Annotated in this window: 47 protein-coding genes and 3 pseudogenes (1 of these 50 running past the window's edge); 7 read left to right on the top strand and 43 right to left on the bottom strand. The window is 35.8% G+C overall.

What is annotated here, in order from left to right:
* The 7 genes from QZ114_RS09790 to QZ114_RS09760 all read right to left on the bottom strand — a co-directional run.
* Nucleotides 1–143, bottom strand: the start of a protein-coding gene (locus QZ114_RS09790; RefSeq protein ID WP_295502720.1) for a PrgI family protein. The gene continues 217 nt to the left of window position 1, outside the view; only the first 143 of its 360 coding nucleotides appear in the window; the start codon lies at nt 141–143; its stop codon lies beyond the left edge, outside the window.
* 53 nt (nt 144–196) lie between these two features.
* Nucleotides 197–1,051 (bottom strand): conjugal transfer protein TrbL, encoded by an 855-nt coding sequence (locus QZ114_RS09785; protein ID WP_001054256.1) that lies wholly within the window; start codon nt 1,049–1,051, stop codon nt 197–199.
* Between the two features lie 16 nt (nt 1,052–1,067).
* On the bottom strand, nt 1,068–1,310 hold the full coding sequence (locus tag QZ114_RS09780) for a hypothetical protein (RefSeq protein WP_000627865.1): 243 nt from the start codon (nt 1,308–1,310) through the stop codon (nt 1,068–1,070).
* Between the two features lie 20 nt (nt 1,311–1,330).
* A complete protein-coding gene (locus QZ114_RS09775; protein ID WP_295502725.1) occupies nt 1,331–3,208 on the bottom strand; it encodes a VirD4-like conjugal transfer protein, CD1115 family in 1,878 nt (625 codons plus the stop codon).
* Nucleotides 3,208–3,696 (bottom strand): hypothetical protein, encoded by a 489-nt coding sequence (locus tag QZ114_RS09770; RefSeq protein WP_295502714.1) that lies wholly within the window; start codon nt 3,694–3,696, stop codon nt 3,208–3,210. The genes QZ114_RS09775 and QZ114_RS09770 overlap by 1 nt, the downstream gene beginning before the upstream one ends.
* Nucleotides 3,686–3,985, bottom strand: a complete 300-nt coding sequence (locus QZ114_RS09765) for a hypothetical protein (RefSeq protein WP_000869763.1) — start codon at nt 3,983–3,985, stop codon at nt 3,686–3,688. The genes QZ114_RS09770 and QZ114_RS09765 overlap by 11 nt, the downstream gene beginning before the upstream one ends.
* A gap of 627 nt (nt 3,986–4,612) precedes the next feature.
* The gene (locus QZ114_RS09760; protein ID WP_295502711.1) at nt 4,613–5,194 is read right to left on the bottom strand and encodes an ABC transporter ATP-binding protein; all 582 of its coding nucleotides are present in this window, start codon (nt 5,192–5,194) and stop codon (nt 4,613–4,615) included.
* Nucleotides 5,195–5,615: 421 nt separating this feature from the next.
* Between QZ114_RS09760 and QZ114_RS09755 the strand changes: the two genes are divergently transcribed.
* Nucleotides 5,616–6,026 carry a GntR family transcriptional regulator gene (locus tag QZ114_RS09755; protein WP_061649550.1) on the top strand — a complete coding sequence of 137 codons (411 nt, stop codon included), beginning with the start codon at nt 5,616–5,618 and terminating at the stop codon, nt 6,024–6,026.
* A 290-nt stretch (nt 6,027–6,316) separates the two neighbouring features.
* On the opposite strand, the gene QZ114_RS09750 is transcribed toward QZ114_RS09755, so the two are convergent.
* The 13 genes from QZ114_RS09750 to rexB all read right to left on the bottom strand — a co-directional run bounded on the left by QZ114_RS09750 (nt 6,317) and on the right by rexB (nt 31,631).
* On the bottom strand, nt 6,317–6,904 hold the full coding sequence (locus QZ114_RS09750) for a CPBP family intramembrane glutamic endopeptidase (protein ID WP_295502707.1): 588 nt from the start codon (nt 6,902–6,904) through the stop codon (nt 6,317–6,319).
* Between the two features lie 2 nt (nt 6,905–6,906).
* A complete protein-coding gene (locus QZ114_RS09745; protein WP_000840776.1) occupies nt 6,907–7,140 on the bottom strand; it encodes a hypothetical protein in 234 nt (77 codons plus the stop codon).
* 12 nt (nt 7,141–7,152) lie between these two features.
* The gene (locus QZ114_RS09740) at nt 7,153–7,533 is read right to left on the bottom strand and encodes a hypothetical protein (protein ID WP_000566543.1); all 381 of its coding nucleotides are present in this window, start codon (nt 7,531–7,533) and stop codon (nt 7,153–7,155) included.
* Nucleotides 7,526–7,975: a hypothetical protein gene (locus QZ114_RS09735; protein ID WP_295502703.1), complete on the bottom strand. Its 450-nt coding sequence runs from the start codon at nt 7,973–7,975 to the stop codon at nt 7,526–7,528. Before QZ114_RS09735 ends, QZ114_RS09740 begins: the two co-directional genes overlap by 8 nt.
* A complete protein-coding gene (gene dcm / locus QZ114_RS09730) occupies nt 7,959–9,317 on the bottom strand; it encodes a DNA (cytosine-5-)-methyltransferase (protein WP_295502701.1) in 1,359 nt (452 codons plus the stop codon). The genes QZ114_RS09735 and dcm overlap by 17 nt, the downstream gene beginning before the upstream one ends.
* Before the next feature lie 99 nt (nt 9,318–9,416).
* Nucleotides 9,417–10,196: a replication initiator protein A gene (locus QZ114_RS09725; protein WP_295502699.1), complete on the bottom strand. Its 780-nt coding sequence runs from the start codon at nt 10,194–10,196 to the stop codon at nt 9,417–9,419.
* Nucleotides 10,193–10,366 carry a hypothetical protein gene (locus QZ114_RS09720; protein ID WP_000159607.1) on the bottom strand — a complete coding sequence of 58 codons (174 nt, stop codon included), beginning with the start codon at nt 10,364–10,366 and terminating at the stop codon, nt 10,193–10,195. The genes QZ114_RS09725 and QZ114_RS09720 overlap by 4 nt, the downstream gene beginning before the upstream one ends.
* 572 nt (nt 10,367–10,938) lie before the next feature.
* Nucleotides 10,939–11,127: a hypothetical protein gene (locus QZ114_RS09715; RefSeq protein WP_295502694.1), complete on the bottom strand. Its 189-nt coding sequence runs from the start codon at nt 11,125–11,127 to the stop codon at nt 10,939–10,941.
* A 178-nt stretch (nt 11,128–11,305) separates the two neighbouring features.
* Entirely contained in the window at nt 11,306–16,726 is a 5,421-nt protein-coding gene (gene zmpD, locus QZ114_RS09710; RefSeq protein WP_295502692.1) for a zinc metalloprotease D, read from the bottom strand.
* Nucleotides 16,727–16,769: 43 nt separating this feature from the next.
* Nucleotides 16,770–23,273 carry a zinc metalloprotease A gene (gene zmpA / locus QZ114_RS09705; RefSeq protein ID WP_295502690.1) on the bottom strand — a complete coding sequence of 2,168 codons (6,504 nt, stop codon included), beginning with the start codon at nt 23,271–23,273 and terminating at the stop codon, nt 16,770–16,772.
* A gap of 239 nt (nt 23,274–23,512) precedes the next feature.
* Nucleotides 23,513–24,691: a hypothetical protein gene (locus QZ114_RS09700; RefSeq protein ID WP_295502687.1), complete on the bottom strand. Its 1,179-nt coding sequence runs from the start codon at nt 24,689–24,691 to the stop codon at nt 23,513–23,515.
* A 17-nt stretch (nt 24,692–24,708) separates the two neighbouring features.
* A complete protein-coding gene (gene addA, locus QZ114_RS09695) occupies nt 24,709–28,359 on the bottom strand; it encodes a helicase-exonuclease AddAB subunit AddA (protein WP_295502685.1) in 3,651 nt (1,216 codons plus the stop codon).
* Nucleotides 28,356–31,631 carry an ATP-dependent nuclease subunit B gene (gene rexB / locus QZ114_RS09690; protein WP_295502683.1) on the bottom strand — a complete coding sequence of 1,092 codons (3,276 nt, stop codon included), beginning with the start codon at nt 31,629–31,631 and terminating at the stop codon, nt 28,356–28,358. Before rexB ends, addA begins: the two co-directional genes overlap by 4 nt.
* Nucleotides 31,632–31,747: 116 nt before the next feature.
* Between rexB and QZ114_RS09685 the strand changes: the two genes are divergently transcribed.
* The 3 genes from QZ114_RS09685 to QZ114_RS09675 all read left to right on the top strand — a co-directional run bounded on the left by QZ114_RS09685 (nt 31,748) and on the right by QZ114_RS09675 (nt 34,370).
* Complete coding sequence (locus QZ114_RS09685; protein WP_295502681.1) at nt 31,748–32,557, top strand: Cof-type HAD-IIB family hydrolase; 810 nt, start codon at nt 31,748–31,750, stop codon at nt 32,555–32,557.
* A gap of 141 nt (nt 32,558–32,698) precedes the next feature.
* Complete coding sequence (locus tag QZ114_RS09680; protein ID WP_261275021.1) at nt 32,699–33,607, top strand: ATP-binding cassette domain-containing protein; 909 nt, start codon at nt 32,699–32,701, stop codon at nt 33,605–33,607.
* 10 nt (nt 33,608–33,617) lie between these two features.
* The gene (locus QZ114_RS09675; protein ID WP_295502677.1) at nt 33,618–34,370 is read left to right on the top strand and encodes an ABC transporter permease; all 753 of its coding nucleotides are present in this window, start codon (nt 33,618–33,620) and stop codon (nt 34,368–34,370) included.
* 38 nt (nt 34,371–34,408) lie between these two features.
* Here the strand turns inward: QZ114_RS09675 and QZ114_RS09670 are convergent, their stop codons facing one another.
* The 12 genes and pseudogenes from QZ114_RS09670 to QZ114_RS09615 form a co-directional block, all read right to left on the bottom strand.
* Nucleotides 34,409–35,287, bottom strand: coding sequence for a sensor histidine kinase KdpD (locus QZ114_RS09670; protein ID WP_295502675.1), 879 nt, complete (start codon nt 35,285–35,287; stop codon nt 34,409–34,411).
* On the bottom strand, nt 35,284–35,985 hold the full coding sequence (locus QZ114_RS09665; protein ID WP_295502673.1) for a response regulator transcription factor: 702 nt from the start codon (nt 35,983–35,985) through the stop codon (nt 35,284–35,286). Before QZ114_RS09665 ends, QZ114_RS09670 begins: the two co-directional genes overlap by 4 nt.
* Nucleotides 35,986–36,175: 190 nt before the next feature.
* Nucleotides 36,176–37,051 carry an N-carbamoylputrescine amidase gene (gene aguB, locus QZ114_RS09660; protein WP_295502671.1) on the bottom strand — a complete coding sequence of 292 codons (876 nt, stop codon included), beginning with the start codon at nt 37,049–37,051 and terminating at the stop codon, nt 36,176–36,178.
* A gap of 9 nt (nt 37,052–37,060) precedes the next feature.
* Nucleotides 37,061–38,146: an agmatine deiminase gene (gene aguA / locus QZ114_RS09655; protein ID WP_295502669.1), complete on the bottom strand. Its 1,086-nt coding sequence runs from the start codon at nt 38,144–38,146 to the stop codon at nt 37,061–37,063.
* Nucleotides 38,143–39,270, bottom strand: a complete 1,128-nt coding sequence (gene nspC / locus QZ114_RS09650; protein ID WP_295502667.1) for a carboxynorspermidine decarboxylase — start codon at nt 39,268–39,270, stop codon at nt 38,143–38,145. The genes aguA and nspC overlap by 4 nt, the downstream gene beginning before the upstream one ends.
* A complete protein-coding gene (locus QZ114_RS09645) occupies nt 39,270–40,529 on the bottom strand; it encodes a saccharopine dehydrogenase family protein (RefSeq protein ID WP_295502665.1) in 1,260 nt (419 codons plus the stop codon). Before QZ114_RS09645 ends, nspC begins: the two co-directional genes overlap by 1 nt.
* On the bottom strand, nt 40,526–41,386 hold the full coding sequence (speE, locus tag QZ114_RS09640; RefSeq protein WP_000366705.1) for a polyamine aminopropyltransferase: 861 nt from the start codon (nt 41,384–41,386) through the stop codon (nt 40,526–40,528). Before speE ends, QZ114_RS09645 begins: the two co-directional genes overlap by 4 nt.
* Nucleotides 41,387–42,847 (bottom strand): aminotransferase class I/II-fold pyridoxal phosphate-dependent enzyme, encoded by a 1,461-nt coding sequence (locus QZ114_RS09635; RefSeq protein WP_295502662.1) that lies wholly within the window; start codon nt 42,845–42,847, stop codon nt 41,387–41,389.
* A gap of 707 nt (nt 42,848–43,554) precedes the next feature.
* Nucleotides 43,555–43,653, bottom strand: a pseudogene (locus QZ114_RS09630) (type II toxin-antitoxin system death-on-curing family toxin); the annotation flags it as partial.
* Nucleotides 43,654–43,671: 18 nt separating this feature from the next.
* On the bottom strand, nt 43,672–44,388 hold the full coding sequence (locus tag QZ114_RS09625; protein ID WP_295502660.1) for an alpha/beta fold hydrolase: 717 nt from the start codon (nt 44,386–44,388) through the stop codon (nt 43,672–43,674).
* A gap of 3 nt (nt 44,389–44,391) precedes the next feature.
* Nucleotides 44,392–44,703, bottom strand: a complete 312-nt coding sequence (locus QZ114_RS09620; protein WP_295502658.1) for a hypothetical protein — start codon at nt 44,701–44,703, stop codon at nt 44,392–44,394.
* 288 nt (nt 44,704–44,991) lie between these two features.
* A complete protein-coding gene (locus QZ114_RS09615; protein ID WP_295502656.1) occupies nt 44,992–45,876 on the bottom strand; it encodes a DUF4300 family protein in 885 nt (294 codons plus the stop codon).
* A gap of 296 nt (nt 45,877–46,172) precedes the next feature.
* On the opposite strand from QZ114_RS09615, the gene QZ114_RS09610 reads away from it, so the two are divergent.
* Nucleotides 46,173–47,462: a DUF6161 domain-containing protein gene (locus QZ114_RS09610; RefSeq protein ID WP_295502654.1), complete on the top strand. Its 1,290-nt coding sequence runs from the start codon at nt 46,173–46,175 to the stop codon at nt 47,460–47,462.
* 91 nt (nt 47,463–47,553) lie between these two features.
* Here the strand turns inward: QZ114_RS09610 and QZ114_RS09605 are convergent, their stop codons facing one another.
* The 8 genes from QZ114_RS09605 to QZ114_RS09570 all read right to left on the bottom strand — a co-directional run bounded on the left by QZ114_RS09605 (nt 47,554) and on the right by QZ114_RS09570 (nt 53,517).
* Nucleotides 47,554–47,871: a hypothetical protein gene (locus QZ114_RS09605; protein ID WP_261040450.1), complete on the bottom strand. Its 318-nt coding sequence runs from the start codon at nt 47,869–47,871 to the stop codon at nt 47,554–47,556.
* A 670-nt stretch (nt 47,872–48,541) separates the two neighbouring features.
* Nucleotides 48,542–48,841: a bacteriocin immunity protein gene (locus QZ114_RS09600; protein WP_295502651.1), complete on the bottom strand. Its 300-nt coding sequence runs from the start codon at nt 48,839–48,841 to the stop codon at nt 48,542–48,544.
* Between the two features lie 330 nt (nt 48,842–49,171).
* Nucleotides 49,172–49,366, bottom strand: a complete 195-nt coding sequence (locus tag QZ114_RS09595) for a bacteriocin secretion protein (protein WP_295502648.1) — start codon at nt 49,364–49,366, stop codon at nt 49,172–49,174.
* A gap of 752 nt (nt 49,367–50,118) precedes the next feature.
* Entirely contained in the window at nt 50,119–50,511 is a 393-nt protein-coding gene (locus QZ114_RS09590; RefSeq protein ID WP_227325630.1) for a hypothetical protein, read from the bottom strand.
* Between the two features lie 78 nt (nt 50,512–50,589).
* Entirely contained in the window at nt 50,590–50,736 is a 147-nt protein-coding gene (locus QZ114_RS09585; protein ID WP_295502646.1) for a Blp family class II bacteriocin, read from the bottom strand.
* A 361-nt stretch (nt 50,737–51,097) separates the two neighbouring features.
* Nucleotides 51,098–52,423, bottom strand: coding sequence for a GHKL domain-containing protein (locus QZ114_RS09580; protein WP_295502644.1), 1,326 nt, complete (start codon nt 52,421–52,423; stop codon nt 51,098–51,100).
* A gap of 10 nt (nt 52,424–52,433) precedes the next feature.
* Complete coding sequence (locus QZ114_RS09575) at nt 52,434–53,174, bottom strand: response regulator transcription factor (protein ID WP_295502641.1); 741 nt, start codon at nt 53,172–53,174, stop codon at nt 52,434–52,436.
* A 10-nt stretch (nt 53,175–53,184) separates the two neighbouring features.
* The gene (locus tag QZ114_RS09570; protein ID WP_000656277.1) at nt 53,185–53,517 is read right to left on the bottom strand and encodes a LytTR family DNA-binding domain-containing protein; all 333 of its coding nucleotides are present in this window, start codon (nt 53,515–53,517) and stop codon (nt 53,185–53,187) included.
* Nucleotides 53,518–53,717: 200 nt separating this feature from the next.
* On the opposite strand from QZ114_RS09570, the gene QZ114_RS09565 reads away from it, so the two are divergent.
* Nucleotides 53,718–54,116, top strand: coding sequence for a hypothetical protein (locus QZ114_RS09565; protein WP_000644428.1), 399 nt, complete (start codon nt 53,718–53,720; stop codon nt 54,114–54,116).
* 311 nt (nt 54,117–54,427) lie between these two features.
* Nucleotides 54,428–54,941 (top strand): annotated as a pseudogene (locus tag QZ114_RS09560) (IS30 family transposase); the annotation flags it as partial.
* 31 nt (nt 54,942–54,972) lie between these two features.
* Here QZ114_RS09560 and QZ114_RS09555 read toward each other — a convergent pair.
* The 3 genes and pseudogenes from QZ114_RS09555 to QZ114_RS09545 form a co-directional block, all read right to left on the bottom strand.
* Nucleotides 54,973–55,725: a hypothetical protein gene (locus tag QZ114_RS09555; protein ID WP_295502637.1), complete on the bottom strand. Its 753-nt coding sequence runs from the start codon at nt 55,723–55,725 to the stop codon at nt 54,973–54,975.
* The gene (locus QZ114_RS09550) at nt 55,718–57,064 is read right to left on the bottom strand and encodes an ATP-binding protein (RefSeq protein ID WP_295502635.1); all 1,347 of its coding nucleotides are present in this window, start codon (nt 57,062–57,064) and stop codon (nt 55,718–55,720) included. The genes QZ114_RS09555 and QZ114_RS09550 overlap by 8 nt, the downstream gene beginning before the upstream one ends.
* 479 nt (nt 57,065–57,543) lie before the next feature.
* Nucleotides 57,544–57,671, bottom strand: a pseudogene (locus tag QZ114_RS09545) (toxin PezT); the annotation flags it as partial.

Below are 57,671 nucleotides of genomic sequence, written 5' to 3'. Positions count from 1 at the left end.
AATTGCCAGAAAAAGAGATTCAAGCCCAAAACAATAATTGTGACAATAAAGGCTGGTAAAACAAAGATGATTTGCCTTGTAGTGAAGCCTAACCAAGCCCTGTGTTGGTATTTTGAGATGTCTTTAAAGACACGTGTATTCATGACTTTCCTTTCTAAAAAGGCTAAGAAGCAATCACTTCCTAGCCTTTATCTAATTACATACCTAAGATTGAGCGAGCCGTACGTTGAGAACCAACGAGGGCAATAATCAGTAAGATAGCTTGTATCAAACTACCAAACATAATCGCAAGTGATTGCAAGACTCCTGCACCATTTGAAACAGCTATTTTCCCAGCAGATTCAAACAAAGGAACAAGAGAAACAATCAGAAAAATGAGAACCCCTTGTACCGCATAGACCATAATATTTTTTAAATAGCCAATACCAATAGACTTCCATTCATCACTTAAAAATGTTGGAATCGTAAGAGGGGCAAATGGGATCATAAGGTAGAGTTGAATAAATCTAATAGATACCAAAAGATTAACCATGGCTGCACTTACTATCCGAACAAGCCAAATGAGAAGGGCGAAAAAGCCCACAATCATACGGCCAATAAATCCTGACCCTTTTAATCCAGAGATGGTATCATACTTTGCTCCACCGTGAGCCACAATCGAAGCCACTTGTTCAATGGCGTGACTCGCAATCCCAATGATGGCTTCTACAATAACGGTAGTATTGGTAATTACCACTGCGACCATGATATAACTAATCAACATCGGCGCTAATGCTTCAAAGGTCATCGCTCCTCCTGAGTTAGCAATTTTCTTTGCCATCTTCGAAAACTCTAGGATGAGAACAACTGATAAAATCGCAACTCCAAGAGGCTGCATGACACTTTTAGTAATACTAGACATATAAGTCCAAACTGTTGGATTGTAGCTAGATAGAGATTTAATCAGATCTACCGTAGATTGTAAATCCACATTAAATCCTTCAAATAAATTTTCAGCTGATATTTTTTCAGATGCAAGGTAAACAAAGGGTGAGACTAAACTAAGATTCATGTCATTGTTTATCCTCCTAAATTGAAATTTGAGTTACAAAGGCTCCAGCAGCCCCTACCATAACACCACCGACAATTTCAAGAATGGCATTCCGAACACCTGGGCCACCATCTTTAATGTTGGTTGCAAGATTGACAATCCCTACAACAACGAGAAAGGCGCCAACCGCAATCAATCCCTTCTGTAACAAAGACATAGCTTGTGCAAACATGGCACTTGCGTCTACTCCATAAACAAAACCTTTAAAATGCGTAATCATCTATTTCCTCTTTTCTATTTTTATTTTAAACTAGATTCAAAAGTTAAATCACGAATTCTAAGGCCTTCAAGATGATTTTCTTGTCTTTGATTCAAAGGATTGATCTGATAGTTCCACCACCGTTCATCGGTTTCTTGATTGGCTAGGTACTTCCAGTTTGGATGCTTAGTGGAATTGTATTTTTTGCTTTTAAAGACAGGCATATTAGCAATTCGAACCAAGCATTCATGCCGTTTCATATTTCCGACCTCATCGGGTGTCATTAAATCACGAGCAATCTTTTGATGAGAAAGGGATCCTGAACCTGTCTGCCCAAAGGAACGACTAGTATTTCGAACATCAATGGTTTGTTTACCGAGTAATCCACTCATAAATTTAAAGGTATCTTCATCATTACCACCTAAGTAGACTAAGCTATCACAGTTCCCCAAAATAGTTTTCCAAGCTTCTTTTTCTTTATAGAGCCCTTGAAGTTGGGCAATATTTTGTAGAATGGGAACGAGACTCATATTCCGTGAACGGACTGTTGAGGTTTGTTCAGCAAAATCTGGAATTTCTCCGATATTTGCGAACTCATCTAAATAGACTCTCACATGAAGAGGCAATTGCCCCTTAAAATCAATATCTGCTTGTCTTGTTAGGGTTTGAAATACGGTTGAAAAAAAGAGGGCTGAAAGAAAGCGAAAGGTACTATCATTATCTGGGATAACTAAGTAAACCATTGATTTTTCCTGGCCCCATGTCTTCATATCAAGGGTATCTCTTTTGGTCAAATCCATGACACTTTGAATATTGAAGAGGGCAAATTTAGCAGTGGTTACAGCTATGACAGAATCCAGAGTCTTATCCTTATAATTTTGAAAATCGGCCCAATTTCGCATGGTAAAATTTTCAGTTCCATACTTTTTAGCATAATTTTCAAATAGAATTTCTAAGACACTTTTTTCTTGGTTTTCACCCTTGGATAAGTGTTTAATGAGTTTTGAGATTTCAGCAAAACTTGGATAACGCCCTCGTTTTTTTCGCTCTTCCACTTCTTTTTTTTGACGTTTCAACAAGTTTTGGTATTCTGTTTGACTCAAACGACTTTCTTCTATGAGCTGTTCTCTTGTTTTAGGTGGATTATAGAAATCGACCAAGTAGGAGGCTAAAGCTCGTACCAAAGTCATAGAAGCTTCATCCCAAAATGGATCACTACGAGATCCAGAGCCTTTGGTGTTATTAAAATAAACCGTCAGCATGCGATTCAAATCATTTTCTGTCTCTATATAGCGAAAAGGATTGAAGCCATCTGAGTTCTTCATATTGACTAAATCTAGCACCTTTACTTGGTAGCCATGTTCTAAAAAGAGTTTGCCTGTTTTCTCGGCCAAATGATCTTTAGGATCCACTACAATATTAGAACTATTCATCTGAATCAGATTGGGTTTCACAAAGCGAAATGTCTTCCCACTTCCTGAACCTCCAATCACCGCAATATTCTTATTTCTATCAAATTGGGGTGGTTTTTTATCTAATAATGTCAAACGAACATCTTGTGCTAAGATCGTATCATGAGAAAATTCCTTACCGTAAAAGAGCTTCTTTTCTTTTAGAGTTCCAAAACGGGCGCTCCCGTATTCTACCCCTTCTCGGTATTGTTTTTTACCAGTCTCTAAATAGAGATAAACCAGCAACATCATCACAAAACCTAGTAGAAAAAAAGCACTTGATTTTCCAGTAAAGGAAACATTCCATGGCGACTGAAGAACTTCATCTTGACCTTCCATCAGAAGATGAGTCCATTTATCTAATGTATTTCCAGTATAGGAATCATACAAAAGCGTCAAACGATGAAAAAGATAGCCCAGTAAGATACCCAACAGTGAGAATAGTAGGAATTTCTTTCCACTGTACATCATCTCACCATCTCTTTCTGTTTGACGGCCCCTTCTTGTCTAAAGGTAATTTGAGATTTAGCCTCATCAATTGCATCGTCTAAAGACTTATCCATGGTAAAATCAGCTAATTTCTCTGGATCATTAACCATTTTTTCTAACAGATGGTCTAAATGATTGTCTAGAATCGAACGGTCTTTCGTGTAGAAATGCAGAGAATCCCCTTGCCAAGCGATGGCTAAAGGAATCTCTTCTTTTTCTAAAAAAGCTTTAAATTTCTCTATATCAATTGGTTTGTCTAAAAAATCTTTTTTCAGATTAATCGTATCAATCGAATAAGGAGATTGTAGCAATTCTTCTAATTTCTGCACCCCTATCTTATAGGCGGAATCCTGTGCTAAAGCCTGATGTCTAGACCATTCTAGAATCTTTAAGAGACTTTTTACAGTAAATAAAAGACTACGCTCTGCATATTGAACTGCCATTCGTTCCTGTTGTTCAGAGGACATCTGATGCCTCCTTCTTCACAAATAGCAGCTTTCCTTCTTTATAACGATAAGCTATCAATTTCTGACGTTGCTTAATCGACTTGACAACCTGCAGTAGATCTCTCGAATAAGGTTCTCGAAGAGTAACTTCTACTGCTTTCCCATCAACGATACCAACGCGTTTAAATTCAATGTAGTCTTTTTTGAGATGTCCTAAGCCCATACCAAAAGGAAAGTGATGAATCAATTGGATGGTACACCCACCTTTATTTCCCATTTGTTTCAAATCATACAAGTTTACTACCTTCATGATTAACTCCTTTATCTAGTTTGTCGCATCGTTTAAGTCTGGTAACGATAAACTCCGTGTCTGTTAGAAAATTCTCACACACGTCTTGTGCCAGTCGCCCTTCACAGGGAAATACTCTCAGTCCCTACTTACACAGGCACGCTAATCAAGACGGAGTGGATTCAATTTTCAAAGAACAGGTAGCTTTATTATAGATAAGAGTCGTTGAAATTTTTATCACATTTTTGGGGTTGTTGGGATTCAGTTTACTATTTATAGTAAATATGATTGAAAAAATCTTGAACAATTTTTCAATCATAATTAAATTAATGTTTTCAGTACAAAAACTAAAATATAGACACACTGGGTTTGCTTTTTCACGTTTTTTCACTATTTTCAATTATTTTCAATAAAAATATTGACAAAATATTAATTAATTATATTTTTAATACAAGGAAAAATTAAATATGAATATTGGTAAACGGCTATAAAAAGCATGATTTCTTTAAAGGCGAACTTAACTTTAGCTTATACAATATTTTTAATGAGAAAAATATAATTAAAAGAACCGCTATCAAACTCAAAATATTCCACAATCCATATATCCCGAACTTCTTTCGGAATAATTCTAATTTAAGTAAAAATAGTTTAGTCATAGAGCTGCTCCTCCAACTCACGAATAGAACCTGTATTGGCAAATGTTTTGGCAACTTCTCCATTCTTTAAGAGAATAAAACTATCACACAGATCGTTTAAAGTGTCCAAAATGTGAGAAGAAATTAGAATAGTTGTTTTACCTTTGAAAGTCTTCAAGATTGATTTAAGTTGTGTGATATATGTTACATCAATACTATTAAATGGTTCATCTAAGATAAGTAGACCAATATCGCGAATAAATAGATTAATCAGAGATAATTTTTTTCTCATTCCTTGAGACAATTCTTCAATCCTAGTATCTTCTTTCCCCTTCAAATTCAACTCACTGATCAATTGCTCAGCAGTTTTTATTCCCCCTGTATGATTTATAATTAAAGTTACAAACTCACTAACAGTCAAAAATGGATAAGGTTCTAAATCAGAAGGAATATATAAAATATTATCTAAATCAAAATCCTCAACATCAAAAGTTTGATTTGCTTCATAAAATTCTGACATCATGTTCATTAAGGTTGTTTTACCAGCTCCATTTTCTCCTAAAAGACCAATAATTTCTCCTTCTGGTAATTTCAAGTCAGTAATCTGCAGTCTAAAATTAGAATAAGCATGAGAAATCTGTTTAATATAGATATAATAGCATTTCCTTTCAAAAACGAAATAGGTGGGATTCAAGTGAATCCCACACTATCTTTCTACCATGAGAAGTTATCTCTAATCATACGGTATGCTAAATCTCCAGCATTTAGCAGTTCTCATTTATGAGCCCAAGCCCAACGAACTGCTTGAAAGCCATAACGTGCAACAAAACTCATTTTTGATGACAGATCTCTATTTATCTGCTAAAAAATAATGTATTTAACCCAAATCAACTAATTAATAAAATAATTTCCACATTCTTTGAGCTATTTCTTAAGCAAGACTAATTGTGTTTGACATTTTGTTTGTTTTATTATATTATTTAATTAATACACAAATAAGGAAAAAGGAGAACAAGATGTCCTGGTCATTTGACAATAACAAACCTATCTATTTACAGATTATGGAAAAAATCAAGTTTCAGATTATTTCCCATGAACTAGAAGCCAGTCAACAACTTCCTACTGTTAGAAAACTAGCTAGCGAGACTGGGGTCAATACAAATACCATCCAAAAAGCCTTTTCAAACCTCGAAAAAGAAGGATTTGTCTTTTGTAAGCGAACAGCTGGACGTTTTGTAACGGAAAATCAAGAATTCATCTCTAAATATCGTAAACAACTAGCAAAAAAACAATTAAAGGACTTCATTTTCTCCATGGCTCACTTTGGTTATCAAGAAGAAGAACTACCAGCTATAATTAGAGATTATATTAAACGAATTGAAACTACCAATTATAATCAAGTAAAACCAACTAAAAACTCATTCTAAGGATAAGATTCAGAAAATCTGTCTATGATAAAACGCACCCACATAGTGAACTACACCCCGAAAGTTAGACTTTTTCTGTCTAACCTTTTGGGGTCAGTACATAGTGGGTGTTTTTTTCGTCTCGCACTAACGGATTGAGACGAACTGAGAGTCACACAAAAAGAAAATCAGTGGAAGTTAGTCTAAGACAAATTTCCACTAATTTCACGCATTTTTCTCATACTAAAAGCTAGGTTGTGGGAAAATGGAAGTTAGTTTTAGAAGTTACCCTAAAAATCAGGTCACCTATTTTAAAAAAGTAGCAAACTATAAACTAGTAGGTTCCACACCAAATGTAGCCCCATACTGCCCAATAAATCAGATTTATAGCGCACCATCCCTAAAAACATTCCAAGTGAAACATACAAACACCAAGCTAGAATGGTTCCAGGATGATGTGCTAAGGCAAATAAAACGCTTGTCAAAGCAACTCGAATATCTAATTTTCTAACCAAGTTCCATAAAATTTCTCGATACAGAAATTCTTCAACCATACTCGCATTGATTAAGAACAATAAAAATGAAAACCAAGGAATTTGATGTTGAAGGCCAATTAAGTTTGCTTGATTCGTGCTTCCTTGAGCATGAATCAGACTAAAACATAGACTTATAATCAGTAGACTAACGAATCCAATACCAATCCACTTTATCCTAGTTTTCATATCGACCTTGACCACTTGTTTTCGTTGATCATACATCCATAAAAAAGAAATGAGCGACCCACAATAGAGAATCTCTAGTATAGTTAACTCACCGATACAAAGCAATTTCAGTAAGTATAGGGATACCAATAGGACATTTACTTGTTGGAATATATAAACTGGAATTATTCTTTTCATAGTTACCTCCGAAATAAATCTTCATAATCTAAATCTAATACCTGCACAATCCTCTCTACCCATGGACTTTGAGGCATTCGTTGTTCCATCTTGTAGTGACGAATCTTTTGATACAAACGATTCAATTCACTTGGATAGTGAAACTCTCCCGCAAACATTTTTCTGGTTAACTCAATCCAGCTGATATTTCTTTCAGCCAAAATAATGGACAAGTTCTCCCAAAATCGTTCAGCCATATTGCTTCTCCTTTAGTTAGATAAATAATGTGTTTGTGCCATGTAAATCAATTGTTTCGTATCTCTTGGCAATAAAGCTCTAGCCTCTTCCAAATTCAGATTTGGATAAACTCGCTTATTTGAAACCGCAAGAGGAAGTCTGATGGTTAGTTCAGGATTTTTTAATATCATTTCGATGAAATCTGTTAATTTTAGATTATCACGGTTCTTAAATCGTAATAAATTGGGAGATAAAAACTCAAAACAATCTGAAGAATAACTCATCATCTCAATTAATTTGTCCTTTGTCATTTCAGAAACTGAATGACAAGATACCTCGATACCATAGTTTTGGAAGAAGTCTAAAAGAAGTTGATTTCTTTGGCTATTTTTACTTAGATAGAGATCAATCATGGGATACCTCCCAAAGATTCGGTTCCATTTGATATTCTGAGACTATTAAGGAATCTAATAAATTTGCAAAGTTAATCGGTTTCTTGTCTTCATCATAAGCTTTTATAGTTACTTGAGTTGTAAGTATTCCCTCTTTTCCCTCGGCTCGATAGCCTTGTCCATATAAAACAAAAACAAGATTCTGATGATCATCTACAAAGGCATCAGCTCCGTTCTTTATATCCTGACTTTCAAGGAATTCCATAATGTTTTGAAGATAGGATTCATAAAATAGTGGGTAATTATGTTTTTTATGGTAATCATCTAAAAATGTCACCTCAAACTCACATGGATAATTGGGCATCAAAAATATTTGTTCATCCAGCTGTTTGATTTCTGCATCATGTAATTCTGTTTCTAATTCATCACAATCTAGTATTGATTCTTTATTTAATGCTTTCATCTTTTTCCTCTATTTCTTTTAATTTCTTTGCGATTGCGGCAATCACAGGAACGGTTACACTATTACCAGCTTGTTTATAGAGCTGACTATTACTAGAGACTTTTCTAGCAGCTTCAAAAGCCCAATCAGGAAACCCTTGTAAGCGAAAACACTCTTTAGGAGTGATTCGTCGTATTCTCAAACGGTAAAATTGTCCATCTATTAAGACACCGGCTACATGATAAACTTGCTTATCTTCTCCTTCATAGCTAGCCACTACTACTCCCATTTGCCCACTAGTTGTTAACGTATTCGCTATACCTTTTCCAACTCTACCACGACGATACTGAGAACTTGGTCTTTCTAAATTGATTGAATCCCCAATTTCTGCTTGAGCATATCCTTTTTTCGTTGCTTCCCGTACTTTTAGAAATTGGATTGGTTCTGGAATTAGTATTTTGGGGATTTTATCTCCACCTTGCATTGTAGTCAGTGTTGGAGATAAGCCCTCACTTCCATAGACGCGACCAGTTTCCTTAAAGCTAGTTGGTAAATCTCCAACAACGACAATACCATGGCGATCCTGAGTATTTAAAGTAAACATTGGCTCTTGATTATCCTTGAAACGTCTACCATTTTGTCTCTTTTCTAATCTGTCTGGTGTCATACAAGGAATAGCAACCTTAAATCCTTCTCCTTTTCCACGAACTAAAGTTGGCGCAAGACCTTCTGAATAATAAACTTTACCACTCATTCCACTTCTTGATGGATTTAAATTCCCTAGTGCTTTCAAAGTCTCAGGGTTAGTTGCTTGACCTTCTCGTCTGAAAGGAAATAGGAGTCTGGTACCTTTCTTTCTAGAATGTCCGATAATAAACACCCTCTCTCTGTTTTGGGGAACGCCAAAATCCTTACTGTTAAGCACCTGCCACTCAACATCAAACCCCAACTCATCAAGTGTGGTAAGGATTGTGGTGAACGTCCGTCCCTTATCGTGATTGAGTAGGCCTTTAACATTTTCAAGAAAAAGAAAACGTGGTTGGATTTGTTTGGCCGCTCGAGCAATTTCAAAGAATAAAGTGCCTCTAGTATCTTCAAATCCCAATCGTCTTCCTGCGATTGAAAATGCTTGACAAGGGAATCCCCCACAGATGACATCGACTTTCCCTCTAAGTTTTTTAAATTCGTCATCTGAAACATCTCGTATGTCATGAAATTCTATTTCTCCTTCCGTTTGAAAAATGGACTTATAAGATTCTCTAGCAAATTTATCAATCTCACAAAATCCAATACACTCGTGTCCGACACTTTCCATTCCTAGTCGAAAACCCCCGATACCTGAAAATAAATCAATAAATCTCATTTTTTTATCACCCCTTTCTTATCGACTACCATTGTCAAAACTGTCACTCCACTTGAAATGACAATAAGCATAACTAATATCCACTCGATTGGCGACATTTTAACCACCTCCTTTTCTAACACGGTTATTCCAAACGGAATATAGGCCATTAAACACAAATTCAGCAAGTACTTCCGCTCGTCTAACAAAGTGAACATTATCTAGAGCATACTGATAGATTCTCTCAAAATCAGTCATAGCAATTTCACTGGCTGTTTCGGAAAAACCCTCTCGTCTAAATTGTTCTTGTACCAATCCCCAAATATAATCTCGATCATATTTTGTAACCTTTTCTACTTTTCTTCTCAAGATAGGTTGAGTATTCCTCTCCTCCTCATCCTCAATAAATAAAGAATCAGTCTCACTATATTTAGTCTCACTAACTTCAGTCTCACTAGGGGCTGAATGTGAGACGAGGCCCGTTTTATTTTCAACCTGCCCTAGTCCTTTTTTAACACTAGGCCTGTTTGAATTACCTACTGGGGTAGAAGACAACTCCCCTAAATAAATCTTATTAGCTAGTCTTCCTTTCTCACTAGAAGACTGTTGAACTTCATCAATTAAGTCATATTCTTTAAGAATCTTTTTGATGGACAATAATTTTGACTTCGAACAACCTAATAGCTTCATCAGTTTAGAATTAGAAAATACTAAATAGACTGCTCCTTCTTCATCTATCCAACCACGACTGAGAGATAATTCTAAACGATCTTTTAAAATAGAATAAGCCACCTTTACTTCTAGTTTCATATCCATATATTTCTCATCCTCAAAAAGAATTTTAGGTAATTTGTAATACCGTTCTGAGGTTTGGTATTGATTTGCGGTAATTCGTTTCATAGCGCTCCTCCAAGTTCTTTGAGTATTAAATCTCCACTTGATTCCAATCGAACCAAGCCACTTTTTTCTAATTCAGCCATAAGAGAGATGGCTTCAACAATGTCAATTCCCATTTCACGTACTAAAAATGAAATGACAATATAGCGTGATGATTGTAATTCTTTTGTCATTTTCCCTCCTGAAAATAAAAAAACGGAAAGATTGTGAAATTCCTTTCCGTAACATAATAAATAATTGAACACCAAACTCAACACCAAAAAAATGTTTTTATTGATAATTATTGCTCAATCAAGCACTTATAACAATGTAAAAAATAAAAATCTGTACTCACAAAAACCCTTGAAATTCAAGGGTTTTAAGCATTTATTCTACTTCACAATGTTTTATTATTTTAAATCTTCTAGACCAACCATTGAATAGTAGCCATTGAGTTTTTTTCCTTTCATAGCAAGGGTTTAGAGCCCCTATTTTATTATCGTTTGAACATAGAAAGTTTTAAAATGAATGATGTCCAAACAGTTCTCGTTTTATGACATAGAAATCTAATTTATATTATATCATGACTTCTTTATTTTGTCCGCCCTTGTTTCCAGATTATACTAATTCAAAATGAAGGTCTATCATTTTATTGAAGTCTTACTCAAGACATAATTTAATTCAAGTATATCCTTTGAAATTCAATATCTATTATAGCTATTACTTCATATTAGGGAGAGAATCATATATGTTAGCTAATACTCTTCTAAAATCTCTTCAAACCACGTCTGCTTCCATCTGCAACCTCAAAACAGTATTTTGAGCTGACTTTGTCAGTCTTATCTACAACCTCAAAGCAGTGCTTTGAGCTGACTTCGTCAGTTCTATCTGCAACCTCAAAACAGTGTTTTGAGCAACCTACGGCTAGATTTCTAGTTTGCTCTTTGATTTTCATTGAGTATAAGAGTGGAATTTTATGAGTTTTTGGGATTTTTTCGGTATAAAACGCTAACCATTCAAAAACCACACAATGTTTCTTTCAGCTTCATTGAGTATAAAACTGAAATCACTGTGTGGTTTTATGTTGAATCTAGTTTTTGTACAGACTCATATTAAATAGCAATTTGTTATGTTCATTTAAATAAAGGATTAAAGAAACCATCAGTTGCTTTCAACAAGGCTTTAAACACTTTTTCTTTGAGTGCAACAGTATGTGAGAAATCACCCGATTTCTTTAAATCTTCCTCAACCGCTTTAACAAAGATATCCTTCAATTGTGTATAGTTGCTAATTTGTTTACCGTTAATTTCAATAGCAGTAAATCCTTGCTCTGCTTTAGCTTTAACATCGTGATACCAATGTTTCTTCCAGTCTTCTAGGTTTAAGAATTGGTTGTCTGAAACCTTTTTAATAATGAAATCATCACCCAATCTACCCTGGTTTTGTTTATCAGCTTCACCTTGGTATTTACTAGATACATATCCGATAAATCCATTTTCATAGCCAAAGTAACCCCACATACGGAAGGCGTTGTGCTTGAATGATAATGAACCTGGAGCACCTTTGCTTGTATTACCACCATAAATACCAGCCATCATTTGAACATTAACATATGCTGAATTAGGCGTGAAGTCCTCTGGTCGGAACACACCATTGCCAGGATTATTATGTTTAGTCATAAAGTTATTATCAACCAAATCATCAATACTTGACAATAGCTTAGTTTTCTCTCCGTCATTTAGGTCACGAACTTTATCCCATTGGTGTGGAGCAGTTAAATTATTTAAACTATCAACATGTCTATCGACTCTGTCAATTTTCTTGAACCACTTGCTATTATCACCATTTAATTTTGGAATTACAGCATCTGCTTCAACATAATCCAACATCATTAACGCTTCATTGTAGTTCTTCATGTAGCGATCAATATCTTCACGAGTTTTTAATTTATCCGGATCATAGTTATACCATTGATTACCATCATTTTCACGGTGATAAGCCATGTTAAGGCCTAAAGCGCCATATTCACCATTAGTTGTTGATTTATCAGGTGTTTGTAACATACCTTGAGCATAGGCTTCAACGTCTGTACCTTGACGATGCTTATGACCACCGAAATAAAGCATTCTATCGTTTACGTGTGTTGTTTCGTGAGTAAAGGCTGAAATACCAAACGGACTAATCATATCCGTCACCATAAACAAGACCTTGTCATCATTATTTGGATTAGGGAATATTGAGGCCATAGCGCCCATACGCCAGTCTCTATCATGGTGTCGCCATGTTGGACCATATAATTCACGAATTGGGGCTACAGGGTTACCCTTACTGTCAAATCCTCGACGACCTACAGGAGAACCATTGTAGGTCTGGTTATCCCATACAGGTGTCGGAACCATTTTCTCACTCTTAAGCAATCTATCTCGTACACTTGGCAATGCTAAACGTGACCAGAAGTCAAGGTAAGTTTGTTGTGCATGTGCAACCTTATCAATTTCTTTTTTGAATTCATTTCTAGCTTCTTCTGTATGTTTACCATATTTCTCAAATGAACTATAAGCCATCGTATTGTATGTTGAAATTAAGAACATATGAGCATTCTTAAGCGTTAATAAAGGCAAAATCATACGTCCATGAACACCGTTATCTAAACCATCGAATACACGGTGACGTTTATCTTTCAACTCTGTATTTGTTGTCTTAGGTTCTGAAACATAAACATTTTTAGCAGAATGGATAAACCAATCGTTAATGTCTTTATCCTCAGTGAACAAACGCATGTTGTATTCTAGGAAGTTACGTAGACTACCTTTACCAGTATTACCTGCAATAATTTCACGATAAGCGTCCTGAGTTCGGTCACCCTTTAAGTTCTTCTCGCTAGACCCAATGTTAATCAAGCGATCTAACACACTTGGAGTTTTACCGTAGAAGTCAGGTTTGAATATCATAATGTCTTTGATACTCATACTGTTGTCAGTATACTTAATGTTATAGTAGCGGTTCAAGTAAGATAGAGCCATCATGATTTTCGCTTTATTGTCGTCAACTTTCTTCACAAGTGCTTTCATCGCAGCTTCGTCACTATTTAATTGATGATCTTCATTTTCGACTAAAGCTTTCACAAATTTATCAAGATTGTCTTTGACATCAGTAAAGCTTTCTTCTAGATACAAATCAGCTGGATTTCCAATAATTTTACGAACACCTTGCGAATCGTATGTGACTGAAGCTAACTTCTCTTTCACATCTGCAATCAGTTTCACACGGTCTTTCTCAACCATATTTGGTGTATAAACAACGTTTTGTCCAGCGATGGTATATTCACGAACTTGTTTCACTTTAGAATCAGCATTCTTAGTAACATCCATTTCTTCCTTAGTACCATCAGCATAGTGAACCATAATCTTATCAATATCTGACAAGTCAGTTACAAATTGTCCTTCTTTCATACCAGTGACAGAAAGAACTTCTTTCTTAACTAAGTTCGATTCTTCAAGCAACTTGTTGCCTTGGTTAACAATCCATTCTTTATTGTAGAATGGTTGGAGTTTTGCAATATTGCGATAAGCTAAATCACGTTCGAGTTTGTAGTCTTGGGTTGATTTGTATTCCTCTGATTTTGGTGTTGTACGGTTAAGCGTATCTTCAGGAAGAGCACTAATTTCAAATCCACTAGCTGTTATATTGTACCCTTTAATTTTCTTATTAGCCTCTTCTAAACTAATTTCTTTAACACGCTTAGAACGTTGATAGGAAGAAGTTCCTGTACTCATATCACGAACAACGAAATCATTTTCAAGTCTATTACCTGAGAAGTAACCATCTTCGTCATCTATATTTCTTGACCCATAGAAGATTTCGCCTTTAGACACTTTCACCATTGATACGTTATCTTCAATTTGCCCTAATACCCAGTTAGAACTGATAAATCCACCAACATCAACTGGATTATCAATGTCAATTCTACCTTTAGCAACTGAATGACGAACAGAGCCCTCTTTTCCTACAGTGAAATTATCCATACCATTATCAGATTTCGCAACAAGTCCAGCAGCTCTAGCTCGTTTACCTGTGATTGTTACATCAGCATATGCTCTATCTAAGTTACCTTTCCAAATTTCACCAGCAATACCAGCTAAATTCCAATCACGATCACCAACAGCCTGTAATTTACCGATAAATGCCACATTTCTTAACAGACCACCACGATCAATTTTATTAACAATACCAGCAATACTATTGTTTCCAAGAATGCTACCAGTAACCTTGATATTCTCAACTGTCGCATTTTTAACAGTCTTAGCAAGTGCTGAAATATCATTAATCCAAGGCATATTGATATTAACATTTGCTAAGTTAATATTTTTTACTGAACCACCTTCGATACCACCGAATAATTGACGTTTCATGTTATGAATTGAATACTGTTTTCCTTCTACACTGGTCAATGTACCTCTAAATGTCCCTGTTACATATTCTTTATTAGGTGTTGGTACATTTTCTGCATTCAAATCTGCTCCGATTTTAAATGTACCATTTTTATCAGCATTCATAGCATCTACTAAATCTTTAAAATTATAGTAAACATTATCAACTTTAGGACGAGGTTTTTCAATGTAATGAATGTATTCATTTCTAGTCTTAGATGGGTCAACATGTTGAATCAAATCTTGAGCAGTTGCTGTAATTTTATAAAGTTCTTTTTCTTTTTCAGTCACCAACTCAATCTTATCAACTGCTAAACGTGTTACTTTATTATCACGACTAGTGATTTTCAAGTACATCTTCTTCACATCTTCATCTGAGGGTTTTTCAGTCATGAAATCACTAGGTGTTTCAGTACCATCGTCATTTACCTTCACTAAATTAGTAGATGCGATATTTTTAATTTCAACTTTTTTCAAATCCAAGCGAAGTGGTTTCTCTTCTAATGTTGCAGTTTCTTCTCCCTTACCCCGGTCATAGGTCATAGTGGTTTCTATCTTATAGTCCTTGTAGAATTTTAAATCTTCTACATGCTTATCTAATTGCTCTGAAGTTAAATCTACTGTTTTGACAATTTCATTTCCATCTTTAATTGTCGCAGTAATTTTATTGATCTTGACTCCATCTGTATTAACCAAATGATAAGAAAGATTTGCGGAGCGGTCTAATACATTTGTATCTGTTCGCTCCAAAGTCAAAACAGGAGCCGTTTTTTCTTTAGGCTTTTCTTTTGTACCTTTTACAAGAATTTCAGGCTTCATTTCTTTCAAAATAGTTACTGTTTCAACTGGTTCACTAATTTTTTTGCCATGTAACTCTTCATAGCTAGTAACAATTTGACGTTCGCCATCCTCACCAATTTGTTTAACAGAATCATCGCCTATAAATTTGGTAGGTTCAGATTCTTCTATAGTCGTTTTAGAAATAGTCTCGGTCCGGATATCGGTATGTAAAGAAGGCAACTCTTCTCTTTCTGATGCAACTTCTGAAACTGTAGATATTGGTTCAGTATACTCTGGAATGTCGCTAACAGGTGGCTCAATCAAGTTTCCATTTTCATCTACTCCTGTTGTACCTACTGGTTCCGTGTATGCTGGTTTTTCGCTAACAGGTGGTTCAATCAAGTTTCCATTTTCATCCACTCCTGTTGCACCTGCAGGTTCAGTATATTCTGGTTTCTCAGTTTTAGGCGCTTCATCTGGAACTGTACCTACAGGAGCTGTGTACTCAGTTTTCTCTACTTTAGGAGCTTCGTCTGGGACTGTACTTAAAGGATTCGTATATTCTGATTTTTCATGAACTGCTGGTTCCACCTTCTCTGAGACTACGGCTTCTGGTAATTCAGGCTGAACTGCTGGTTCCACCTTCTCTGAGACTACGGCTTCTGGTAATACTGGCTGAACTGCTGGTTCCCCTTTTTCTGAGACTACGGCTACTGGCAATTCAGGCTGAACTAAGGCTTCTCCTTTTTCAGTTACAATAGCTTCTGGTAACGCTGCTTGAACCTCAGGTTCTCCTTTGTCTGTCACAACTTTGGGTTGCTCAACTGGCGAAACAGTTGATGCCGGAGAAACCGACGAAACACTTCTATCATCAAGCTCCAAGTAACCAACATATCTGTAACCAGAAATTTGCAACACACCATCACGTCCAGACTCATGGATGGTAGCATTCAAATTAAGTGCTGAAGCAGTTGATAGTGTAACTAAACCTGTCGCCCCTACAATCAAAAATGTAGCTATTTTTTTATTTCTCTTATCTTTTGTAATAACTACAACAAGACTACCGATGGTCAATAAACCAAATACAGTCATAATAGATTGTGATTGACCAGTATTTGGTAGTGCGTCTTTCTCATAAACCAAAGCATATGATTCTTTTGATTCGTCAGGTCTACCTTGTTTGAGTTGATCACGTTCAGTTTGTGTTAAATTACTATAATCCAAGTAGTGATATGTAGATGCACCAACAATTGACGGTGCAAATAAAAGACTTCCCAAGAATACTGAGCCAACAATACCTTTTATTTTCCGAATGGAAAATTTATCTTTTTTTAATAATGACAATTATAATTCTCTACCTTTACTTTTTATTTCCTAATAGCAAACACTATTTTTTATTCTCAAAAATTGAACTTCTAAAATCATTCGTTTGATCGAGATAAGCTTTAAAGATTGCTTGTTTAAGTTTATGAACTCTATTATGTTCAAGATACATTTTCGCTAAATCATCCTCTGCATCAGCATTAACAGCATCAGTTATCATTTTACGAAGCATATCAATATTAGTTATTGTCACCTTGCTATTTCTTGAGAAACTTACATTTGGATTATAAAAGCTAATACTTATTAGATTATTAAACTTAGCTTTTCGTTCTTCATACATTGCTTTTTTAAATTCAACCCAAGATGAGTAACGATTATTAAATACTTTCTTAAGCACTAAATCATCAGTTACATTACCGACTTTTTTACCATATGATGTAATAACGTCACCATTTGCTTTTGCTTCTTCTGCGAATTGATTAGAAATATATGGTACCATTCCATCTTTAAATCCTTTTGCAGCTAACAACTCGAACGCCATACGACGTCCCATTAAATCACCCGGTGTTCCTTTATTATTACTTAAAGCTGAATATATTGGTGAAAATAGTTTAATTGTATAATAGCCATTTCGTTTAAAGGTATTATCATTGTCATTTTCGTATCCTCTTCTTGTAATAACATCATTTTCTATTAGACTATCAAATGAATTTAACTTATTAAGCTCTTCAGCTGTTAAATAACGAACAATATTAGTTGCATATACTTTACTTCCGTCTGGATCCGTTTCAAATTTATTTTCTATTTTTCTCAACAACTCATTTTTCTTAGAAATATCTAAGTTAACAACAGCATTACCTTCTAGATATTCTAGCATATAAATTACATCAAACAGATTATGCATATATGTTTGTAAGTCTTCTGCATTTTTAAATCGTTCTGTAGGATCTTTCACCTGAAGTCTAGTTGGATTTTCTGCTTCTTCATACTTCAATATAGAGTTAATCGTAATAGTAGGATCGTATGGATGATCAGGAGCTTGCAACAATCCTTTAGCATAAAACTCTGGTCCAAGTCCATTTCGTCTTCCATATCCTCCAAGATAAATTTCTCTATCAGAGTTATGCGTCATTTCGTGTGTATAAGTTACCGCACCATCTTTATCAAGCATACGATATGCCATATAGTAGAATGCATCCCCCGTAGCGTATGCTCCATTAGCATTATGAACAACATTATTTCCTGCTGGACCAAAGAAATGTTTTATTGCTGGATGATCAGTTTCAAAAGTAGCTTGGTATGTATCTTTATCTTCTTTTTCATCTGTACCAAATCTAAATGCATCATAGACTAGAACACTTCTATATAATTTTTCTTTATTTTTATCATCTAGTATTTTATACCAGTAATCATAGTGATCTCTAAATCTAACAGCCGCTTCTTTTGCTTTTGTCTCAACATAGTCATTTAAATTAGTTCCTGCTGGATGTTCTTTACTTCTATATCTATCATAAGCACCGAAACCTATTGTTGAAATGTTGGCTATAATAAACACCGATTTTTCAGGTAATGTTAATAGCGGCAAGACCATACTTGGATATTTCCATGATGGGCTAGTTAATCTATCATAAATCCCTATAGATTGCGGAGTGCCTGCTTTTGATTGTTTATCACTTACCTCTTTAATCGTAGATTTTTCTTCTACAATATAGGCTTTAGTTTGTTCTTTAAACCACTCGTTATTTGTTTTATCTGGTACAAAAGCTTTTCTATATTTTTCTAATGCATCAAATAAATTAGTAGTTTTATAATTTTTTGCTAATAAAACATTATAAGTTATAACATTATTTTTCGCTAGTAAATTATTAAATCCAGATTTACCTAACTCTATAACATTATCTAAAGCTGAACTATTTGATTTACCGAAGAAATCCAAGTGATACATAACTAAATCTTTTGCTTTTGTTTCACCATATTTGAAATTGTACCAACGCTCTAAGTATGTTAATCCTAGAAGTAAAGCTTCTTTATTATTTTTAATTTTCTCGATTACATAATTATCTATTACCTTATTGTTATTTTCCGCTATTACAGCATCTGCAGTAAGAAGTTTTGTCAAACTATCTTTCAAATTAGTTTTTGTAGTATTGAACTGTTCTTCTAAATATAACTCCGTTAAGCTAACATCATTAGAAACATCTAATACTTTTCTTATTGCCTCTGATTTATATTCTACATTATTTAATGCTGGTAATACTTTTTCCAAAATATTATCATAATTGCGAAGTAATGTATTCGGTGTATAAATTAAATTTGTATTGCCTATTCTATACTCTGCTACACTTGAAAAATCACTTTGATATTCTAGATTTTTAATCTCTGTTGTATTATCCGCGTAATATAGTAATAGTTTATTTATACTTTCTTTATTTTTGTTAATATCACTAATTACTTCTTTATCTTTCATAGGAACTACTGATAATAATTCCTTATTATAAAGATTACTACTTGACTCTACTAAATTTCCGTACTTAACTATTGTTTCTCTATTATAAAATGGTAATAGTTTTTCTATATTTTTATATACTTTTTCTTTAGATGAAACGGCATTTTCAAGATTTCTATAGTCAGTTACATATCTAGAAGAGAAATTAAAGTCTTCTGTTTTAATAGTATTTTTAGTAACAAAAGCAGATTTTTTCTCTTTAATCTGTGCATCTTCTAATACTTCTCCTCTTTGAACAGTAGAATCCTTAGTTAAGATTTCATCATCTTCTGCTACTACGTTCACAACCTTATTATTTTTATTACTATATACATGACTTGCTTGCATGTTAGTGAAATCTTTTCCAGTTATTGCATTACCGTTCGTAACATTAACGTCGCTTAGTACATTAGAAAGTCGACCAGATTTTTCTAATCCTCCGACTGGATCCCAAAGATTACCAACTACTCCACCTACATTTGCAAAACGTTGAACATTATTAAGATTTCCTTCAGCGTAGCTATTACTAATTAACGCACTATCTTCTGCTGCACCAACTATTCCGCCAATAGATTGATCCCCTTTAGTTGCGTTTGATGATAAATCAATTGATGCGATCGACTTCTCTATTAATCCCCTTGAACCAGAAAGTTTACCAACTAAACCTCCAATTTGATAAGCTGAATTTGTTTCATAAGTATTAGTAATTCTTCCTGTAAAGCTACTATTTGAAATTCTAGAATTCTCTACTTGTGATACTAAACCTCCTATTCCATGTTCACCAGCAATTGCTCCATCAGCATGAACATTACTAATTACAGTTCCATTTCTCGCTTCTTTCGCTACTGTTGCAGCATCTTCTTTTGCTGAAATATTAGCATCTTTTAGTGAAAGATTTTGTACTGTAGCACCATTTAATCTCCCAAACAATGGTTTTTTCAAATTATAAATAGCATAATATTTCTCATTATTTGTTCCTACTAACTTTCCATGGAATTCCTTTTTCACATAACTTTCTTGATTATCCGAAAGTTCAACTTCACGAGCATCCATAGTTGCCCCTAAACGGAATGTACCATTAGGATCGCTATTCATTGCATCGACTAAATTTTTAAATGATGTATATACTTCAGTTTCACTTTGCTGAGTTTTTGGTAAATAGTATGTATAATTTTCTAGTACATTATTATTTTCATGCTGTATCAGATTATTTGCACTTGCTACTATTTTATAAACAGCTCTATTATCTTTATTATCATTAGTAATGTTTTTAACTGGAAGCATCACGTCTTTAAAGTTCTCTGATTTTACTTTCATGAAGTAATTTTGTGGGTCATTTGGCACAGAATCAAGTGAAGTTACATGACGATACTTATCACCTTCTTTAGAATATAGTTCAACAGAAGATATATTTCTAAGTTCTAATTTCTTATTAACATCTTCTTCTTTAACATCATCTTTTTTCTCATCTTTATGACGTTCTAGTGCATCATATGTCGGAGTAATTTCATTCCCTGCGATAATACTCTTAATCCAAGCTAATTGTGTAGGAGATAAAATCAATCCACCTGAGCGATTTTGTGCTCCATTTTGGTGTACACCAATGACTTCACCATTAGCATTAAATATTCCTCCACCACTCATACCAGGATTTCCGCCTTGATATTGGACACCGTAGGTATTATTCGCATATTTTTGTTCCATTTCTACCGTAGTATCTTTTAAGTGCGTATATTTCCCACCTGGATATCCATGAACATTAAGTTTGTCATAAACATTTACTTTCGAATAATTTTCTACTAGATTTACATGTTTTCTTTCTAAAGATTGTGGTAATTTAATCACTGCTAAATCATAGATAAATCCTTTTGGATAATCTTTTTGATTATAAAAATGAATATCATTAGCGGTAAATGTTCCTTTTTGTCCGTCAGGAGTCACCCACTCATATTCGTTTTTAGATTTATCACCTCTAAATTCACCCGTAGTATTATCAGTAGAATTATGAATGAAATTATGAGCGACTGTTAAAAGTACATTTGGTGCAATAAAAGTCGCTGATCCCACTCCAGTTCCCCTTGACGAATCTGTAATGAAGGTCATATTAATTAATGCACTAGATTTTTTCTGAATACTCATTTCTTCTGGTGTATTAGTATTTTCATTATTTGGCTTAGGCTCTTCTGTACTTGGCTGTTCAATACTTCCAGAATACTCTCTAGTTGGTTCTACTTTCTCAGGCTCTACTATCGCTCCGGCTTGCACTCCTGTATATTCTCTCGGAGCTTCCACTTTCTCTGGTTCTTCTATTGCTCCAGCTTGTACCCCTGTATATTCTCTTGGGGCTTCTACTTTTTCTGGTTCTTCGATTGCTCCAGCTTGCACTCCTGTATATTCTCTTGGGGCTTCTACTTTCTCTGGTTCTACTAGTGCTCCAGCTTGTACTCCTGTATATTCTCCTGGCGATTCTACTTTCTCTGGTTCTACTAGTGCTCCAGCTTGTACTCCTGTATATTCTCTTGGGGCTTCTACTTTTTCTGGTTCTTCGATTGCTCCAGCTTGCACTCCTGTATATTCTGGCAGTGGAACTACCTGCTCTGGTTCCACTATAGCCCCCGATTGGACACCCACATATTCAGGTTCAACTGTTTCTGGTTCTACTATGGCTCCAGCCTGAACTCCTGTATATTCTCTTGGGGCTTCCACTTTCTCTGGTTCTGCTAAGGCTCCAGCCTGTACTCCAGTATATTCAGGTTTCTCCATTTTTGCTGCTTCTACTAATGCTCCGGCTTGTACCCCTGTGTATTCTGATAGTGGGGCAGACTGTTCTGGTTTAACAATAGCTCCAGCCTGTACTTCCCCATGTTCTGCACTAGTCTCAGGTTGTTCCTTCATTACTTGAGCTTTTTTAGTACCTTTTTCGACTATTCTTAAAACAGGCGCAGTCGTTGAAGTTGAAACGATTTCTCTAGAAACTTCTTCCTTGTTTACAGAGAATATTCTGACGACTTCAACTTTCTTACCTAACTTACCTTCTTGTTTTACGCTTACAGTTCCTTCAGCTAAATTAGGATTTTCTTGAATTTCTTCTTGAAAATCTATTTTTGTTTCTATAGTTTCCTCGCGATATAGGAGTTCAGGTTTGTTCAACTGGCCTGATAGAACTTCATCTTGTGGATTTAGTGTATTTACCCCAGTCTTTTCTTTTGGAGAAACCTTCTCGTCTTTCTTCGTCTCTAGATTCTTGTGTTCGGCTAATTGTGCTTGAGAATCTGAAGATTGTTTCTCTTCTTTTCTTGGATTCGTTAATTCTGTAGAAAGAGGTTTTTCAACTACTTGAACTTCTGTCGGCTTAGTTGAAGAAACAGGTGTTTGTTCCTGAATAGCTTGTACTGTTGATGGATTTTCTACAAAATTTGGTGTAACATTATAACCTACCTTTTGTTGATTTTTGGGAGTAGCTACTGATTTCTCTTGATTGCTTACTTTAGATTCAGAAGTTATTTTTCCCTCTTTGATATATCCAATATAAGTGTAACCTGAAATCTCTTTAGGAAGAGGTAATTTCTCTCCTGAAGTTAATTCATAGTCAGTATTGTAATTCAGTAAGAGATTATTTTCTAAAGCATGAGCTGAAACTAAGACACCATTTCCTATTCCTGCAACCAATACTAAATGTAATACTGTTTTATTCTTAACTTTTTTCTTAGAAACGGCAAAAATTAAAATTCCCAGAGCAGCTAAGCTAGCACCAGCAACTAGGGTTTGCATATCATTCTTGCTTCCAGTATTTGGTAATTCTCCCAGTTGATTTTGGTAATTCAATTTATAAACAAGATAATAAGTCTCATCATCATTCTCCACGTATGTCGGAATATCATAGACAAGCTGCTTCTTTTCATCTGATGATAGCTCTGACTCTGTCACATATTTATAGTGAACACCTTTAGTCTCTTGAGCCTCTACAGATGAACTACCTAATACAGACATAAAAAATAAACTTGAAATCGTTGCAGATACAAGTCCTACTGATAATTTTCTAAATGAAAAACGCTCTTGTTTTTCACCAAAATACTTTTCCATTATTCCTCCTTGAGATAAAATTTAAAAATATGCAAGATAAAATTTATTATGTTAGCTTGTTATCTTATAAAAATGTAATACACTTTAATTATACTCTTAATTTACAAAAAAGTCTTAAAATCGAGTTGCGCTTTCATGCTTAGTTTTACATGTAAAATACGAATGAGCAGGGTTTGCCATTTCTTATATTTTTTTGGATAAAATATAACCTACCATGAAATTTCCACGGTAGGTGTTACTTATATAACTAATCGTTCTAAAAATGGTTTGAGACAGTTGGTTAAAATACCTTCTATCCAAACTGTTTGTGCAGATGATAAATGTTCTGCTTCTAAGCATTCTTTTAGAAAATCTCGGACTTTTTCAGGTGTGATTTCAAATTCAAATGCCTTCATCTTGTAGAAAAAGTCAATGACTTGTTCAGAGAGGAAGTTCTGTGAAAAGGGAATGTGACCTGTTTTACGGTATTCTAGCAGAAGCCGTGAAAAGCGGGCTTTTTCATTAGGGATATCCTTGAAATAAGAATTAAGAATCCATATCTGCTTTTGTTTTCTCTCGATTGGGTCTTGATTAGCAATTTTCTGGTCTTTTGCTAACTCATTTTGGTATTGTTTGGACTTTAGAGCTCGCTCTGTTCTATTTTTTCCAAAGAGAATTTTCTCCCAATTCCGTTCTTCTTTGGTTAGGGCTTCTGTGAATCCAAAATAGTCCTGATAGGCCCGTTCTGCTGGCCCCATGGCTAGAACGAGATTGTCAGCGTATTGCTTGGCAATCTTATCTCGTTTTTTTCGTTCTTTTTCTGCCCGAATCCGCAAATCTTGCTCGTAGTCGATCTTTTCCTTGCCTAGCTTGACAAGGTAGAGGTTATCATCTGATTTTCCAAGTAAAAAGGGCTTAATACACTTTTCTAGGACTTCTTCCATACGAGATTTTTTCTTTGGTTCTGCCTTGCTCCAACTTCCACCTCTAAATACTTCTAGAAATAGTTCATAATCTCTTTCTGGAGTAAATTGATTGCCTCGATTGGCTTTAAAAACGCCTTTTTTCCATAACCAGTCTAAAAGACGCTCGTCAAAATCCGTCTTATTAACCTTGATGATTTCTTTCTTTTGTGCTTTTCTAGTTAGGCTTTCAATTTTTCTGAGCAGTTTTTCTTCTTCTTCGAGTTGTTGGTCTAGGTTGAGCTTCTTAAAATGCCTGACGCAGTCACTACCGATAGGAAATAGTCGCTGCCCTGTCACTCCGTTAAAGAGTTCATAGGCATATTTTATGGCGTTTCCACAAATGCAATTGCTTCGACCAATTCCATTAAAAATCAAGGAAACTTCACTCCATTCCTTGGTAGCTTGTTCCCAAGTATCAGACTTTGAAGCCTGTAAAACAGCGTCATGCAGGGATTTTCTAACTGGAAGTGTCATGAGGTCTCCTTTCTAGATTAGACTTTTACAACTTGAATTTCTTCTTTACCGAGTAAAATCAAGTATTTCTCAATATGTTCAATCGAATAGGCTCGAGATAAAGCCTCTCCGTATAGCGCTAACTGACCACGATAGCGATCTATGAGTTGACTTGGTTCATCATAGCGGTCTGTCTTGTAGTCAAAGAGGACAATGCGGTCATCATATACTAAATAACCATCCAAAATCCCACGAACTACAAAATTTTCTTGACTTTTATGGTCTCGTTTTAACATGGAGAAGGGTTGTTCTCGATGGAGATTATCTGTGTTCGCCAGAATTTCCTTACCAAGTGCTGTGTCAAAGAATGCAAGAATTTTAGCAAGGTTGATTTTTTCTTTAACAGCAGGGCTTGTTTGGACCTGTTTGAGGGTTTCAGTCAATCTAGCAAGTGTCGGTTTCTGGCTGAGATCTATTCGCTGCATGAGTTCATGGGTAGCACTACCAATCTGGGCACCTGTAACCTTGTCTTTCTTAGAAAAATCGGGTACTTCAAAGCTGATTTTTTTGTCTCTTGTTCGGCTTTGATTTGCGATTTCAACACCTTCCATATCCATAACAGGTTCGTAAAATTTTTTAAGTTGACTTGGGGTTTGAACACTGGGGAGTTTAATCGTTGCTCCATGTAAGACATTATAGACCTCTACCTCTCTCAGCATTTCTAAAGCTTCTTTGATGGTCTCTGATTGACGGTTGTTTGCTTGAGAGCTTTCCTGAAGTGGCGTATTGGTTTGTAATACTCCGATAGCTTCTTTGGTCAGTTCTTCTTCTCCTAGAAAGCGATAGCTAAAGTTTAAAGAATCCTTGGCAAATACCTTGCTGATAGCCCAAATCCAGCTCTGGAAATTTTTGGCTTGGAGTCTGATTTGGCTAGCAAGGCGTCCATTAACAGGGGCTGGATATTCTTCATCTTCCAGGTTTTTGCTTGTTCCCTTGCCAATTAAGTAGACTTTTTTCTCTGCCCTCGTCATGGCAACATAGAGCAAGCGCATTTGCTCGGAATAGCTGGCTAGTTTTAATTCTTCTTCATTTTGGCTATAAGTCAAGCTAGGAATGGAAAGCTTGATGGTCTTTGGATAATAGTCTTCTACTGCTCCTGTCTCAATCTTGGCAATGTATTTGACACCCAGACCATTTTTACGACTAAGAATGACCTCTGACATGCTATCTTGTTTGTTAAAGGCTTGATCCAAGTTGAGGATAAAGACATAGGGAAATTCTAAGCCCTTGCTTTTGTGAATGGTCATGAGTTCTACTGCATCTTTTGGAGGAGCAACTGCAACACTGGCTAAATCATGCTGGGCTTCCAATACTTGATCAATCATACGTATAAAGCGTGATAAGCCCTTGAAATTGCTCTTTTCAAATTGGTCAGCCCTTAGGGCTAAAGCATAGAGATTAGCCTGTCTAGCTGCTCCATTTGGCAAGGCACCGACATAGTCATAATAAAAACGGTCCCTGTAGATTTTCCATATCAAATCGTAGAGCGAATGCGTTTTGGCGTAGAGGCGCCAGCTTTCCAAAAATTCTATAAAACGAGCTAGTTTTTCAGCTAACTGAGGAGTAATCAATTCTTTTTGATCTGAAACTTGTTTAGCTGCATTGAGCAATTTTTCATAGAGATTTTCTTTGATTTTATCTTCTGATTTTTGGAGAGACAAGCGTACCAATTCGTCCTCGTCAAAGTCAAACATAGGAGACTTCATGAGCGCTACAAGGGCATAGTCTTGTAAGGGATTGTGGATGACACGTAGGGTATCGAGCATGACCTGTACTTCTAGAGACTGGAGATAATTATTTTGCTCTCCGTCTGTTTTGACAGGTATGCCGTATTCCGATAGGGCTAGGAGAATTTGGTCATTGCGGCTACGGCTGGAGGTTAGAAGGGCTATTTCTTTGAAGGCTATACCTTTTTCTTGATGGAGGTTGAGAATCTCCTTAATGACTAGACGCATTTCACCACTTAGTTTGGTGTCAGCAAGGTTTTCTTCTTGCTCTGTCGACTCTTCCTTGTCGTATAATAAGAACTCAGCTTTGTTTTCTGGGTCGGGAGTGAGTGACGTATTGGCAAAGATAAGCTGATGCATGCTATCGTAGTCAATTTCCCCCACCTCTTTGTCCATGAGCCGTTCGAAGACATCGTTGGTTGCCGATAAAACCTCTGAACTACTCCGGAAGTTTTCTTTGAGAAGAATCAACTTGCCTTGATGAGAATCTTGAGCATATCCTTGGAATTTTTCATTGAAAATCTGAGGGTCTGCCTGACGAAAACGGTAAATGGACTGCTTGATATCACCTACCATAAAGCGATTATGACCATTAGATAGGAGTTCTAGCATCCTCTCTTGAATATGGTTGGTATCCTGATACTCATCGACCATAACTTCATGGAAACGCTCTTGATAAGCCTGTCTAACTTGAGGAAAATTCTCTAAAATTTCAATGGTATAATGGCTGATGTCTGAAAATTCAAAGGCATTTTCTTGGCGTTTTCTGAGGCCGTATGCCTCGACAAAATCCTCAATAAAAGTCTGGAAAGTTCGCGCTAGTTGCCAAGTCTCTTGGTGGTAGGATTCCTGATAGCTAAGAAGGTTGAGCTGATCAGATAGCTGTCCCAGTTTAACAAATTGAATCTTCCTCTCCTCATTATAAGCATCAGCAAGAGGTTTCAAATCAGTTTTTCGACTGGCATTGGCTAGAGCACGGCTGTTTTTCTCCTTTGAGATGGCTATCACGCGCACTAGCACAGCTTGGTAATCTTCTGTCGTGGACTGGTGGTTTAAAGAAGCAAGCTCATCCAGGACCAACTGAACAGTTTCAAGATAGGGTGCCTTGGGAAATTCCTTAGCATCATTATCCAAATGGTAGCGGAAAAAACTTTCTAAATCATAGAGAGCATCTTTGACTTGCTCTATTAGTTTCTCTTTTTCACTAGGAAAATCTGCCTCTTCAAATCCTTTCAGGAAAAAGTTCTTTAGCCAGTTTTGGGGATTGCTGGTCGATTGTAAAAAGTCATAGATTTTATAAACCTGCTGACGGAGTCCACGCTCATCCTTTCCACGACCTGCAAAATTTTTAAGCAAGTGACTGAAGGCTTCTTTTTCTTTTCCCTGGTAATGTTGCTCAAAAAGGTGATGAAAGACTTCGTTTTTTAAGATTAACTGTTCACTTTCATTTTGTAAAATACGGAAATTAGGCGCTATGTCAATTAGATAGCCGTGTTTGCCAAGGAATTTTTGGGTAAAGGAATCCATGGTTCCAATGGCAGCATTAGGCAGGTCTGCCAACTGCCGTCCCAAATGTTGTTTGAGATCCAAATCCTTGGTTTCTTGGATTTGCTGGCTGATTTTTTTCTCCAAACGTTCTTTTAATTCTGAGGCCGCTTTTACTGTAAAGGTTGAGATAAAGAGTTGACGAATTTCCACACCGCGCGCAAGTTGATCCAGAATCCGTTCAGCCATTACAAAGGTTTTTCCAGACCCAGCTGAAGCTGAAACCAGAATATTTTGACCAGAAGTGTAGATTGCTTCAATTTGCTCAGCCGTTCTCTTTTGTTTCTGGCTAGAACTCGCTTCTCTTTCTTGCAACTGTTTTATCTCTACATCTGTTAAAAAGGGAATGGACTTCATCGTTTCAACTCCTCTCTCATTTTTTTAAACCAGGCTTGTTTAAGTTTTTCTCCGACCAGCCGTTTGCCATCAGCTAAGTTCAACTTCTCTAGGAAGCGGGCTTGGCCCAAGTGATAATTGGCTTCAAAGCCAGTAATAGCTTGATGTTGTTGAACATACGGGGCAATACTTCTGCCATTTTCTGTATAAGGATTGATAGCAAATCGTCCTTCTAGAATTTTTTCAGCTGCTTTCTTGTAAAGATGGGCATTGTAGTCCAATAGGATTTGGAATTCTTCATCCGTCAGCTGGTTAGCCTTGTTTTTGTTGTAAAATTCGCCCAAATGACTGCTTTCCTTTTCTAAAAAGAGTCCTTGGTATTTCATAGACTTGTTGGCTTCTACTACTGCACCTGCCAGACTTTTGACGGCTAGTAAGGATTGGACAGGTTCTGCCATTTCCAAGTACATAGCACCGAAAAAGTGTTGCTCACCCTCTTTCTTAAGTGCTGCCAGATAAGTTGGCAGTTGGGAATTTAACCCATTAAAGAAATGGGGAAACTGAAACTGAGTTAGACTGGATTTGTAGTCTACTACTCCTATCGCCCCATCAGCTTTTAATTGGTCAATCCGATCCACTTTGCCTCGCACATAGACATTTCGTCCATTTTTAAGCTTAATAAAGGCTTGGTTTTTCCCACCAAAATTTGCTTCCTCTTGAATGGTTTCGATGGCTGGATTGTGCTCTAGGATATGGCCTGTCGTGCGAGCAACATCAAGGAGAACTTCCTTGGTAAATTGTGCTTCTAGGCTTTCTTGATAAATAGCTGCAAACTCTCTTTCTTGCCCTGTTTCTTGAATGGCATATTCCAAACGTCGGTCAAAGGAATCTTCGTCAGACAACTGCAAGGTACGTTCAAAAATGCGGTGCAAGAAATTCCCATGACTACGGGCATCAGGACGCAGACGTAATTCCTCTTGTAAGCCCAAGACATAACGGAGGAAATAGCTGTATTCATTGCGATAAAACTCAGTCAAACCAGAGGTAGACAAGTAAAACTCCTTATCAGCAGGATAGAGAGTTTGTAAAGTATCCTTGGCTAAGGGCTTGCTAGTTGGACTGGTTGGCAGGGCTTTGTTTTCCAAACCTTGCTGGTCCAGTTTTTTCCCCATGACACGTGCAAGAACAGTGACAAAGTTAAGGTCTTGGTCTATCTCATCTGCGTTAACTTCTTGATGATAAGCCACCAAACTAGACAAAAGACTGTGGTAAGAACCAATATCGTCCTTGGAAAGTGATTTGTGGTTGATTCTCTTTTCTTTCAAAGGAAAACCAAAGCTGACTAGCTCCTGAAGGTAGGCAGATTCTTTACTGGTAGTTTCATTTAGGAGTGTTGGAGCAGATACTATCAACTGCTTGCGTGCAGCATTGACCAGTGACAACATGGTATAGCGATTTTTCTTGAGATTCTCGCTACTTGCAATCAAAAGTTGAGAACTCTCGTCAGTCGCTTGATTTAAGATTTCACGTTCTTCATCCGTCAACAGACTGGTATTTTGAGCAATTTTAGGGAAATGATCCTGAGTGAGTCCAAGGGCATAGACAAAATCAGCAGTCAAAGGAGCAATCAAATCATAACTTTGTATGACAACCGTGTTCACTGTCGCTGGAATGGTGCGATACTGGGATAAATTCATTCCTGAATAAAGTAAGGCTAGAAAGTCTTCTAAACTAACCTGAGAATCAGCAAAGACAGTCGCAAATTGTTCTAAAATGTGGCAAAAAGCCTTCCAGACTTCTTCTTGTTTTCCTTGCTCTGCTTCTTCTAAATTTTCTGTTAACGCTTGCAGTTGCTTGCTGAGACAAGACCCCTTCAAAAAGACTGTCCATTTTTTAAGAAGATTTTCAGCCTTTTGTTTTCGGCTGGCAAAGAGAGTTTCAAGCGGTGTTAAAATACGCAGACGAAGGACATTCAAACCTTCCAAATCAAACTTTCCATGGTGGGATTTGGTGAAGGCTTGCTGAAAGGCTGGCAAGCCATTGATACCAAGATAGCGGATATATTGCTCAAAAGCATCAATATCAGCTTGACTAAGGTCGGTATACAGACCTGTTCTGAGGAGGTTAATCAAATCCTCCTGGCGGAAACGGTAGCGTTTCAAAGCCAAGATAGATTCGACAAACTGAGTCAAAGGATGGTGCGCCATGGATTCGCTTTTACCAAGATAGAAAGGAATCTGATACTGGTCAAAAATGGTCTTTAAAGACAACTGATAAGAAGCTACATCACCTAAAAGTATACGGAAATGCTTGTAACTAAGATCTGGATTTTCATGTAATTTCTGACGAATGCTACGGGCTACCAATTCCAACTCTTCTTTTTGCGTCAAGCAAGACCAGATTTGTAAGTTTTCACGATCCTCATCATCTATATTCAATGTTAATTCTGAAAAGTCATAAGACGACTCCAGCATACGAGATGCCTTGTTAAAACTATCCATCTTCTCATGAGTTTGAGAACAGTCCAGAGCAGGCGTTTGGTATTTAGAGGCTAGATGATGGAGAAACTCCACACTGGCTTGGTAGAGATTGCCCTCACTAAAAGGACTAGTATAAGCTTTTTTACTAGCATAAACCCCAATGACAATCTCAACTCCCTTGCCATGAAGTAAGTCCACAATCCGCTCTTCCTCGGCAGAAAAACGGGTAAATCCATCAATAACCAAGGCGATTTGACTAAAATCACTACTTACTTTGTCATTCTCAATAGCCTCAATCAAATGGGACAACTGACTTCCCTGAGCTAACAGGCCTTGACTGAGATAGGCCGTTACTTTCTCAAAAATCAAGAGCAAATCCGCTCGCTTATCCTCATCAGTCAAGCTTTCCAAGTCCAAAAAACTCATCTGAGCCTTGGTCATCTCGTGATAAAGTTCCATCAACTGCTGGATAAATTGAGGATCCTGCTTGATAGCTCCATAAACACGTAAATCCTTAGGATCAAGTTCTGTAAGGCATTTGTAAAAGACCATCCCAAGCCCAATGTCATCTAGACTGGTTTTAGCAGGCAAATCATTCAAGACCAGATAACGAGCCATCTGCGCAAAGCGCGTGACGGTAATCGCAAAAGAAGCCTGCTGGGACAAGCATTCCAGCACGGCACGTTCCTTTTCAAAAGAAAGAGAGTTAGGAGCGATATAGAAGATCCGCTTGCCAGCAGCAACTAGCTCTTCTGCCTCTCTAGTTAGAATTTCTGTCAAAGAAGTCCGAATATCAGTATAAAGTAATTTCATCTCTGCCTCGTTGCAATTTTCATTACCTTTTATTATACCATGATTAGCCCAAAGATTCCTCCTCCTTTCCTCTAAAATATGCTATAATAATACCAAAAGATAAAGAAGGAAAACCTATGATTAAACTACTAGCCTTGGATATGGACGGAACCCTCCTCAATGAAGCCAAGGAAATCCCACAAGCTCATATTACTGCTATTCACCAAGCCATTGAAAAAGGGGTCAAACTGGTTCTCTGTACGGGTCGCCCCCTTTTCGGCGTCCTCCCCTACTATAAAAAACTAGGGCTAGACCTCCAGAATGAGTATGTGATTGTTAACAACGGTTGTTCAACTCACCAGACAAGTGACTGGGGACTAGTTGACTGGCAAGAACTGAGTCCAGCAGATATCGAATACCTCTATGACCTAGCTGAAAAAAGTGAGGTTCAGTTGACACTTTTTGATGAGGAGCATTATTTTGTTCTCGGTGGTAAGCCTAATGAAATCATTCAAAATGATGCCGACCTAGTCTTTTCAGACCTGACTGAAATTTCCCTTGAGGAAGCTACCAGTGGTAAGTATCGCATGTTCCAAGGTATGTTTTTAGGTACAGAGGAGCAAACAGACGATTTTGAAGAGCGTTTTGCTACAGAACTCTGTCAACGATTTAGTGGCGTTCGTTCGCAGCCTGTCATTTATGAAGCCATGCCACTTGGAACGACAAAGGCTACCGCTCTTTCACGACTGGCAGAGATTCTGAAGATTGATTCCTCAGAAATCATGGCTATGGGTGATGCCAATAACGATATCGAAATGCTCCAGTTTGCAGGGCTTGGTGTTGCAATGGGAAATGCCAGCGATTATGTCAAATCCCTTGCGGATGCCGTTACAGCAAGCAACGAAGAAGACGGCGTTGCGCGTGCCATTGAGAAATATATTTTATAATTAAGAAGCCCAGTTCATGTCAACTGGGTTTTGATATTTAAGAATTCCTAAAACTTTAGAAACTCTTTAGAAATGCTTGAGCTTTATTTGATTTCTATGCTTTATACTAAAATTATCAAAATAAATTAAAAGGAGAGAATCATGAAAACAGTACTTGACATTCATGGATTGTCCAAAAACTTCGACAAACAAGCTATCCTTCAGGATCTTCATCTAACGATAAGAGAGGGAGATATTTATGGACTTATAGGGAAGAACGGAGCTGGGAAGACCACTTTGATAAAAATTATTACGCAACTACTCTTTGCGGATAAAGGAACAGTTTCCCTCTTCTCTAGCCATTCGGAAAATGAATGGAGCAAGTCTCTATCTCGAGTAGGTTCAGTTATCGAATCACCTGTAGCTCATAATCACTTAACAGCCTATCAAAACCTGAAATATTACTGTATGATTCGTCATATTCCAAATGCTGATCAAGTTATTCGAGAAACCCTGGACTATGTAGGTTTGGCAGATACAGGTAAGAAAGTCTTTCGAGATTTCTCGCTAGGAATGAAACAAAGACTTGGTATCGCCATTGCCCTCCTATCTAAACCAGACTTCCTGATCTTAGATGAACCTATCAACGGTCTCGACCCAATCGGTATCAAAGAATTTCGACTCATGATTCAACGGCTCAATCAAGAAAAAGGGATAACCATTCTCATCTCTAGCCATATCTTGTCAGAACTCTACCTCGTAGCTAATCGTTTTGGTATTTTAGATCAAGGCAAGATTATCCGTGAAATCAGCAAAGCTGAATTTGAAACACTAAGTGAGGATTATATTGTCCTTAAGACAGCTGATCAAGAGAAAGCTTGTCAAGTATTGAAAGAACAAATCCAGCTCCAGTTCAAGGTTGTTAATCCTGAAAACGAAATTCACATCTTTGGTCAGGAACAAGATGTCAAACAGATTCTCAAAGAATTAACCTTGGCAGATGTTGCCATTGACGAGATTTACTATGCCCGTCAAAACCTAGAAGAATACTTCACTCAATTGGTCCAATAGGAGGAAAATCATGATACATACCATTCAAGCAGACTTTTACCGTCTTTTCCGTTCCAAAGGATTCTGGATTACAGAATTCATTCTCTTTATACTCATGTTAATGGGGGCTGTTTTTGGGGCTACTGGTCAACTAATGGCAATCCAGACAGAAGAACCAGATATTCCAACCCAAGGTTGGAATGCTATACAAGCCCTGATCAACGCATCTAGTCAAGGTTCAAACCTCGTTTTTCTCTGTATCGTCCTAACTTGTCTAGTTTTAGGTGTTGATTTAATCGGCAAACTCTATAAAAATAATTTAACAGTGGGTATTTCTCGTACCGAGTTTTTCCTTGCCAAAGCCTTTGTATTGACTTGTATTGCACTTTTGCAACTCATCATCGGTCTTGTGATTGCCTTTATCCCAGCAACTATCTTAAATGGATTTGGAACTATGCCTGATGGCTTTATTGGCAATCTACTAGTAACCATTTCCCTTCAATTCCTTTGCCTCCTTGCTTGGCTTTCCATTGTTTCCTTCATCCTCTATGTTAGTCATTCTTATCTTGCGGTATTTATTGGTTATTTGGTCAGCTCTACCTTGCTTTCTATGCCAATGATCATTTTTCCAAATATCAAATTTTTACCATATTTGTCCTTGCAATTTTCCTATGCTATGACTGCTAATAGTGAATCCATTTTCTATACACTTATAGTTAGCTTAGCTGTTATTGTAATCTTTAATCTAAGTGGACTGGCAGTTTTCAAAAAGAAAAGTCTATAAAAAAGACCTCCTCTAGCCTACAGAGGAGGTTTCTTTCGTTAAAAGTAAATGAAAACCGACAACCACTGCCCATCTGTGCTTAGTTTCATCTCTGCACCGAGAAGATGGCATAATTCCTCAGTGATATAAAGTCCTAAACCAGAGGATTCTTCGGTGTCTGATAGATTTTCAGAATAAAAACGGTTGCTGAGATTTTCTATTTTTTTGATGGGTTGTTTGACAAGGTTTGCAATCTCTAAGACAAGCTGTTCCTTTTCCTTTCGCAAAGATAGCCGCGCTTCTTCCTTGCCATGCTTGAGGACATTTCCAAGCAGATTTTGTAAAATTCTATCCAGCAAGTCTTCATCAGTCCTCATTTTAAAACCAGCTTCAACCTTAAAATCAAGCGTGATATCTGCCGCCTGAAAAACATCATAATAAGCCAGAGTCTTTTTGGTGATAAAAGCTGAAAGATCCACTTCTTCCAGTTTTGGTTTGACAGCTCCTTCCATCAAACGACGGTATTCTAGGAGAGCCTCCAAACGTTTGGAAACTAAATCAAGATGCTGGGCTATTTTTTGTAGGGTTTCTGCTTTGTCTTCAGGAGACTTTATCAATTGTTGGGTGTAGCCTGACGCGATAGTCAGAGGTGTCCGAATATCATGGGCGATATTGCTGATGGCCATATCCAGAGTCTGCTTTTCCCTTTTCATCACCAACCGAGATTGTTCCACTTCCTGAAATAGATTCTCAATCTGCTGGTAGAGATGTAAAAAATGTTTGGAAAAAATGCTGACCCCTACTCTTTTCATACTACCTGTGAGAATCTTGTCTTCAATCTGTTGACTCAAGTTTTTAAGTGCTAGATGGTAGCGAATTAATAGAATCGATAAAATAATTAGAAGTATCAGTAGAACAAAGATTATCATGTAGGTCATTGCTTGTCTCCTTTTAATCTTACCCCAACGCCCCAGATGGTTTCAATATATTCTTGATTTGGGTCAAGCTGGTTTAATTTTTTACGAAGATTACTCAAATGCGTATTGAGAGTATTATCTCCAGGTAAGTAGCTATCCTCCCAGACCAATTCATAAAGTTCTTCCTTGGTGAAAATTTTCTTAGGATATTTAAGGAGAGTTTGGAGAATCAAGCATTCTTTCTTGGCAAGGCGAATCGTTTCCTGACTATTTTTGATTTCAAAACTTTCGGCATCAAACTGGATATTTTTCAAGTTTTGTGGCAGATTTTCAGTTTTTTCTATTTCCATAGGCTGTTTTTCTACGCTTTGGCGTAATTGAACAGTAACTCTGGCAAAGACTTCGTCCAAATCAAAAGGTTTGACTATGTAATCATTGGCACCGTCTAAGAGATATTGACTGATTAACTTCTTATCGCTCAAAGCTGTTAGCATAATGACTGGAGTTTGACTTTGTTCCCTGATGGCTTTTAAAACCTGATCCCCATTTTTCCCAGGAAGCATGATATCTAGCAAAACGAGGTCAATCCCCCCTTGGTCAAAACGCATGATGCCTTCTGTACCAGAAAAGGCTTGAATCACCTCATGCTCCTCAGTAAGAAGTGTTCGTAAAATCTCTTGAATGTCACTATTGTCTTCAATAACCAATATCCTAGCCATAAATACCAACCTTTCTGCAACTATTATAGCATGTTTTATTGATAAAGCTTAAACAGAAAAGCTCCTCGCATCAAAGCGCGAGAAAGCCTTAGAGGGTTAAAATATAAAATCCACTTGCTAGATGACCTAGCATCCCTATAATTGCTAGTGAAAACGAGTCTAGCAGAATGAATCTCTCATTTCTCCCCTACTAGTCCGTAATGCGTTGATACATTTCGGGTCTTCTATCTCGAAACAGTCCCCAGTTTAGGCGCTCGCTTGCTCCCTTATCTAGGTCATAAGTTGCTAAGAGAACAGCTTCTTCTTGTCTTTCAGCTCGTTCTAGAATAGCTCCTGTTTCATCCGTCATAAAGGAGGAACCGTAGAAGTCAAGACTGGAACTCTGTCCACCATTTTCCTCACTTGAAGTGACTTCTTCAAAGCCATAGCGGTTGGCTGCAATGACTGGAACAATATTAGCTGCTGCGTGTCCTTGCATGGTACGTTGCCAATGACCACAACTGTCCGTATCTAGGATAGGCTCAGAGCCAATAGCAGTTGGATAAAAGAGCAATTCTGCCCCATTTAATGCGAGACAACGGGCTGTTTCAGGGAACCATTGATCCCAACAGATACCGATCCCAATCTTAGCATAGCGAGTATCCCAGACCTTGAAACCTGTATTGCCAGGCGTGAAATAGAATTTTTCTTGATAGTAATGGTCATCTGGTATGTGGGTCTTTCGATAAACGCCCAGCACTTCCCCATCTGCATCAATGACGGCAATAGAGTTATACAAGACATTGCCATCTTTTTCATAGAAACTGATCGGTAAAACAACTTGTAGTTCCTTAGCAATCACCTTAAAATGCTGAATGGCAGTATTTTCTGCTACAGATTGGGCATGCTGGTAGTAGTCATACTGACGTTCCTGACAAAAGTATGGACGTTCAAACAACTCCGGTAAAAGAATAATTTGTGCGCCTTGTTCTGCAGCCTGACGTACTAAACGCTCTGCTGTTTGAATATTTGTTTCCACATCCTTGGCACATTGCATCTGAATGGCTGAAACTTTTACATTTCTCATCTTTTTCTCCTATTCTGGGATTTGTTGGGTGATACAGTGGATATTGCCACCACCTAAGAGAATATCTCTGGCTGGTATTCCGACAACTTTACGGTCTGGGAAACACTTACTGAGGATATCTAAGGCTACTTGGTCATTTTTATCCTGAAACTGTGGCACTAAAACAGACTTGTTGGCAATATAGAAATTGACATAGGAAGCAGCAAGCCTTTCACCTGCGTATCGCTCTTCTTCTCCTTCTTCGTAGGAATAACCAGGAAGATCTTCTTCTGTCACAACTTGTCGAACTGCAGGGATAGGCAATTTATGAATGGTGAAGTGACGACCTTTGGCATCTGTTTCTTGCTCTAAGAGTTCGAGATCTGCTTTTGACATGGCATACTGGGGATCGTTTTGATCATCTGTCCAAGCCAAAACAAGCTCAGCAGGACCAACAAAGGCTGCAACATTATCAACGTGTTCATTGGTTTCGTCCTGATAAATACCATAAGGAAGCCAGATAATTTTTTCAGCTCCAAGGCTGTCTAATAAGGTATTCTCGATTTCTTCCTTACTAAGATGAGGATTGCGACCAGAACTAAGCAAGCAACTTTCAGTTACGAGAATGGTTCCTTGTCCATCGCTATGGATAGCGCCACCTTCCAGTACAAAAGGTTTAGCATCGTAAACAGGCATTTCCAAGGCCTCAGCAAAACGAGTGGCTACTTGGTCATCTGCTTCATAATCTTGATACAGACCATCATAGGTTCCTCCCCAGGCATTGAAAGACCAATTCACGGCTAATTTCTGGCCTTTATCATTAAGGAGAATAGTCGGACCTGTATCACGCGCCCAGGCATCATTGGTAGGAATATCTAGATAAACAACCTTATCTCCAAGATAGGCTTGCGCTTCAGATAGATAGTCTTGCTCCACCAAGAGATAAACTCTTTCCCCTTCTGCTATGGTTTTGATAATCTGGCTAAAAGCCTTTTTAGCTGCCTTACCTTGAAAGGGCCATGAACCTGGTCGAGTCGGCCATATCATGAGGGTACCATGATGGGGTTCGTACTCTGCTGGCATACGATAGCCTAATTTTTTTGGACTGTTCATCATGATAATCTCCCTTTAAAATCTTGATACCCAAAGGCTTTGACTAAGCTGCAGTCTCCCTGTTCATCCATGAGATAGAGACTTGGCAATCCAATACCATTAAAGGTATTATTTTTGACAAATGAGTAAATGGCCATGTCTTCGAAATAAAGTCTGTCTCCGATTTGGACTGGATTTTCAAAGCTATAATCACCAATCACATCACCCGTAAGGCAGGTATTAGAAGAAAGTCTGTAGGTATGGGCTTTTTCTTGTGCTTCATAGCCATTTCTCAAAGGTGGACGATAGGGCATTTCAAGTACATCCGGCATATGACAGGTAGCTGAAGCATCCAAGACCAGCGTTTCAATCCCATTTTCGACAATATCCAATACCTCAGTTGCTAGATAACCCGCATTAAGAGCAATGGCTTCACCCGGCTCGATATAAACTTCAAGATTGTAAGTTTCTCGGATTCGCTTAATCTCAGAAATCAGCAAATCCACATCATAATCTTCTCTTGTGATATGGTGTCCTCCACCCATGTTGAGCCATTTTACTTCATGCAAATAAGAACCAAACTGGGCTTCTACTGCTTTCAAAGTTGTCTCTAAATCATCTGAATCTTGCTCACAAAGGGTATGAAAATGAAGTCCATCCACCAAATCCAACAAATCACTAGGAATTTTATCTAGTGTCACGCCAAAACGAGAACCTGGTGCACAGGGGTCATAGAGCGCGTGATCACCCTGAGTTGAACATTGAGGATTGATACGGAGACCTATACTGATACCAGCCTCCCGACAAGGAGCCCCATGCTTACGCAATTGTCTCTCAGAATTAAAGACAATGTGGTCAGTAATTTCAAGTAATTCTTCCAAGTCTGAATCTTTGAAAGCAGGTGCAAAGACATGGACTTCACCAGGAAATTCTTCCCTTGCCAATTTGGCTTCATAAAGACCACTGGCAGTAGTCCCAGATAGATACTGGCTAATCAAGGGATAGGTTTTGTAAAGAGAATATGCCTTCTGGGCAAGCAAAACCTTGCAGCCAGCTTCTTCTTGTACATATTGTAGAATGCGACAGTTGGCTTCTAACTTTGCCAAGTCAATAACATAAGCTGGTGTTGGTACATTTTCTAATTTCATTAGTCCACCATTTGTGGATTTTCAACCACAACCCAAGGCAAACCATACTCATTCAAAGCTTCCATGAATGGATCTGGATCCAATTCTTCAAGGTTGTAAACTCCTGGTTGTTTCCAAGTACCGTTCATGACTAATTTTGTACCTATCATGGCTGGAACTCCAGTAGTGTAAGAAATGGCTTGCGAACCAACTTCTGCGTAACATTCCTGATGATCGCAGACATTGTAGATGTAGATGGTCTTTTCAACACCATCCTTGACACCTGTAAAGATACATCCAATATTGGTTTTACCAACTGTACGTGGGCCAAGGCTGGCTGGATCTGGAAGTAGAGCTTTTAGGAACTGAATCGGAACGATGTCTTGTCCATTAAAGTTAATGGCATCCGTACGAAGGAGTCCAACATTTTCAAGACATTTCATATGAGTCAAGTAAGATTGACCAAAAGTCATAAAGAAGCGAATGCGTTTGACACCTGGAATGTTCTTAGCTAGTGATTCGATTTCTTCATGGTGGAGGAGATACATATCTTTTTGTCCAACTTGAGGGAAATCGTACTCACGCTTGATTGACATAGCCTCGACCTCAACCCACTTACCATCTTCCCAGTAAGAACCTGGAGCTGAAACCTCTCGTAGGTTGATTTCTGGGTTGAAGTTGGTTGCAAATGGATAACCGTGATCCCCACCATTACAGTCTAAAATGTCGATATAGTGGATTTCATCAAAATAGTGTTTTAAAGCATAGGCTGAAAAAACGCTAGTTACACCTGGGTCAAAACCAGAACCAAGAAGAGCAGTCAAGCCAGCTTCCTTGAATTTTTCCTGATAAGCCCATTGCCATGAGTAGTCAAAGTAAGCAGTAAAACCAAGTTCCTTACAGCGTTTTTCATAGATAGCTCGCCACTCAGGGTCTTCTGTATCCTCAGCCTCATAGTTGGCAGTATCGATATAATGAACGCCTGTAGCCAAGCAAGCATCCATGATGGTCAAGTCTTGATAAGGAAGGGCTACGTTTAAAACAGCTTCTGGCTTATAGCTTTTAATCAGGGCAACCACTTCTTCAACCTTGTCAGCATCAAGAGCAGCTGTCTCAATCTTTGTACTTGTTTTGCCTTCTAATTTAGCCTTCAAATCATCACATTTTGACTTGGTACGGCTAGCAATCATAATCTCTGTAAAGGTTTCGCTATCTTGGCAAATCTTTGAAATAGCAACTTGGGCAACGCCCCCACATCCGATAACTAATAAACGACTCATTTTTTTCCTTCCTCTTCTTCTAAAATGTCCTCAACATACTTGGGCAACATAAAGGCTCCCACGTGTAAGTTTGCAGTATAGTATTCTGTGAAAAGCTGGCGTTTTTTCCAGCCTTCCTTATCAAAATCTTTGACAGGGTGGTATTTTTTCGATGCAAATCCAAACAACCAATAGCCAGCTGGACTGGTTGGGATATGGGCCTGATAAACTCGACTGATTGGAAAGGCTTGATTGACCTTACGGTGCATGCTTCGGCAAGCTGACTCATCCTCGTCAAAGAAGGGACTTCCATGCTGGTAAATCATGATACCATCTTCCTTGAGAGCACGGTAACTATTGCCATAAAATTCTTTGGTAAAGAGACCTTCCGTATGACCAAATGGATCCGTCGCATCATTGATGATGATATCGTAGTCGTTTTCACAATTTCTCAAAAAGCGTAACCCATCTTGGTAATAGATATTGACCCGAGGATCATCTAGACCCGTTGCAAAATCAGGGAAATATTTGCGACAAACTTCAACTAACATTTCGTCGGGCTCTACAATATCGATTTGTTCTAGCTCAGGATAGAGGGTTAAAACTTGGGCAACACCACCGTCACCACCACCTAAAACTAAAACTTTTTTGGGATTGGGATGGACAGCCATAGGAACGTGAACGGTCATTTCATTGTAGACAAAATCATCTGCATCTGAAAACAAGACATGGCCGTTTAAAACCAATATTTTCCCAAAAGCGGGTGTGTCTAAAACATCGATGTCCTGCCACTCGCTTTTTCCTGCATATAATTGCTTAGCGGTTCGTAAGGATAATTTAACATCTGGAGTATGAACCTCTGAAAACCATAAATCCATTTAGCTCTCCTTTCTTTCAATGACATTGATATGATTGACTTCAGGATCCTCAGTTCCCTGAAGTGAACAACCACGTTCTTTAGCAAATTGGATATAATCCACTATCTCTTTGGTAATGCGTTCACCTGGTGCCAAGATGGGAATTCCTGGTGGATAACACATAACAAACTCACCGCAGACTTCTCCAACAGCATCTGCCAAGGCCAGACTTCTGCGTTGCGAATAAAAGGCCTCTTGAGGAGTTAGCACCAATTCTGGCTGGATATATTCTCCAGCTATTAAATCTTCTCCGTCCCGTGAATATAAACGTTTAATATCGGCTAGTGCGCCGACTAGACGTTCTATATCTTGTATCCGATCTCCAATTGAAATGTAAGCCAGAATGTTCCCGATGTCTCCAAACTCTATCTGGATGTCGTATTCATCACGCAAAAGGTCATAAACTTCAATACCTGTAAGACCAATTCCTTGAGTGTAAACCGACAACTTGGTCACGTCAAAATCGCAAACGGTGATGCCATCGATTAATTCCTTGGAGTAGGCATAATAACCACCGATTGCATTGATTTCACGACGAGCATACTCTGATAATTCAATAACCTTTTCAAAAGACTCTTTACCACGTAGGGCCAGATTTCTACGCGAAATATCTAGACTTGACATCAGTAAATAAGAGGCTGATGTTGATTGGGTAAGGTTGATAATCTGGCGAACATACTCAGGATTTATTTCTTTACCGGTAAGTAATATAGAACTCTGTGTCAAACTTCCACCCGACTTATGCATGGAAACTGCTGCCATATCAGCACCTGCGTCCATAGCAGATAGAGGTAATTTATCTGTAAAGTGTAAATGCGCTCCGTGGGCTTCATCAACTAAAACTAGCATGCCAGCTTCATGAGCCATTTCTGTCAAACCCTTTAGGTCTGAACAGATTCCGTAGTAAGTAGGATTGTTTATCAAGATTGCCTTGGCATCTGGATGATCCTTTATGGCCTGTGCTACTCGGTCATTTTCAAGACCTAAAGCGATACCAATCTTAGGATCCACACTCATCTCGATATAGATGGGAATGGCACCACATAGAACCAGCGCATTGATAGCAGATTTGTGGACATTACGTGGTAGAATAATCTTATCTCCTGCCTTGCAGGTTGACAGAATCATAGTCTGCACCGATGAGGTTGTTCCCCCTATCATGAGAAAGGCATGGGCTGCTCCAAAAGCATCCGCTGCCAGCTCCTCTGCATCCCTGATAATGGAAATGGGATGCCCTAGATTATCCAAGGGTTTCATGGAGTTGACGTCAATGCCAACACACTTTTCACCCAAAAGTTCAACTAACTCAGGATTTCCCCTACCTCTTTTGTGCCCAGGGACATCAAAGGGGACAATCCTTTTTTTACGTAACTTAACCAAGGCATCATAAATGGGTGCTTGATTTTGATCTAGTTTGATCAAGATATACTCCTTTCCATACTTTTAGTATCTTAAAAGTATGACATTAAAGTTTGACTTATGAAAAAAGAGCAGGATCTCACCTGCTCTACAATCTTCTGACGTTTTATGTTTGTTTCTTTTGAGTATGTCTGTTCCCGATGTTTCCGAACTCTCTAGTAGCAAATATTACGTACTTTATTGATCGTTTCACAAGATGACGTGTGCTTTCACCACACTAATAAATTATACGAATCAGGAGCTTAATCCTAACATCAACTTATAAAAGTAGGCTTTTAACCCTATCAATAATATGGTTTTTCAACCACGCTTCGGCATTCAACCCTGCCTGTCCGTAGGCATCTTTTACTCGGGTTTATATTTGCTAGAAAACATCATCTTATTTTCTAAGCCCTACTACTATATCATGTTTTGAAAAGCTTGTAAAGTACTTTATTTCTAGTTTGGAATATTTTGTTCGTGATTATCTTAAAAGATACTAAAAATAGTTACAAAAAGCAATATGAAAACGCATATAAAAGAGGCTGGTATAAAAATATTTTGATCTTAGGGATTCTTTATTACAAATTTTTACAATCTATAGATTAGAAAAAAGAGCGAACAAGACAGAATTATGAGTGTCAGATAACTCATTTTGTTCGCTTTTTATATTTAAGGTTAGACTTTTGTCCCAGACTCTTATAAATGTATCTTAACGAATCTTGTGCTTATTTAATGGTAACAGAAAAACGATAGCCATTTAATTGTATAAATTTCACCAAAACGAAGAAAGCGGTTCGTTTATTAGCATTGGCAAAAACATGCTTTTTCCAAGAAATACAAGTAGCTCATAGAGAATAAGGGAGCCACTCATTAATCATACTAGCGATTTCTTTAGGTGCTTCAGTATAAAGCTCATGGCTAACGTTTTCTAGAAGAATAGTATCAAAATAATCTGGCAATTCTTTTAAAGCTTCCTCTCTCCATGTAGCTTCATTAGAATAGCGAGGACTGATAAACAAGGTATCTCCCACTTCTCTCTTAAAAGCTTGTATTTTCCTCCGTAGGCGGAGGATCGCTTCTATATTTTTATAATTTATAGCTAACTCATACCTATTATACTCCGCATTCCAGTGATAGGACTGTCTTACGGCTTCCTCCATATTTTTTGACCAATGCTTTGCTTCGGATTTTTCTTTAGAAATAAGAACATCTAAGTCCGAAACGACTTGAGAGTCAATATAGTTCTTAGTTTCCTCTAACTCTGTATCTAAAGGTAAAATCTTATCTAAATCTAGATAGCCACCATCCAAAAGAATCAGTTTCTCCACTTCTTCAAATTCAGATGCGAGATAACGAGCTAAATCTCCTCCAAGAGAATGCCCTATCAGACAGATAGATTCTTCCTCTACAATCTCATTTTTAAACCATGATTTCAATTCTGTTTCATCTCGAAGATGCTTTTCATATGGATTTAGAAAATAGACCTGCGAATCTATCTCTTGAAGAAAATCCTTGCTATGATAGACATTGCTTCCCAAACCGCCAATAAAATATTTTTTCATTCTCTACTTAATACTATGCTTATTCATCTTTTGTTCAAAGATAGTCGTGATAATCTGGCGCAATTCTTCTCTTTCTTTTTCAGGGATTTCACCACTAGTTTGAGCTGCTGCATAAAGCTCAGGGTATTCAATAGAAATTCGCTTGATCGTACGTGTTGTTGCATGTTTTCTGACGAAAAATGGAATTTTTTTCACTAATTCTTGAGGGACTAGAGCTAGAATTTTAGCAGCAGTTTCCTTGTCACTAATCTTAGACGTCGTAAGTCCATTCTTAATCATTTGCTGTTCTTTTTCTGTAAAATCTTTTAATTCCATTTGATAAATCCTCCTATTTTCTCTATGTTAAATTATATACCAATCCATATAAAACTACAAATGGACTGTTTGGAAAGATGAAAATACTGTAAAGAAATCATTAATCTTCCTCGTCAGTTACTTCTATACTTCCTGTTGATAACCTTCACCATCTATGACATATCACTGGATGTAAGTGATAAATGTTTCATTCTTATTGGATTTCGACTGGAGGTGATTGCATTTATCTATAATGACTATCAAGAATAAACATAAAATGCCTAATACTATATCCATGTTAGATTACCTTTAGATATTAACCCACTGATCATTATCCATGATAAAAGGTTTAGCTAGACCTTCTCCTGTATAATCCTCATACTTGGTATTTAGATATTTGTAACAATCTTCTATAGTTGCAAATTTAATGGCTTGATAAGGTTCTTCAAAAGTTAATTTCTCTACAAATAAGAAACCATCATCAGCTGGCACTAGAACTCCAACGTGCCCAACAAACAAATATTCCCCATCTAAATTATCATGCAAGACTACAGAAAGCATTCTAGCTTTGTCGTTAAATTGAAATTGAGAAAAGAATTTTTCCATCTTCTCAGCATGAACCTTGACATCCGTAGTGGCTTCTGTTTTGACTCTAGAAAAAAGCACATCAAACTCTTCCTTGTCTTTGGAATCAAAGACCTTTCCCTTGTCAATGGCATCATTATCTAGGAAAAGCAAGTCATCGTTTTTTTCTAACTTAGGAATTGTAATACTATGTTTCAAGAGACAGTAACTATTGATACGACAGTTGGTGCCAACAAAATCACCTTTCTTTTGCTTCCATAGATTGCTTATTTTTTCAACATCGTACTCAGTTTTTGAAAAAGAAGAAAAATCTCCAGATAAACCAGTCGATTCTACAGTTATATTATAGTCATTTACAAGATTAAAAAAATCATCTACACTCCTTGAATCCAAATGTGCTGATAAGAGGCTTTTAACTTCTTCAGAACTAACCTGATTATTGAGATTGCTATATGAAGCCTTCCAAGAACTTGCTTCCTTAGTAGAACTAATTTGAGTCTGACTTGTTTTTTCTGCATCTCTAGTGCTAGGATTTTGATGACAGGCAGCTAATCCTAAAAGTAATAGAGAACAAATCCCTAGCCTTAGAATGTTTTTCGATTGGTTCATATATTTCTCCTTTTACAAGTTTTATAAAAACACTATTAACTAAGCATTAATAGTGTCAATTAGTTTTCTATCTTTATTATACTATATAAGTTTAAAAAAGACTGTAATCTTCAAAAATCATTGAAAATAACTTCTAAATGTTTGGACTAATCTTTTTGTAGCCTCTTTTTGACTTTCAAATAGATTAATAAGAGCAACATCAAATTCCACAATAATAGTATGATATGACTTATTTTATCCTATCTTTCTATGGTATAATAGATGATAATATAATTAATCTTTAATAGGTGAGGTTTATGAGTTATACCAAAAGTCAAGTATCAAATTTTCTAAATGATAAGATTCTCTTTAGATTCTCTATTTCTAACGATTTTATAATTGAATTTGACGATTACAAAGAATTTTTTACATTTGAAGAGCTTGAAAGAATTATAAAAAGTAACTATGATTATTGGAATTCAATTTATGAAAGTTCTCCAACTAATTTTAAGTCTACTTGGAAAAGCTTAAATGATAAGTTTAATACAGTAAAAGATTATATTTTCGGACTTAAAGAACTAAATATTGACAGCATAAGCAATCAAATTTATTACACTTTATCGACTAATCGTGAAACAAGAGAACAAGATAAGATAGTTTACATACTATCAGTAAATTCTCCCATTGACAAAGATACACAATTTCGTAAAATCAGAAGATTTGTTTCCTTCTATATTGAACAGTCTAAAAATAATCTTGATGAAGCTATCAGAAATTTTATTTATCTTTCTAAAAAAAACGATGCTATCGGAAATTATTTTTCAAGTTCATCTCAACAAATGTTTTATCCAGCACTTTATCTACTTAGAAAAAATCTTTCAAATATTAAAGACAATATCTCTGATTTTGAAACAAGTATAGTTGCTCCTCTAGCTAACCAGTTAAAAGACATTTCAGAAAGCTCAGATCAACAATTTAGAGAAATTACATCATTCATCGAAGATCAAAATAATAAAATTCAGGAACAATATGATAAAAAAGTTTCTGAGTTGGCCGAATTTCAAAAATCTGTCGACGACTGGCAGAAAGAAAAGCAAACTAAAATTAAAGATTTACAAGAAACCTATGAAAATAAGCTTGCTTTAGAAGCTCCAGAAAATCTTTGGAATAATCGTGCTGAAGAACATGAAAAACAAGCCAGAAATTGGGCAATATTCCTTGTTTTTACTATTGTAGCTTTAATATATACTTTAGGAAAACTGGTTCTCGTAATACATGATTATTCATTAAACACTATCAAAAATGAGATACCATTTATATCCGAGTCGTTTATTCTTATTTCAGTGATTTCATTTTTTATCTACATTATTAGGATTTTAATAAAAATCGTTTTGTCAAATCAACATTTAGCTACCGAATATAAGCAAAAAGCTGCTTTGACAAGATTCTATCAATCTCTCACTAAAGCCGGAACTGATATTAGTAAAGAAGAACGACTAATTATTATTAACTCATTATTTAGTAAAGTTGAAACAGGACTAGTAAAAACAGATACATCAAATGATAGTGATACAATTTTAGCTATTTTGTCAAAGAACATAAAATAAAAAGAATGCTGATACGTCAACATTCTTTTTTATAACCCCATTGATAAAATGATATGTTTTTTCCAATTAACAAACAGCTATAATTTTGTAATTACCAAAATATTTTAATAGGACTATGAATTGTTTTTAATAACTCAGTAGAATTTGCTAGATCTGATATCCTACTAAAATCTTTACGAGCTTGTTCAGATAAAATAATTCCCCCTGGCAATAATTCGCGACTAAAGAATTCATAAAAATATCTGAAAGATTGAGCAAATGCAACACCATCTAATTTCATTTCAGATACTATTTTACTAACTAGACTATAAGCTTGGAAATATTGTTGTTGAGGTAAGTTCATTTCTTTAAAGCTAGTTTCAAATTTTACGATTGCATCTAAACATTGATTTCTAAACTGTTGATTCATTTCGATACTCCTTCATTACTATAACATCCTGCTATTATCACAGCTATTTCTGATACAACACCATTTACTACCGATTCTATATTCATTTTGAAATTCCGAGAGTTCCAATTTAATTTCGTATATAGATAATCATTCCTACAAATAATATTATCTGAAAACATTCAAATGATAACTACAATCCAATATGGAATGTCTCCTACAATATCATAAATAACACACAAATTACATGATTTAATATAAAATTTAAAAATCTGAATTGCTTTTAATATTTTTTATACTCTCTAAAAGCACCTTTATAATACATAATCAGACCTAATATAGCAATAAATTTATGAATAATAGTATTTGATTCGAATAAAATGTTAATGACTATCCCAGTCATTATAAAACTAATTGCAATTATCAAACGCTGCTTCATTTGTACCTCAACTTTCTATTTCGTAGAAAAAAATTCAGTTCCTATCCAAAAGCCTATAATAGCTCCACCATATCCCCTTAAAGAAACAATCCCTTCTCAAAACATGAGAGTTCACCTTCAATGCTTGATAGCATTGCTTCATCCATTACTTCAAATTGTTTCACCTTTGTATTCATCACGAATATTTCCTTACATTTATATTAATTTTTTATCTTGTTACAAATTTGGTAAGTTTTTTCTGCTCATTTTTCCTTATCTCGTTATACCAAAAGAAATTAATCCTTGAGCTAGATTTTTACTCAATTCTCCATATGTGGCAATTTCTTTATAAAATGTCGCAACCTTTGGGCTCAATGATTTCTGACTATGAATCCCACTAACAGCCTGCTGACGAAGAGCTTCTGACAACTCCATGACAACTCTCTGCTCATTTTTTGTATTCTCTAATAGAGTTTTATAACGTAATAAAATATCTCGTTCATTTTTATGAATCTCTGTATCTAAAATCAAATTGTAAACCTTATTGAGAATTTCTTCTGTTCTCTTATCCATAAATTATCCTCTATAACCTGAAAGACAATAGCTCCTACCCAATGATGATATCCAACCATTAGCCATGACATCTTTAGTTAACTCAAAACCACACTTAGTTACAATATACCCATTCTCAATTTGGAAATTAACAGATGAAACATTGTCCAAACATGTAATGAGGCTAAAAAGTATCGTCATCACAACCTTATAAAGTTCCCTTTTGGTTTATTCCTTTTAAACCTATACAAATTAATAGTATAGTGGCTATGATATCAACAATATCTGGTGACTTTAGTAAAGACAAGACTCCTAGAAAAATAATGTAAAATATACTAATTACTTTTCTCATTATCTATAAAAACTATCTGCCGCTAGCCCGCCTGTTGAAATCGCAAATGCAATACCAACAGGACCAGTAAATGCAGTTAAACCTAAATAAATTGACATACCAACTAATACTACACAAGTAGGATTTAATCCACCAGAGTACTCTTGTAAATCACTGTTTTTTAGAATTGAAAACTGACTCATTGAACTATTCATTGTACATCCTCTCTTTTTAGCAAACTCGCATAGCTGTATCACCACCTAGAATCGCAGCACCAGCAGGTCCAGCGTATAAAAAGCCTATCTCAGTCATCCCTGCCCTACCTGAAATACATGCCAAATCATTTTTACCTCCTTCAACACAATAATAGAAAGAGCATCAGCTTTGAACACATTAACTTGTTCTATTGTTTTTGTATCCATGATGAATATCTCGTATATAATAGAAATCTTTTGTCAGATTATAACCTTGACAAGTTCAGTATAGCAGAACAAAATCGATTTTTACCACAAAGTATTTACATGTTGCTAACTCCACTTATTTTCAAATTTAAATAGACACATTATCGGAGTTATCAAAAAGTCTTGAAAAAGTCCAGAATGATTATAATCTGATTACCCAAAATATGATTTAGACATAATTAGTTAATATCATTCTGCATTACTAGTTTAATTTGATACAGTGCAAATCGAAAAATTAATAGCAATAATAAAAAGCCATTTCCAAAAAACAAGAAATACATTGCTAAATCACTCTTTAAATAGTATAGAAACCAAATAAGCATCCAAAGTATGCTCATTTTTATAAAGATATTACTTACTATCCATTCAATCTTTAGCAAGAGATAATTAACTATGTTCATTATAACAATCTCCATATTTCCATCCTCATCATATCTATAGCTCAATCACTTTACTACTATGTCTCAAAATAATTTATTATTATATACTATAAGTAAAACGCTAACTCATTCTTTTTTTGAAATATGTAATTCGATATTATTCGAGGAAATAATGTATCCTACTGTGAATAATACTACAAATATATGAGTATAAAATAATACAGATGACGACTTATAACCATCTATAACGACAAAAATAATTGATAATAGTAACAGAAAAAATGTAGGTGCTAAAATCTTTTTAATAAATTGCTTGTATCGATTAAAGCATAGTTCAAAACTGATGTTTCCTCTCTTCTTATTATGCGTTAATAAGTGAATTAGCAACTCAAAAAACACACTACCTACAGAAAGAACTAAAACTTCGCTTATTGGAACATTTAGAACTATTCCAATCGCACCTATTATAAAAAAAGATATAAAAAGAGCTAAAATTAGCCTAAATTCACCACTTTCCATCAACTAACCCCTTTTCTATAAAAATCTAGCGATAGCCCATATAGCTGTGCAATATTGTGCTCATAAAACACCTCCAGCCTAAGTTCCAGATCTTGGTGCAACCAAACTACCAATCATTGCTCCTGCTAATGTGCAAACTTCCCCTTCACTAGCTGTTCCTCCCTCAATACTAGCCAACATTTGGGTATCCAAAACATCAAATTGAATCGTTGTCTTTGTTTCCATGGGGAATACCTCCATATTAATTTTTATTATTTTTGTCGGATTGCAATTTTGACAAGTTCATTATAGCAGGAAAAAAGAAATTTTTACCTCAAAGTCTTTAAATGTACTTTTTTCATCACGAAACGTATTTTTTCATGATTTATAACCTTTCAAGATTAAAAATAAACCATTTTAAAATTTATTCCACAAATCGCTGCTAGATATTGTAAAGTCGTCACTCTAGCTTTTTTGCCCAGTTTTATTGTTATGACTATTTCCTAACTCATTTACAGGAACTAGCTAAAAAATAATGTATATAAAGTCATAACAAAAAAGTCCCCCTTAAAATATTCTATAGAATATCCTAAGAATGGCGACTCTTTTAAAGTTCTATTTCCAAGATCTGTGTAAAGATATAATTTTTACTTGTGGTTTTCAAACATACATTTGGATAAGATTTTAAAATTCTCCGAACATTGGCCAAGCCTATACCCCGACCTTCTCCTTTTGAAGAATTATCACGCTTGAATATATCTCTCAATTCTATCTCTCTTTCTAAAGTAGAATTTTTTACAATCATGACTAATTTATTCCATTCTGTATCTTCAAGGAAACAAACTGCTATTCCTCCTTCTGCTGAGGACTCTATAGCATTATCTAACAAGATAGAAGTAATTGTTAAGAAGTCAATTTGTTCCATATTTTTTATAGAGAACCGTTCACTGATCTCCAGGGAAACTGGAACAGATAAGTTTTGGGCCTCTGATAACTTAGATAATAGTAAACTCTTTAGCGCCAAATCATTGATATTTCTTAGATGTGCTACATCAAAACGCTTGCCTTTTAATTTTTCACCAGAATTTTTCAAAACACTATCATAAACTTGAGAAACCAGATTAATATCTTTTTGATCTATACCTATTTTTAAGCTCGATAAAATATTAGCATAATCATGTCTAAAGCTTCTAATTTCTTGATACAGCCCCTCAACTTGTTGACTATAATTACTAAGATTTTGCAATTGAATTTCTTTTTGTAGAACGACTTTCTCCTGTAGTTCTTGAAGTAATCTTCTATCCAAGAGATTAACAAAACAAATAAACAATAAAAAGTAAACTGCTGTCCATAATTCTTTATAATCCAACATTCTATCCCAACTTACTTTATCACTGTAGTTTATATAAGATGGTAAGATAAAATAGGCTAGCATTAAAATATCCGCAGTAATTAAAATAAATTTTGTCTTTCTATCCAAATTCTTTATTTTTAAATGACTAAAATTATATCGAAAGAGACTAATAAGAAAAAACACAATAATTTCAGCTAATAAAGAGAAAATCATTGTTCCTAGATTAGTTTCATATAGTCTATACAATATTGGAATCTTAGAAATTATAAAGTAACCTAAAAAATTTCTGATGACATCCCAAAATCCAAGTGGAAATAATGAGTAAAAAAGTAATAAAGAGACCTTACTTCTTAATTCACCAATAGACAAAGTATACAAGATAAAAAAAGTAGGATAAATCAATAATGACCCAAGAAAGTAAAATTCAGTTGATTTAAATAAAACAATAAATAGGAATGATAAAGGATGGAACAGAATAATGGACATTACTACTTTTTTTAGATTTAATTTCTCACCTACAACCTTAGTATGGATACATAACAATAGAAAAACACCTATAATATTTAGAAAAAATATCATCTAAATCTCCTTAGTCATGAAGTCTTTCGATAGCTTTCATAAGTGGACGAATTTTTAATCTAGAGACAATACAAGAGGACCCGTTCTGAAAATGAACTAACCGATTTTCTTTATCAATTAAAGATATATTATAAGGATTTACGATAAATGATCTATGACATTGAAATAAACGTGGTTCCTGTTTAAGAATATCTGACAATTGTCCATAAAATTCAACTATGTCTCGTTTGGAATAGAGAGTCAACTTATGAGCAATTGTTGATGTTTCAATATACAATAAATCTTTAAAAGGGACTTGAATTTGAGCTTTGGATCCTGTAAATATAAAAGAGTCCTCAGATACTGTTCTTCCTTGATTATCGCTAACACTTGAAATAACATTTTCAATTCGTTTGATAAATAATAGTTCAGGTAATTCTTTATCAATGAAATCAATAGCTGATACTAAATATTCAAAAGATACAGGCATAAACTCAGAATGTGATGTTACAAAAGCAATCACTGCTTGAGAATCAAGTTTTCTAATTTCTCTAGCAACGTCTAATCCTCTTTTGTCATCATCTTTTATTTCGATATCAAGTAAAAATAATTGATGATTTCCTCTCTCTGAAATGTCCTCTAAAAGCTGTTGAGGTTTTCCATAAACCTCAAAATGCCTATACTCAATCTTATTATCCACCAAAATTTTTTTGACAATATTTTCAATTCTAGTCTGTTGTAAAAAATTATCTTCTAGTATAAAAATATTCACTACTTCACTCCTATATATTTTTCCACTGATTTTTTAATATTGTAAAGTGTCTTCTAGAACAAGCGATGTCTGATACTCTATCATCCATAAACATAATCGTTCTTGTCTCATGATTAAATCCTGCTATTTTATCTTTATTTACAAGAAACTTTCTATGGCATCTAATAAGTTCTTCTGTACTTTCCTCTTCGATTTTAGCTAGTGAGGTTGAAGCTTCAAAATTCCCTTCGGCTGTTACAAAAAGAACAGCATGAGCTTTTGTTGGGTGAGTTGTAACATAATAAATTTTAGAGAGTGGTACCTTTACGATAGCTCTATCTTGATATAAAATGTAGTCTTTCATATTTAGCCTCCTTCTATTAGTTTAATCTTATCAGAATGATGGAAATTAAATTATAAAAATCTCAAATGGTTTCTATACTATCTCAAATGGTAAAAATTTTCTTAATTTAGACATTTCATGATAAAATAGATACTTTTTAGTATCTCAATAATATTAATCTTTCTTCATTTGATAAACTAATTTCTAATGAAAGGAAAGCTATGAAGGCAATTCAAATTTTACACTACTCTTTATTTGGCTATATTTTATCTCTGTATTTAAAATATTATTTCTTAAAAAAAACATTCAAAAATACAAAAATTTTACAAGGACATAAGATTAACTACAAATATAAATCTTCTACTTATTTTATCATAAAATCAGGGGCTCTAACATCTAAAAAAATGAAACTCTATTTAAAATCTATCCAATTTAGTTCAAAAAAATCAGAAGTTATCATCATAGGCAGTCAGATTGATTATGATGAGCTTTACCGAAACCACTATAGTGTGTTTGGTGTTATAGACATAACTAATAATAAATCATTAAAATATATTAAAGAAAAAATTCATTTTTACTTGGAAGCGATCTATGAATTTAAGAAGGATAATAGTGATTAAGTCTATGAAATAAAATTTCAAGTCTTACAACTTTATATCCGTAATTACCTAGCCATTAATTTTGATTTCTTCCTCCATATGCTAGAGTTTGATAGCAAATTCAAGTTTTGTCTTAAAGTAGTCATATTTTGTCAGTCTTCTTTTTTCTGAGTTATTGAGATTGATTGGAACTTTTGAGGCTGGGCAAAATATCAATTCCTGAAGAAAATGGAGTAAATCTTCCCACAAGAAAACGCATAATATCAAGTTTTTTTAACACCTGAGACTATACGTTTTTTGGTTCTAAAAAATTTTGCCCACCTTAAATGAGTATTTCTACCATCTACTACTGGATTCATCATGGAAAATTGGGGCTAACGAAACAGGATCTGCTTTATCCTAGAAAAGGAAAAGCAAACAAGAAACAAGCTAGTCAGAACTTTAAATCCGCTGGTAAATCTATCGAATAGCGTCCTGAAGCTATCAATCTGCGATTGGAGAATGAACATTATGAGATTGATACCGTTCTACTTACAAGAGAGAAAAACTACTGTTTGCTTGTCTTAACGGATCGAAAGAGCAGGCATCAAATCATCCCATTGATTCGAAATAAAAGCGCTGAGGCGGTCAATCAGACTCTAAAACTCATCTTAAAACAACATCAAATTCGTTCCATCACGGTAGATAATGGAACGAATTCAACCGCTTGTATAATGTATTTTCTAAGGAATATATCTACTTCATTGAAAATTTGATTAATTACTATCCTAAAAATGTTTGAACTAGAAGTCACCTAGAGAAGACTTGTTGCTGGCTTACTTAAACTTGAAATTTGACCTCTTATGAGTGATTAAATTACTTCAATTCCTAGTCAAAATTAATCTACTTCCATATTTTTTTCAAAGCTATCTAATATTTTAAACAGAATATGCAAATTCGTATAACCCTGATTCATCTCTAATCTACGTATCTGTTGCCAAGAATCCATATAATTCTCCCCCAAGGCTTTTCTCTCAAAAATAGCAATCATCTGGTAAGGATCATTATCTATATCATCCAATAAATTATCTACTGCTACTGTTTTGGATTCGCTAGGTAAAATCTTATCAAACAACACATGTTCAAGATTGATAGAATTAAAATGAACGGAATATGTAATGGACTTTTTCTTCACTGTCAATGAACTTTCAGGCAATTCCTTAATAACAGATACTAATTTTCTGGCTTTCTTCTGCCGAATTCTTTGAACGCTATCTCTTTTAGCTGCATTTTCAAAGAGAATTTTTTTATTTACCAAATCATATTTAAAAGCATTGACACTAGCATCAATGCTATAGTCGTTAGGATTTATAAATACACCATCAGTATCTGTTACAAAAGCAACATGAACAATCTGTGAGGCAGATAATTTGCTCTTTCTTAGATAACTAAGTAATTGGTCTTTTAAAATCGTAGTTCCATTTTTCCTTTCATTTTCACTCGAAGTAAAAATATCTCCATTTTGGATATCTATCGTAATATCAGATAAATTTAATTTCTGTTTAAATTCATCTACAATTGAATCCAGGCAGTCCGCATCCGTACTTCCTTCAACAAAAATCAAGAAAACCTTTTCTTCTTTTTTACTCACCGATATACTTACCTGCCTTTCTAAGAGCACGTCGCATTTTAGATTGACTCTGCCCTTTATAAAGCTCTTCATCTGCTCCTCCAATTTGAATAGAACGTAAATATAGGTCTCGAAGGTTGTTCGTCATCTTCACTCCCTTTAGAGTGATATATCGATTTTCTCTATTTGTCGTTGAAAAACGAATTTTGCGGGTTGGTAACATTTCTAAAATTCTAAGATTATGTGAAGTGAAAACCAATTGTCCACTGGCATCATTGGAGAAGATTTCCATCAATTCACCTAATAAATATTCAAATATCCCTGAATCGATTTCATCAATAAAGGCAATAATTCCTGGTTTATTGAAGACTTCAATAAGAAAACCAATCATACTGATAATTTTTCTAATTCCTTCAGATTCATGAATTAAGGAAAAAGTTTTTCCGTTGCGTTGTGCAAGGAAATTTACATTATAGTATTGATTTTCTTGTGAATCAATCGTCGAATCCCCCACGGTCATCTTCAAGGTTAAATTAGGAATAATAACAGGAATAATTTCATTCATGTAGCGAATGGTGTCTTCATACACAGTAAGAAGTTCTTGCGGTATAGGAGTACCTCCTTTATTTAAGATTGCAGGTAGTCCACCTTGGAAAGCATGATTCTCATTTTTATAGTTAATATTGATAGGCATAGCTCCCATACCTGTCAAATTCGCATACCGCTGGGTATAAATTCGAATATGACTACAAAATTCTTCTAGAATCTGGTAGGCTTTCTTTTCTATCTCTTTACCTTCTTGCTTTTCTAATCGGTTTTTAAATTCCTGGGAAAAAAGAACAGAAGATTTAGCTCTTAGTGCAGCATCTGCTAAAACTTCTATAGCATCCTTACTTATAAACTTGGAACGTGACTTCAAGCTTCCTTCTAGTTCACCCGATTCATCTCGTTCTAAAATTGTAAACTCAAATAAACGTTTGAACTGTGTCCGTGGTCTAAATTCTTTATAAGATATTATTTCATGTGCAAGATATACATTCTGTTCCACTGTAGATTCGTCTGAAATAAACTCAGCCTCATACCTCAGTAGAAGATTATTTTCAGACTCAATTTCTATACAAATCTTTGGCAGACGCTCTTCACTCGTATTGAAAATCCCAAAACTATCTTCAGGAATAGATTTTCCTGCCATAATAGTTTTTAAAATATCCATAGCGTCCACTACTGTTGTTTTACCTGATCCATTTTGACCATAAATACCCAAAAGATTAATGTATCCATTACTATCATAAAACTTTATATTGCCATGATCTACATTTTTTATTTGTTCAATTGTCAGTTCTCTCAATTTAATTGCCATTTTCGATAACTCCTAAATATTTCAACATTATTATATCACTTTTTTATAAATAAAAAAAGAGAAATGATATAAAAAATTCCTTTTTTGTCTTGTTTTTAAAAAAACAAGACAAAAAGGTTTAGTTATCTATAATAACTAAGATTCAACATATACATGGGAATGACTGTCAGTAAATGTGCCAAGCCTATCAACCAGGTAAGATGAAAAGACAGACCTATCACCTCCCCACCACATATAATCCGAATCATACTGGTAGCGTAATACAAGGGAGAACACCAGGTCAGCTCACGGAGGCAAGTAGAAAAGGACTTAGCCCTGTGCAATACAGAACTAAATCCTTCGGATAAATTAATTGTCTAACTTTTTGGGGTCAGTACATTCAACACCTAATACTATGCGTTTTTTCTATTCTAAAGACTTTCTGCCACCTTAAACAACTAACAAAAGTTATCAGTAGACTTTACTTTAAAATTTGTGTTCTAACAACCATTTCGATTAGTTAAATCTTTCAATCTTTCTTCTCCAGATTTAAGCATCTCTTTCTCCACTTGATTCCATTCTCCAAATAGTAAATCATGAAGAACGGTTGCTGCTGAAGTTGTATTTT

The organism is uncultured Streptococcus sp., assembly GCF_901875575.1.
In the GTDB taxonomy this organism is placed as follows: domain Bacteria; phylum Bacillota; class Bacilli; order Lactobacillales; family Streptococcaceae; genus Streptococcus.
The sequence above is the reverse complement of the archived record's forward strand: the minus strand, read 5'-3'. Positions and strand labels throughout refer to the sequence as shown.

What these genes read in the sequence shown, in the direction of transcription:
- QZ114_RS09610 (WP_295502654.1), top strand. Translation starts at nt 46,173, where the DNA reads ATGAGTTATACCAAAAGTCAAGTATCAAATTTTCTAAATGATAAGATT.
- QZ114_RS09550 (WP_295502635.1), bottom strand. Translation starts at nt 57,064, where the DNA reads ATGGCAATTAAATTGAGAGAACTGACAATTGAACAAATAAAAAATGTA.
- dcm (WP_295502701.1), bottom strand. Translation starts at nt 9,317, where the DNA reads ATGAGATTTATTGATTTATTTTCAGGTATCGGGGGTTTTCGACTAGGA.
- QZ114_RS09565 (WP_000644428.1), top strand. Translation starts at nt 53,718, where the DNA reads ATGAAGGCAATTCAAATTTTACACTACTCTTTATTTGGCTATATTTTA.
- speE (WP_000366705.1), bottom strand. Translation starts at nt 41,386, where the DNA reads ATGGATTTATGGTTTTCAGAGGTTCATACTCCAGATGTTAAATTATCC.
- QZ114_RS09665 (WP_295502673.1), bottom strand. Translation starts at nt 35,985, where the DNA reads ATGGCTAGGATATTGGTTATTGAAGACAATAGTGACATTCAAGAGATT.
- QZ114_RS09600 (WP_295502651.1), bottom strand. Translation starts at nt 48,841, where the DNA reads ATGGATAAGAGAACAGAAGAAATTCTCAATAAGGTTTACAATTTGATT.
- QZ114_RS09775 (WP_295502725.1), bottom strand. Translation starts at nt 3,208, where the DNA reads ATGTACAGTGGAAAGAAATTCCTACTATTCTCACTGTTGGGTATCTTA.
- QZ114_RS09670 (WP_295502675.1), bottom strand. Translation starts at nt 35,287, where the DNA reads ATGACCTACATGATAATCTTTGTTCTACTGATACTTCTAATTATTTTA.
- QZ114_RS09720 (WP_000159607.1), bottom strand. Translation starts at nt 10,366, where the DNA reads ATGACAAAAGAATTACAATCATCACGCTATATTGTCATTTCATTTTTA.
- nspC (WP_295502667.1), bottom strand. Translation starts at nt 39,270, where the DNA reads ATGAAATTAGAAAATGTACCAACACCAGCTTATGTTATTGACTTGGCA.
- rexB (WP_295502683.1), bottom strand. Translation starts at nt 31,631, where the DNA reads ATGAAATTACTTTATACTGATATTCGGACTTCTTTGACAGAAATTCTA.
- addA (WP_295502685.1), bottom strand. Translation starts at nt 28,359, where the DNA reads ATGAAGTCCATTCCCTTTTTAACAGATGTAGAGATAAAACAGTTGCAA.
- QZ114_RS09780 (WP_000627865.1), bottom strand. Translation starts at nt 1,310, where the DNA reads ATGATTACGCATTTTAAAGGTTTTGTTTATGGAGTAGACGCAAGTGCC.
- QZ114_RS09585 (WP_295502646.1), bottom strand. Translation starts at nt 50,736, where the DNA reads ATGGAAACAAAGACAACGATTCAATTTGATGTTTTGGATACCCAAATG.
- QZ114_RS09675 (WP_295502677.1), top strand. Translation starts at nt 33,618, where the DNA reads ATGATACATACCATTCAAGCAGACTTTTACCGTCTTTTCCGTTCCAAA.
- QZ114_RS09770 (WP_295502714.1), bottom strand. Translation starts at nt 3,696, where the DNA reads ATGTCCTCTGAACAACAGGAACGAATGGCAGTTCAATATGCAGAGCGT.
- QZ114_RS09715 (WP_295502694.1), bottom strand. Translation starts at nt 11,127, where the DNA reads ATGAAAATCAAAGAGCAAACTAGAAATCTAGCCGTAGGTTGCTCAAAA.
- zmpA (WP_295502690.1), bottom strand. Translation starts at nt 23,273, where the DNA reads ATGGAAAAGTATTTTGGTGAAAAACAAGAGCGTTTTTCATTTAGAAAA.
- QZ114_RS09785 (WP_001054256.1), bottom strand. Translation starts at nt 1,051, where the DNA reads ATGAATCTTAGTTTAGTCTCACCCTTTGTTTACCTTGCATCTGAAAAA.
- QZ114_RS09605 (WP_261040450.1), bottom strand. Translation starts at nt 47,871, where the DNA reads ATGAATCAACAGTTTAGAAATCAATGTTTAGATGCAATCGTAAAATTT.
- QZ114_RS09740 (WP_000566543.1), bottom strand. Translation starts at nt 7,533, where the DNA reads ATGATTGATCTCTATCTAAGTAAAAATAGCCAAAGAAATCAACTTCTT.
- QZ114_RS09735 (WP_295502703.1), bottom strand. Translation starts at nt 7,975, where the DNA reads ATGAAAGCATTAAATAAAGAATCAATACTAGATTGTGATGAATTAGAA.
- QZ114_RS09765 (WP_000869763.1), bottom strand. Translation starts at nt 3,985, where the DNA reads ATGAAGGTAGTAAACTTGTATGATTTGAAACAAATGGGAAATAAAGGT.
- QZ114_RS09620 (WP_295502658.1), bottom strand. Translation starts at nt 44,703, where the DNA reads ATGGAATTAAAAGATTTTACAGAAAAAGAACAGCAAATGATTAAGAAT.
- QZ114_RS09595 (WP_295502648.1), bottom strand. Translation starts at nt 49,366, where the DNA reads ATGAATAGTTCAATGAGTCAGTTTTCAATTCTAAAAAACAGTGATTTA.
- QZ114_RS09615 (WP_295502656.1), bottom strand. Translation starts at nt 45,876, where the DNA reads ATGAACCAATCGAAAAACATTCTAAGGCTAGGGATTTGTTCTCTATTA.
- QZ114_RS09580 (WP_295502644.1), bottom strand. Translation starts at nt 52,423, where the DNA reads ATGATATTTTTTCTAAATATTATAGGTGTTTTTCTATTGTTATGTATC.
- aguB (WP_295502671.1), bottom strand. Translation starts at nt 37,051, where the DNA reads ATGAGAAATGTAAAAGTTTCAGCCATTCAGATGCAATGTGCCAAGGAT.
- aguA (WP_295502669.1), bottom strand. Translation starts at nt 38,146, where the DNA reads ATGATGAACAGTCCAAAAAAATTAGGCTATCGTATGCCAGCAGAGTAC.
- QZ114_RS09745 (WP_000840776.1), bottom strand. Translation starts at nt 7,140, where the DNA reads ATGGCTGAACGATTTTGGGAGAACTTGTCCATTATTTTGGCTGAAAGA.
- QZ114_RS09750 (WP_295502707.1), bottom strand. Translation starts at nt 6,904, where the DNA reads ATGAAAAGAATAATTCCAGTTTATATATTCCAACAAGTAAATGTCCTA.
- QZ114_RS09680 (WP_261275021.1), top strand. Translation starts at nt 32,699, where the DNA reads ATGAAAACAGTACTTGACATTCATGGATTGTCCAAAAACTTCGACAAA.
- QZ114_RS09645 (WP_295502665.1), bottom strand. Translation starts at nt 40,529, where the DNA reads ATGAGTCGTTTATTAGTTATCGGATGTGGGGGCGTTGCCCAAGTTGCT.
- QZ114_RS09685 (WP_295502681.1), top strand. Translation starts at nt 31,748, where the DNA reads ATGATTAAACTACTAGCCTTGGATATGGACGGAACCCTCCTCAATGAA.
- QZ114_RS09625 (WP_295502660.1), bottom strand. Translation starts at nt 44,388, where the DNA reads ATGAAAAAATATTTTATTGGCGGTTTGGGAAGCAATGTCTATCATAGC.
- QZ114_RS09570 (WP_000656277.1), bottom strand. Translation starts at nt 53,517, where the DNA reads ATGAAAGACTACATTTTATATCAAGATAGAGCTATCGTAAAGGTACCA.
- QZ114_RS09590 (WP_227325630.1), bottom strand. Translation starts at nt 50,511, where the DNA reads ATGGAAAGTGGTGAATTTAGGCTAATTTTAGCTCTTTTTATATCTTTT.
- QZ114_RS09725 (WP_295502699.1), bottom strand. Translation starts at nt 10,196, where the DNA reads ATGAAACGAATTACCGCAAATCAATACCAAACCTCAGAACGGTATTAC.
- QZ114_RS09755 (WP_061649550.1), top strand. Translation starts at nt 5,616, where the DNA reads ATGTCCTGGTCATTTGACAATAACAAACCTATCTATTTACAGATTATG.
- QZ114_RS09700 (WP_295502687.1), bottom strand. Translation starts at nt 24,691, where the DNA reads ATGACACTTCCAGTTAGAAAATCCCTGCATGACGCTGTTTTACAGGCT.